The 57,671-nt window shown below is 58.6% G+C and carries 51 protein-coding genes (1 of these 51 running past the window's edge); 20 read left to right on the top strand and 31 right to left on the bottom strand.

The genetic code is table 11. The features are described from left to right. Nucleotides 1-41: 41 nt before the first annotated feature. The 8 genes from BK670_RS06255 to gspG form a co-directional block, all read right to left on the bottom strand. Nucleotides 42-1,151, bottom strand: a complete 1,110-nt coding sequence (locus tag BK670_RS06255; RefSeq protein WP_123449055.1) for a substrate-binding domain-containing protein — start codon at nt 1,149-1,151, stop codon at nt 42-44. 469 nt (nt 1,152-1,620) lie between these two features. Then, nucleotides 1,621-2,832: a type II secretion system inner membrane protein GspF gene (gene gspF, locus BK670_RS06250; protein ID WP_123449054.1), complete on the bottom strand. Its 1,212-nt coding sequence runs from the start codon at nt 2,830-2,832 to the stop codon at nt 1,621-1,623. Continuing rightward, nucleotides 2,832-4,238: a type II secretion system ATPase GspE gene (gspE, locus tag BK670_RS06245; RefSeq protein ID WP_123449053.1), complete on the bottom strand. Its 1,407-nt coding sequence runs from the start codon at nt 4,236-4,238 to the stop codon at nt 2,832-2,834. The genes gspF and gspE overlap by 1 nt, the downstream gene beginning before the upstream one ends. A gap of 624 nt (nt 4,239-4,862) precedes the next feature. Continuing rightward, the gene (gene gspD / locus BK670_RS06240) at nt 4,863-7,244 is read right to left on the bottom strand and encodes a type II secretion system secretin GspD (RefSeq protein ID WP_123449052.1); all 2,382 of its coding nucleotides are present in this window, start codon (nt 7,242-7,244) and stop codon (nt 4,863-4,865) included. Next, the gene (gene gspM, locus BK670_RS06235; protein ID WP_123449051.1) at nt 7,241-7,789 is read right to left on the bottom strand and encodes a type II secretion system protein GspM; all 549 of its coding nucleotides are present in this window, start codon (nt 7,787-7,789) and stop codon (nt 7,241-7,243) included. Before gspM ends, gspD begins: the two co-directional genes overlap by 4 nt. Further along, nucleotides 7,782-8,960 (bottom strand): type II secretion system protein GspL, encoded by a 1,179-nt coding sequence (gene gspL, locus BK670_RS06230; protein WP_123449050.1) that lies wholly within the window; start codon nt 8,958-8,960, stop codon nt 7,782-7,784. The genes gspM and gspL overlap by 8 nt, the downstream gene beginning before the upstream one ends. Beyond that, on the bottom strand, nt 8,957-9,916 hold the full coding sequence (gene gspK, locus BK670_RS06225) for a type II secretion system minor pseudopilin GspK (RefSeq protein WP_123449049.1): 960 nt from the start codon (nt 9,914-9,916) through the stop codon (nt 8,957-8,959). The genes gspL and gspK overlap by 4 nt, the downstream gene beginning before the upstream one ends. An 8-nt stretch (nt 9,917-9,924) precedes the next feature. Next, complete coding sequence (gspG, locus tag BK670_RS06220) at nt 9,925-10,383, bottom strand: type II secretion system major pseudopilin GspG (RefSeq protein ID WP_038368790.1); 459 nt, start codon at nt 10,381-10,383, stop codon at nt 9,925-9,927. Nucleotides 10,384-10,530: 147 nt separating this feature from the next. Here gspG and gspI point away from each other — a divergent pair, with 147 nt between their 5' ends. Continuing rightward, nucleotides 10,531-10,905: a type II secretion system minor pseudopilin GspI gene (gspI, locus tag BK670_RS06215; protein ID WP_123449048.1), complete on the top strand. Its 375-nt coding sequence runs from the start codon at nt 10,531-10,533 to the stop codon at nt 10,903-10,905. A 203-nt stretch (nt 10,906-11,108) separates the two neighbouring features. Here gspI and BK670_RS06210 read toward each other — a convergent pair whose 3' ends face one another. From BK670_RS06210 to BK670_RS06190, 5 genes are all read right to left on the bottom strand, one after another. Then, nucleotides 11,109-11,468, bottom strand: a complete 360-nt coding sequence (locus BK670_RS06210) for a DUF6124 family protein (RefSeq protein WP_034155636.1) — start codon at nt 11,466-11,468, stop codon at nt 11,109-11,111. 470 nt (nt 11,469-11,938) lie between these two features. Further along, a complete protein-coding gene (locus tag BK670_RS06205; protein WP_123449047.1) occupies nt 11,939-12,226 on the bottom strand; it encodes a hypothetical protein in 288 nt (95 codons plus the stop codon). Nucleotides 12,227-12,288: 62 nt separating this feature from the next. Beyond that, entirely contained in the window at nt 12,289-12,675 is a 387-nt protein-coding gene (locus BK670_RS06200; protein WP_123449046.1) for a hypothetical protein, read from the bottom strand. An 85-nt stretch (nt 12,676-12,760) separates the two neighbouring features. Then, on the bottom strand, nt 12,761-13,144 hold the full coding sequence (locus BK670_RS06195) for a hypothetical protein (RefSeq protein WP_034155633.1): 384 nt from the start codon (nt 13,142-13,144) through the stop codon (nt 12,761-12,763). Then, on the bottom strand, nt 13,141-14,289 hold the full coding sequence (locus BK670_RS06190; protein ID WP_123449045.1) for a hypothetical protein: 1,149 nt from the start codon (nt 14,287-14,289) through the stop codon (nt 13,141-13,143). The genes BK670_RS06195 and BK670_RS06190 overlap by 4 nt, the downstream gene beginning before the upstream one ends. A 284-nt stretch (nt 14,290-14,573) precedes the next feature. On the opposite strand from BK670_RS06190, the gene BK670_RS06185 reads away from it, so the two are divergent. After that, nucleotides 14,574-14,963, top strand: coding sequence for a hypothetical protein (locus BK670_RS06185; protein ID WP_123449044.1), 390 nt, complete (start codon nt 14,574-14,576; stop codon nt 14,961-14,963). 157 nt (nt 14,964-15,120) lie between these two features. On the opposite strand, the gene BK670_RS06180 is transcribed toward BK670_RS06185, so the two are convergent. The 5 genes from BK670_RS06180 to BK670_RS06160 all read right to left on the bottom strand — a co-directional run bounded on the left by BK670_RS06180 (nt 15,121) and on the right by BK670_RS06160 (nt 21,247). Continuing rightward, nucleotides 15,121-15,480 (bottom strand): DUF6124 family protein, encoded by a 360-nt coding sequence (locus tag BK670_RS06180; protein ID WP_064119814.1) that lies wholly within the window; start codon nt 15,478-15,480, stop codon nt 15,121-15,123. Between the two features lie 568 nt (nt 15,481-16,048). Further along, nucleotides 16,049-18,409 (bottom strand): AAA family ATPase, encoded by a 2,361-nt coding sequence (locus BK670_RS06175; protein WP_123449043.1) that lies wholly within the window; start codon nt 18,407-18,409, stop codon nt 16,049-16,051. Beyond that, on the bottom strand, nt 18,409-19,101 hold the full coding sequence (locus BK670_RS06170) for an ABC-three component system middle component 1 (RefSeq protein WP_123449042.1): 693 nt from the start codon (nt 19,099-19,101) through the stop codon (nt 18,409-18,411). Before BK670_RS06170 ends, BK670_RS06175 begins: the two co-directional genes overlap by 1 nt. Then, complete coding sequence (locus BK670_RS06165; RefSeq protein ID WP_123449041.1) at nt 19,091-20,527, bottom strand: ABC-three component system protein; 1,437 nt, start codon at nt 20,525-20,527, stop codon at nt 19,091-19,093. The genes BK670_RS06170 and BK670_RS06165 overlap by 11 nt, the downstream gene beginning before the upstream one ends. A 288-nt stretch (nt 20,528-20,815) precedes the next feature. Next, nucleotides 20,816-21,247: a type II secretion system protein N gene (locus BK670_RS06160; RefSeq protein WP_123449040.1), complete on the bottom strand. Its 432-nt coding sequence runs from the start codon at nt 21,245-21,247 to the stop codon at nt 20,816-20,818. Between the two features lie 120 nt (nt 21,248-21,367). Between BK670_RS06160 and gspH the strand changes: the two genes are divergently transcribed. Continuing rightward, the gene (gspH, locus tag BK670_RS06155) at nt 21,368-21,814 is read left to right on the top strand and encodes a type II secretion system minor pseudopilin GspH (protein WP_007913940.1); all 447 of its coding nucleotides are present in this window, start codon (nt 21,368-21,370) and stop codon (nt 21,812-21,814) included. After that, nucleotides 21,811-22,419, top strand: coding sequence for a prepilin-type N-terminal cleavage/methylation domain-containing protein (locus tag BK670_RS06150; protein WP_123449039.1), 609 nt, complete (start codon nt 21,811-21,813; stop codon nt 22,417-22,419). The genes gspH and BK670_RS06150 overlap by 4 nt, the downstream gene beginning before the upstream one ends. An 837-nt stretch (nt 22,420-23,256) precedes the next feature. Here BK670_RS06150 and BK670_RS06145 read toward each other — a convergent pair. From BK670_RS06145 to BK670_RS06135, 3 genes are read right to left on the bottom strand one after another with little or no spacing between them, the layout of a single operon-like run. Continuing rightward, the gene (locus tag BK670_RS06145) at nt 23,257-24,195 is read right to left on the bottom strand and encodes a FecR family protein (RefSeq protein WP_123449038.1); all 939 of its coding nucleotides are present in this window, start codon (nt 24,193-24,195) and stop codon (nt 23,257-23,259) included. A 31-nt stretch (nt 24,196-24,226) separates the two neighbouring features. Beyond that, nucleotides 24,227-24,778 carry an RNA polymerase sigma factor gene (locus tag BK670_RS06140; RefSeq protein ID WP_123449037.1) on the bottom strand — a complete coding sequence of 184 codons (552 nt, stop codon included), beginning with the start codon at nt 24,776-24,778 and terminating at the stop codon, nt 24,227-24,229. Further along, nucleotides 24,775-25,440 carry a secretin and TonB N-terminal domain-containing protein gene (locus BK670_RS06135; RefSeq protein ID WP_123449036.1) on the bottom strand — a complete coding sequence of 222 codons (666 nt, stop codon included), beginning with the start codon at nt 25,438-25,440 and terminating at the stop codon, nt 24,775-24,777. The genes BK670_RS06140 and BK670_RS06135 overlap by 4 nt, the downstream gene beginning before the upstream one ends. Nucleotides 25,441-25,647: 207 nt before the next feature. On the opposite strand from BK670_RS06135, the gene BK670_RS06130 reads away from it, so the two are divergent. Further along, a complete protein-coding gene (locus BK670_RS06130) occupies nt 25,648-25,962 on the top strand; it encodes a hypothetical protein (protein WP_123449035.1) in 315 nt (104 codons plus the stop codon). Nucleotides 25,963-26,062: 100 nt separating this feature from the next. Here BK670_RS06130 and BK670_RS06125 read toward each other — a convergent pair whose 3' ends face one another. Beyond that, on the bottom strand, nt 26,063-26,503 hold the full coding sequence (locus BK670_RS06125; protein ID WP_008087990.1) for a carboxymuconolactone decarboxylase family protein: 441 nt from the start codon (nt 26,501-26,503) through the stop codon (nt 26,063-26,065). Nucleotides 26,504-26,816: 313 nt separating this feature from the next. On the opposite strand from BK670_RS06125, the gene pdxR reads away from it, so the two are divergent. The 4 genes from pdxR to BK670_RS06100 all read left to right on the top strand — a co-directional run bounded on the left by pdxR (nt 26,817) and on the right by BK670_RS06100 (nt 30,262). Continuing rightward, nucleotides 26,817-28,250 carry a MocR-like pyridoxine biosynthesis transcription factor PdxR gene (gene pdxR, locus BK670_RS06115; protein WP_123449034.1) on the top strand — a complete coding sequence of 478 codons (1,434 nt, stop codon included), beginning with the start codon at nt 26,817-26,819 and terminating at the stop codon, nt 28,248-28,250. Between the two features lie 123 nt (nt 28,251-28,373). Further along, nucleotides 28,374-28,667 carry a putative quinol monooxygenase gene (locus BK670_RS06110; protein ID WP_123449033.1) on the top strand — a complete coding sequence of 98 codons (294 nt, stop codon included), beginning with the start codon at nt 28,374-28,376 and terminating at the stop codon, nt 28,665-28,667. A 260-nt stretch (nt 28,668-28,927) separates the two neighbouring features. Further along, on the top strand, nt 28,928-29,332 hold the full coding sequence (locus BK670_RS06105; protein ID WP_123449032.1) for a cupin domain-containing protein: 405 nt from the start codon (nt 28,928-28,930) through the stop codon (nt 29,330-29,332). 216 nt (nt 29,333-29,548) lie between these two features. Beyond that, nucleotides 29,549-30,262, top strand: coding sequence for an ATPase (locus tag BK670_RS06100; RefSeq protein ID WP_123449031.1), 714 nt, complete (start codon nt 29,549-29,551; stop codon nt 30,260-30,262). A 165-nt stretch (nt 30,263-30,427) separates the two neighbouring features. Here BK670_RS06100 and BK670_RS06095 read toward each other — a convergent pair whose 3' ends face one another. Then, nucleotides 30,428-35,323 (bottom strand): NAD-glutamate dehydrogenase, encoded by a 4,896-nt coding sequence (locus BK670_RS06095; protein ID WP_123449030.1) that lies wholly within the window; start codon nt 35,321-35,323, stop codon nt 30,428-30,430. A gap of 504 nt (nt 35,324-35,827) precedes the next feature. Between BK670_RS06095 and BK670_RS06090 the strand changes: the two genes are divergently transcribed. From BK670_RS06090 to BK670_RS06035, 11 genes are all read left to right on the top strand, one after another. Beyond that, nucleotides 35,828-36,184: a hypothetical protein gene (locus BK670_RS06090; protein WP_123449029.1), complete on the top strand. Its 357-nt coding sequence runs from the start codon at nt 35,828-35,830 to the stop codon at nt 36,182-36,184. 354 nt (nt 36,185-36,538) lie between these two features. Further along, the gene (locus BK670_RS06085) at nt 36,539-38,248 is read left to right on the top strand and encodes an ATP-binding cassette domain-containing protein (protein WP_123449028.1); all 1,710 of its coding nucleotides are present in this window, start codon (nt 36,539-36,541) and stop codon (nt 38,246-38,248) included. 128 nt (nt 38,249-38,376) lie between these two features. Continuing rightward, nucleotides 38,377-39,336, top strand: a complete 960-nt coding sequence (locus BK670_RS06080) for an AAA family ATPase (protein WP_007913915.1) — start codon at nt 38,377-38,379, stop codon at nt 39,334-39,336. 5 nt (nt 39,337-39,341) lie between these two features. Then, entirely contained in the window at nt 39,342-40,286 is a 945-nt protein-coding gene (locus tag BK670_RS06075) for a DUF58 domain-containing protein (protein WP_123449027.1), read from the top strand. Further along, complete coding sequence (locus tag BK670_RS06070; RefSeq protein WP_095050116.1) at nt 40,283-40,780, top strand: DUF4381 domain-containing protein; 498 nt, start codon at nt 40,283-40,285, stop codon at nt 40,778-40,780. Before BK670_RS06075 ends, BK670_RS06070 begins: the two co-directional genes overlap by 4 nt. Continuing rightward, complete coding sequence (locus BK670_RS06065; protein ID WP_123449026.1) at nt 40,773-41,852, top strand: vWA domain-containing protein; 1,080 nt, start codon at nt 40,773-40,775, stop codon at nt 41,850-41,852. The genes BK670_RS06070 and BK670_RS06065 overlap by 8 nt, the downstream gene beginning before the upstream one ends. Further along, on the top strand, nt 41,849-43,585 hold the full coding sequence (locus BK670_RS06060) for a vWA domain-containing protein (RefSeq protein ID WP_123449025.1): 1,737 nt from the start codon (nt 41,849-41,851) through the stop codon (nt 43,583-43,585). The genes BK670_RS06065 and BK670_RS06060 overlap by 4 nt, the downstream gene beginning before the upstream one ends. After that, nucleotides 43,582-45,219, top strand: coding sequence for a BatD family protein (locus tag BK670_RS06055; RefSeq protein ID WP_123449024.1), 1,638 nt, complete (start codon nt 43,582-43,584; stop codon nt 45,217-45,219). The genes BK670_RS06060 and BK670_RS06055 overlap by 4 nt, the downstream gene beginning before the upstream one ends. Before the next feature lie 817 nt (nt 45,220-46,036). Further along, the gene (locus BK670_RS06045; RefSeq protein WP_123449022.1) at nt 46,037-47,281 is read left to right on the top strand and encodes an exonuclease SbcCD subunit D C-terminal domain-containing protein; all 1,245 of its coding nucleotides are present in this window, start codon (nt 46,037-46,039) and stop codon (nt 47,279-47,281) included. Beyond that, nucleotides 47,278-50,919, top strand: coding sequence for an SbcC/MukB-like Walker B domain-containing protein (locus tag BK670_RS06040; protein ID WP_123449021.1), 3,642 nt, complete (start codon nt 47,278-47,280; stop codon nt 50,917-50,919). The genes BK670_RS06045 and BK670_RS06040 overlap by 4 nt, the downstream gene beginning before the upstream one ends. Beyond that, nucleotides 50,916-51,500, top strand: a complete 585-nt coding sequence (locus BK670_RS06035; protein WP_123449020.1) for a glutathione S-transferase — start codon at nt 50,916-50,918, stop codon at nt 51,498-51,500. Before BK670_RS06040 ends, BK670_RS06035 begins: the two co-directional genes overlap by 4 nt. Before the next feature lie 175 nt (nt 51,501-51,675). On the opposite strand, the gene BK670_RS06025 is transcribed toward BK670_RS06035, so the two are convergent. The 8 genes from BK670_RS06025 to BK670_RS05985 all read right to left on the bottom strand — a co-directional run. Then, nucleotides 51,676-51,933, bottom strand: a complete 258-nt coding sequence (locus tag BK670_RS06025) for a hypothetical protein (RefSeq protein ID WP_123449018.1) — start codon at nt 51,931-51,933, stop codon at nt 51,676-51,678. Continuing rightward, complete coding sequence (locus tag BK670_RS06020) at nt 51,930-52,142, bottom strand: hypothetical protein (RefSeq protein WP_123449017.1); 213 nt, start codon at nt 52,140-52,142, stop codon at nt 51,930-51,932. Before BK670_RS06020 ends, BK670_RS06025 begins: the two co-directional genes overlap by 4 nt. 253 nt (nt 52,143-52,395) lie before the next feature. Beyond that, nucleotides 52,396-52,575, bottom strand: a complete 180-nt coding sequence (locus tag BK670_RS06010) for a hypothetical protein (RefSeq protein ID WP_007917967.1) — start codon at nt 52,573-52,575, stop codon at nt 52,396-52,398. Nucleotides 52,576-52,731: 156 nt separating this feature from the next. Next, nucleotides 52,732-53,907, bottom strand: a complete 1,176-nt coding sequence (locus BK670_RS06005; protein WP_123449016.1) for a lactonase family protein — start codon at nt 53,905-53,907, stop codon at nt 52,732-52,734. Further along, the gene (locus BK670_RS06000) at nt 53,894-54,205 is read right to left on the bottom strand and encodes a DUF5629 family protein (protein ID WP_008088034.1); all 312 of its coding nucleotides are present in this window, start codon (nt 54,203-54,205) and stop codon (nt 53,894-53,896) included. The genes BK670_RS06005 and BK670_RS06000 overlap by 14 nt, the downstream gene beginning before the upstream one ends. A gap of 177 nt (nt 54,206-54,382) precedes the next feature. Beyond that, nucleotides 54,383-55,963: an aldehyde dehydrogenase (NADP(+)) gene (locus BK670_RS05995; protein ID WP_123449015.1), complete on the bottom strand. Its 1,581-nt coding sequence runs from the start codon at nt 55,961-55,963 to the stop codon at nt 54,383-54,385. A 9-nt stretch (nt 55,964-55,972) separates the two neighbouring features. Continuing rightward, nucleotides 55,973-56,965, bottom strand: a complete 993-nt coding sequence (araD1, locus tag BK670_RS05990) for an AraD1 family protein (protein WP_123449014.1) — start codon at nt 56,963-56,965, stop codon at nt 55,973-55,975. Nucleotides 56,966-57,113: 148 nt separating this feature from the next. Then, a protein-coding gene (locus BK670_RS05985; protein WP_123449013.1) for an MFS transporter crosses the window boundary here: on the bottom strand, nt 57,114-57,671 show its 3' end. 765 nt of this gene lie beyond the right edge of the window; only the last 558 of its 1,323 coding nucleotides appear in the window; its start codon lies off the right edge, out of view — the gene reads right to left on this strand; it ends in the stop codon at nt 57,114-57,116.

Below are 57,671 nucleotides of genomic sequence, written 5' to 3'. Positions count from 1 at the left end.
AACCCGAAGGTTGCCGCCACTGGTGTTACGACAGTCCGAGCTTACAAAGGACGACCGATGGTGTTGCACACGGTGGTGTTGTTGATGTCCAGGTTGTTGCCCGACGTGTTGGTGATGAAGTTGGCGGTTACAGCGTTTTTCCACGAATCAGGCACGGCGACAAACTTGTGCGCCTGCGTCGCCGCGTTGTTGCCCGGGATGCTGTAGTGAGTGGTCAGGAAGGCCTTCACGGAAGCGGCCACGGCTGCGTCCTTGTAGCACTGACCGAAGATGAAGTTGGTGTAGGCAGCGAGTTTGTAACCCAATGCTGGGTTAGCCACCACTGGCGACCAGTTGGCTGGGTTTACAGCCTGAGCAGCCGTCGAAGGAGCGGCAACCGAAGACAGTGCCAGGGTCACGTTGAGCGAGGTTGGCTGGACGCCGTTGACGCGAGCAACAACAGCGTTGCTGGTAGCGTCAACACCGTCCGGACCGACATAACCGATCGAACCGTCAACCGCGTTCACGGTAGTGGCGACATCAGAAGTGTTGGCAACGCCGACCCAGCCAGTAGGCAGTGCGCCGCCGCCGACGCGAGCGGCAGTGAAGGTCGAGTTGGTGGTGAACTGAGCCGGGCAAACCGAGTTCAGGTGACGGGTCAGGATTTCCGAAGTACCGCTGGAAACGTTGCGATAAACAACACGGATCGGAGTGGTGTCAGCAGTGCCCAGCAGCGCGCCCCACGTGGTTTTGGCACCGGAGAAAGCATCGCACAGCTGAGCGCTGGTCAGGTTCAGAGCGGTCTGGCCGGCTTTTTTGTACGGGATGGCTACCGAAGTGGCCACCGAAGGCAGTTGGATCAGCGGACCGAACGAAGCGCCGTAAGTGGTGGTGTAGGTGTTGAGTTCCGCGGTGCTGAGGATCGAGTCGCTACCGGCGAAGTGCACGGTACCAGAGGCGCTGAGGCCAGCCGGGTTGTTGGTCAGGAAGGCAGTCTTGCCGCCACCGCTACCGATGGCAGCGTAGCTGAAGTTGGCTGGCAGGATGCTGTCGGCAGAACCTTTGTACAGAGCGGCAGGCAGCGTTGCACCACCACCGGTAACGGCCATGGCTTGAGCAGAGGCCAGAGCGGCGACGGTCAGGGATGCTGCGATCAGAGTGCGCTTGAACATGAAGAATCTCCTTTTCAACTAGGTTGTGAACACAGGTTTTCGGATGACTTGCATGACACCGGGAGGACTCACCTGGCCCTCGCTGGCGCTGGCCTTGGTTAAGTCGCACTGAGAAATTCGCAGTTTCCGGTGACAGATAAAGGAAAAAACCTCGGGAGGTGTGAGGCGTTTCTGAAGGGATTTTCTCGGGTGTTTGTCGGCTGCTGCGCAGCGTCTGGATCGCGGGTTTGGCTGAATCGGGCTGGAGGCGTTGGCGGGTGGTTGCAGATGACAGAAAGGAGAACCCGAGGATGGTTCTTTTGAGGGTCGGGTGATGCTGAAGTCCTGGAAAAAATCTGGATCTTTTGTTGCCCGGACTGGCCCCTTCGCGAGCAGGCTCGCTCCCACATTTGAAATGCGTTCCCCCTGTGGGACCGAGCCTGCTCGCGAAGAGGCCTGCCCAGACACCACCAAAACATCAGACACACCACTACTGGACCAGCTGATTAATCTCAATGATCGGCAACAACACCGCCATCACAATCACCAGCACCACCCCGCCCATCACCACAATCATCAGCGGCTCCAGCAACGCGGTCATGCCCATTGCCCTTCGTTCGATATCACGCGACAGGGTTTGCGCCGCACGCTCGAGCATCGGTGGCAACGAACCGGTTTTTTCGCCGCTGGCAATCAAATGAATCAGCACCGGCGGAAACACGTTCTCAACCCGCAACGCTGCCGCCAGGTTCACACCCTCACGCACCTTGGCCGTGGCCTCACTGACACTCAGGCTCAAGCGGTCATTGGACAAGGTCTGCCGCGCCGCTTCCAATGCACGCAACAACGGCACCCCGGCGCCGCCGAGAATCGCCAGCGTCGAGGCAAAACGCGCGGTGTTCAGGCCCAGAATGAAACGTCCGAACAGCGGCAATTTCAGCACCCGATGATGCCAACTCAAACGCGCCGCCGGATTGCGCAGGTACAAGCGCCAACTCCAGAAGCTTGCGGCCATGATCCCCGCGCACAGCCAGCCCCAACTGCGGATGAAATCACTCGCGTTGAGCATCGCCAAGGTCAACCCCGGCAAATCCTGCCGCGCCTGGGAAAACGCGCTGACCACCTGCGGCACCACATAACTGAGCAGGAAAATCACAATGCCGATCGACACCAGCCCGACCACACCCGGATAAATAAACGCGGTGAGAATCTTGCCGCGCAGGTTGTTGCGCTCCTCGATGTAATCCGCCAGCCGCTCCATGACTTGCGCCAGATCACCGGACTCCTCACCCGCCGCAATTAACGCACGGTAGATCTCCGGAAAATCCCGTGGCCGTGCGGCCAACGACTCCGCTAGACGCATGCCGCTACGCACATCAGCACGCACGGCGCTCAGGGTGTGGGCGATGTGCTTTTTCTCGGCCTGCTCGACCGTGGCACTCAACGCAGCTTCCAATGGCAGGCTCGCGCCCAACAGACTCGCCAATTGCCGAGTGGCCCAGGCCAGGTCGTTGTCGGAGAGTTTGGCGCTGAACAGTCCACCGCCACCGTGACTGGCGACGTTGCTTTCCTTATGCACCGACAACGCGGTCAAACCGCGCCCGCGTAAAACACTGAACGCGGCAGCCTGGCTGTCCGCCTCAAGGTGCCCGGTTTCGATCTTGCCGGTCGCATCGGCAGCTTCAAAACGATAGCGATTCATCAGGCGTCCCGTGTCACACGGAGGATTTCTTCAGGGGCGGTGGCGCCGCTGCGGATCCAGCGCTCACCGTCCTCGCGCAGGCTGAACATCCCGGCCTTGGCGGCCGATGCGCGCAAGGCCTGCTCCCCTGCCCCTTGGTGAATCAGGGTGCGGATGTCGTCGTCGATGCAGAACAATTCGTGGATGCCGGTGCGACCGCTGTAGCCGGTTTGATTGCACGCCGCGCAGCCGACCGGGCGCCAAGTGCCGGGTGTCGCCGGGTCTTCCTGTTTGCACTTATTGCATAGGCGTCGCACCAGGCGTTGTGCGAGCACGCCGAGCATCGATGACGCGAGCAAAAACGGTTCGACGCCCATGTCGATCAAGCGGTTGACCGCCGACACCGCGTCGTTGGTGTGCAGCGTTGCCAGCACCAGGTGCCCGGTCAGCGAGGCCTGTACAGCGATTTGTGCGGTTTCGAGATCGCGGATTTCGCCGATCATGATGATGTCCGGGTCCTGGCGCAGGATTGCCCGCAGCGCCAGGGCAAAGGTCATGTCGATCTTGGCGTTGACCTGAATCTGGCTGATCCCCGGCAGGTCGTATTCCACCGGGTCTTCCACGGTGAGGATGTTGCTGGTACTCGCATCCAGCCGCGCCAATGCCGCATACAGGCTGGTGGTTTTGCCGCTGCCGGTGGGGCCGGTGACCAGCACGATGCCGTGGGGCTGGCGGATCAGGTGATCGAGTTTGGCCAATACCTGTGCGTCCATGCCCAGGGTTTCCAGATGCAGACGCCCGGCCTGTTTGTCGAGCAGACGCATAACCACGCGTTCGCCATGCCCGGTCGGCACCGTGGAGACACGAATGTCGATCGGCCGCCCGGCCACGCGCAACGCGATGCGACCGTCCTGCGGCAGACGTTTTTCGGCGATGTCGAGCTGCGCCATGATCTTGATCCGCGACACCAGCGCACCGTGCAAGGCCTTGCGCGGCGAGACCACGTCACGCAGCGTGCCGTCGACCCGGTAGCGCACCACCGAATGGGTTTCGAACGGTTCGATGTGAATGTCGCTGGCCTCGTCACGCGCGGCTTGAGTCAGCAGCGCGTTGATCATGCGAATCACCGGCGCGCCGTCCTGGGTGTCGAGCAGGTCGGTGATTTCCGGCATGTCCTGCATCAGGCGGTCGAGATCGACTTCGTTTTCTGCTGCACCGACCACCGCCGCCGCACTGCCGGTGTCGGCATAAGCGCTGGCGAGCAAGCCATCGAGTTCGTCATCGCGCACGCGCTGAATCGTAGTCGCACCAAACTGCCGCCGCGCCTCACTGATCGACCAGCCCGGCGTCGACGGACACACCGTCAACACGCCATCACACAACAAAATCCGCTGCGCCTTGGCCCAGGCGTAAGGCAACGCACTCATCTCGTGTCCTCCCCAATCCCTGTAGGAGCTGCGTTGTTCCTCATTTCTGCAGCAATGCAATCCCCTGTGCCAATACGATCCCTTGGGCCAGTGCCCCCCCCTGTGGAAATGCAATCCCCTGTGGCGAGGGAGCTTGCTCCCGCCGGGCTGCGCAGCAGACCCAAAACCTGCACAGCGGTTGTTTCAGACACACCTCGCACACCGGATTTACGGCGGCTTCGCCCCCGAGCGGGAGCAAGCTCCCTCGCCACAGGGATGTGCTGCACCTTGATGTTGGGTTTCATAACCGTCGCCCCGTTTGGATCGCTACCGCTTTGATCGTGCCAGTGAAATCCCCTGTGGCAATGCGATCCCTTGGGCCAGTGAAATCCCCTGTGCCAATGCGATCCCTTGGGCTAGTGAAACCCCCTGTGGCAATGCAATCCCTTGGGCTAGTGAACCCCCCTGTGGCAATACAATCCCCTGTGGCGAGGGGATTTATCCCCGTTGGGTTGCGCAGCAACCCCAAATCCTGCAACCGAATTTCGCCAGACATACCGAGTGTTTCCGGTTTACGACTGCTGCGCAGCCGAACGGGGATAAATCCCCTCGCCACAGGGGTGCACTTTAAATTGCGGGCAGGGTTCAAAAGCGTGTGCTCCCTTCAATCGGCACGGCTTTGATGGTTGCTCGCGGGCCGGAACTTGGCACCACCGCCGGCACACCCTGCGCCGCCGTCGGCAACTGCGGTGCCTGCATGTCCGGCATCGCCCAGCTGCGTTCCGGCTGCAAACCACCCTGCGCCCGGCGCATGAAGTCGTAGCGATTGAGGGTGATGCTGCGCCCCGCTTCGCTGTCGCGAATGATGTACGGGCGCAGGAACACCATCAGGTTGGTCTTGGTGATCGCCCGGCGCTCGTTGCGAAACAACGCGCCGATTCCCGGAATGTCACCCAGCCACGGCACCGAGTCATTGCTCTGGCTGTAGCCGTCCTGGAGCAAACCGCCAAGCACCATGATCTGCCCGTCATCGAGCAGGATGCTGGTATCGATCGCCCGTTTGTTGGTGACAATCCCCGCAGAATTGGCACTGGCCGAAGCCCGCTCATCAATGCTGCTGACTTCCTGATAGATATCGAGCTTCACCGTGCCGCCCTCGGAAATCTGCGGGCGCACGTTGAGCTTCAAACCGACCTCTTCGCGGGTCACGGTCTGGAACGGGTTATTGCTGGTGCCACCGCCGCCAGTCACGTAACTGCCGCTGACAAACGGAATGGTCTGCCCAACAAAAATACTCGCCGCTTCGTTGTCCAGGGTCAGCAGGTTCGGCGTCGACAACACGTTGGTGCCGCCCTTGCTCTTCAACGCCCGGGCCAGCACTTTCAGGTCGAGAATCTTGCCGATGCCGGGGATGTCGACGGTGCCGTTGACGTAGCCCAGGTTCAAACCCTGCGGCAGCACATCAATGCTGGTCTTGCCGCTGACGTTGATCCCCGAACCGCCTAGATTTGCGCCACCGATCACGCCGTTGCCACCGAGGTTACCGGTCTGCCATTGCACGCCGAATTCACTGGCATCGTCCTCGCCGACTTCGACGATCAAGCTTTCAATCACCACTTGCGCGCGGCGCTGGTCGAGCAGATCGATCACCTCGCGCAGGTTGCGATACAGCGGCTCCGGCGCGGAAATCAGCAAAGTGTTGGTGGTGGCGTCAGCCTGAATGGTCACGCCGCCGGCACTGAAGGCGACGTTCTGCTCGCTCGCCTGATTACCGCTGCTACTGGTGCCGCCACTGCCTTGTGCGTAACTGCCACCGGTACTGCCGTTGCTATTGCTGGTCGATGTCGTGCCGCTGCTTTGCGTACCGCTCTGGCCATTCTGCCCAGCGCTACCGCCGGTACTGCCGCCCATGGCACTGAGCACCGAACGCGCACTGTCACTGGTGCCGCTGTCACTCTCGCCGGTGAGCAAACCGCGCAAGGCCTGCGCCAGTTTCGCCGCTTGCGCGTTACGCAGATAAACCACGTGCAGATTGCTCGGATTGCTCTGCGCGTTGTCGAGTTTGTAAATCAGATTACGCGCCAGCTCCGTGCGCTCCGGGCTGCCGGCGCGAATGATGATGGTGTTGGAACGCGGATCACCAATCACCGCGATTTTCTGCGTCGGATCATTGCCCGGCGCATCCAGCAGATCCGCCACCATCGGCGCGATATCAGCAGCGATACCGTTCTGAATCTGCACCACATCCGTGTCGATCGCACTCGGCGAATCAATGCTCGCAATCAACTGCGCAACGCGGGTCAGGTTCTCGGCGTAATCGGTGATGACGATGGTGTTATTGCCCGGATAGGCGTTGATCGGGTTGTTCGGCGAAACGATCGGGCGCAGCACCGGAATCAGGTTCACCGCGTTCTCGTATTGCAGGCGAAACGTCCGCGTGAGCATGCCGTTGCCCGCAGGTTTATCAGCACTGTAAATCGGCCCGCCCAGCAACTTCGCATCCGCCTCCGGCACCACCTGCGCCACGCCGCCAACATCCACCACACTGAAACCCTGCATGCGCAACGCCGCCAGCAACATGTCGTAAGCCTGCCGCGCCGGCACCTGACCTTCCGAGACCAGCGTCAATGTGCCCTTCACTCGAGGGTCGACCAAAAACTGCTGCCCGGTGGAACGCGACAACGCGCGCACCACCGCTTGAATATCAGCGTCGACAAAATTCAGCGTCACCGGTTGATCGCCCAAAGGATTGCTCGGCAACGCAATGCCCGACGCCGCCGCGCCGCTGCGCGCACTCTTAGTGATGTTGTGCAATTGCTTCGGCACAGGTCGCGCCTGCGCCTGTGCGCGCTCGCGGTCGAGCACCGCGTCGCCGCTGCGCTGGGTGTTGGCCAGCGGCCGGCCGAGTTCACTGTCGACCAGCAACGGCGGCTGATTCTGCGGCGTGCCGGTGTTGCTGCACGCGCTCAACGCCATCAGCAGCATCGGCAACGCCAGACGTGCCGGTTTGGATCCTGACCCCTTCATGAAGCTTCCTTAGCGCCCAGCGCCTGATCCATGCGAACGGTGCCTGACAAAGTGCCGGCGGTGACTTCGGTCGAGGGGTTGTCTGCGCGTTGCAAACGGGCCTCGACCACTTGCAGAGAAAGGTGTGCCGGGTTGCTCAACAGCCAGTCGAGCACGGCGTCGGCCGGCGCCGCGTCGAAGGTCAACTGCCAGGCGCCGGCCTCCCCGGCCTGCAATTGATAGTGCCCGGCGAGGCCGCTGGCCTGCAGGGTCTGCTCCAGCGACTGCGCCACGCTTTGCCCGTCCGGGCGCACGCTGACCTCGCGCAACAGCACTTCCAGCGCTTCGGTCTGCGCACGCAGCTTTGGCGTTTCGGTTTGCCAATAAGCGATTTTCTTCAGCGGCGGCTGGATCAGCGCGACCCACAGCAGCAGGCCGATCAGTGCAACGGCCATGCCGGCAACCATACGTTTTTCGCGCAGGGCCAACGGCTGCCAACGCGCCTGCAACTGAGCGTTGAAGCGTTGCCACTTGGCGCGGTAGAGCGCGAGCGAGGGCTTATTCATCGTCTTCTGCTCCGCCGCTGTCATCGCTGTCGCTTGGGGTGGCTTCAGTAGACGGACGCAAGGTCCAGCCTTCGTTGTCGGCAGTGACGCTGATGCCGGCCTGCGCCAACGTGCTTTGCCACTCCTGATCATTGCCGCCACGACGAGCGTCGCTGAGCAGACTCAGTTGCAAGGCACCGTCGACAAACGCCAACCGCTCGACACTGCCAGCCATCGACGGCATGCCACTGCCGGCCTGCAACACCAGACGATTGAACGTCTGCGCCGGATCATCCGCCGCGCCCTTCTGCCGCGCCGCCAACTGCTGGCGAGCCTGTTGCAGCGGGTTGAGGATCACCGGCAACTCAGGGAAGGCCTGCTTGACCCGCAGGTTCATCTGGGTTTTCAGCTGCTGACCCTGCCCGGCTTCGCGAGCGGCATACAGGTTCAAACCAACGACCCAAACCGCCACGGCCAACGCTGAGAGGGCGATCGCCCTGCCCCAGCCGCGATGCTCGGTGTGTTGCTGCTGGACCGCGCCATGCAATCCCCAACCCGGTAGCGGCCCAGTCCAGCGCTGCGCATCCGCCATCGGCAGTTCAGCGCCCGGCGGCGGTTGATCACCGATCCAGTGCAAAGTGACGCCCGGTTCCCACACAACACCGTCGAAACCGTCATCGAACAACGGCTGCACACGCGCCGCTTGCACGCTATCGCGCAGCAACAAATGCCCGTCCTGCACACACGCGACGGTGCCCGGCAGCACCGGCAAACGGTACGGCGCCGGATAGAGACCGCGCAGGTTCAGCCCAACGCTTTTCAGCAACTGACCCAAACGCAACAAGTGCTGCCGAGGCACCCAGGCGATCTGCACCTGCCCGGCCTCGTCCCGCGTGCTGTGCGCAATGTGCATCTCGCTGCTGTCGCCCAGCATCAAGGCCTGCGCCGCACACTGCACCGCCGCGACAATCTTGTTCGCGGGCAGCGGCGGTAAATCGAGACTCGCCAACAGGCTGTCAGCCGGGTGCAGAAAACACACCAGCGGCGGCAGTTTCGACTGCTGACTCAACTGGCTCAGACTGCGGCGTTCTTCCCGCGTGACCTGGCCCTGACGATCCAGCCAGGCGCAGTGCAATTCACTGTGCAGATCCAGTTCCGCCAAGGGCGGCAACGCCACCTTCAACTGGCTCATACGCCCACCCGCGACCAGATCACTTGCGGCAAGCGGTCCTGGCTGCGATGCAACAACGCCTCAAGACTGACCCGCCGCTGATCGCGCCGCGCCTCACCGCGCAGGCGAAACCAGTCACTGGTGATGCCGACCTTGACGCTGGTCAGCTCCAGTTGCGGCATGCGCAAGCGGTTAACGAAGTCGCCACGGTTGATAAACCAGCGCCCGGCATCGCGCTCGGCTATCAGCGCATTGGCACGCTCCAGCGACAGCCCCGGCACATAAGCGGCCAACACCGGCGCGGTGGCGGTGTTGCCGTTGAGCCACGTCGTCGCGGGGATCACCGTCAGGTATGGCGCCAGTTTGCCCATCACCGCCTCATTCACGCCGTCGACACTGCGCAAATCATCGATGTTGCGCAGCATCGGCAGCGTCGGCTTCTGCGGTTTGCGTGAAGCGTTGGGCGAGGTCGCGCGGCCACTGTCGAAACCCGTTTTCGGCGCCTCGGCAATCTGCGCATTCAGCAGTCGCGGGTAGGACGCAATCACCCGCTGACTGATGCGCTGACTCAACCCGGCACTGATCCCGATCAACTCGCACAAGCGCTGAAACGCCGCGACCTGCGCCTCGTCCACCCGCTCGTTGGCCACCAGATTGCGCAGGTTGAACTTGCCCTGCTCATCCTCCAGTCGCCCCTCAAAACCTTGCGCGGAGAGACGTTGCGCCCACGGCTGATCGAGCCGGGTCAGCGGATCGCGCTGACGTGCATCCCAGAGCAACTGACGGCTGATCTCCAACCCGCCCTGCAGCAGCCAACGGCCCTGCACACGCTGCTGATCCGCCTCCAGCGCCCGGGTCGACACGCTCTGGCGCGTCAACATGCCCGCCGCAATCACCGCCACCACGGCCGCAATCAACAACGCGCTGATAATCGCCATGCCCTGTTGCTTCGCCCCCTCAGGCGAGCGGCTGTTCATGGCCGGCCTTACAACTGCCAGGAACCGATATCGGCATTCACGCCGTCGCCGTCCGGCTGACCGTCGGCACCGAGGGAAAAGATGTCGATCTCACCATTGGCGCCGGGGTTGAGGTATTGATAAGGACGACCCCACGGATCGTTCGGCAGGCGTTCCAGGTACGAGCGCCAATTGCTGTTCTTCGCATCCGCCGGCCGCTCCACCAACACCTTCAGCCCCTGGTTCATGCTCGGGTAAGTGCCGTGGTCGAGGCGATACAACTTCAACGCCTGCATCAACCCGCCAATATCCTGCTTCGCCGCCGTCGCCCGCGCCTGATCCGGCCGGTCGAGCACCTTGGGCACCACCATCGCCGCGAGAATCCCCAGAATCACCACGACCACCATGATCTCGATCAGGGTAAAACCCTGCTGCCCACGCGGCGTGCGCATCGGTTGCTGAAGCGATTTGAAAGGTGCGATATCCATCTCGACATACCCTGGCTTGATTCGATTCGACGCGCAGTGTTGCAAGAAGATATGTCAGTGATGTTGAAAATCCTCGGGTGTTTTCGTCGTCAAGCCGTCAAGCACGCGGGTTAGCGTCGAGGGCTGGGTTTTAGCTTTGGGCCATGTATGCGTGCGCGTTCGCGGGAAGAAGGTTTCACGTTGATTGAGGTGCTGGTGGCGCTGGCGATTATTGCCGTGGCGATGTCGGCGGCTGTGCGCGTGGCGGGGTTGATGACGCAGAGCAGCGGGGTTTTAAGGGATCGGTCGGTGGCGCTGATTGCGGCGCAGAGTCGGATGGCGGAGTTGCGGCTGGAAGGGAAGTTGCCGATGGGTATGAAAGCGCAGGAGTGTGATCAGGGGCGGTTATTGCTGCGTTGCGAACAGCTCATTAGCGCAGCCGAAAACGGCCGCTTACTCAAGATTGGTATTCAGGTATTCGACCGCAATCAGGACGCGCCACCACTAGCAAAACTCGAAACCCTGCTAAGCCGCCCACTGTAGGAGCTGCCGAAGGCTCCCACACAAATATCTCAGAAAACGGAAACAGCGCATGTGCCATCGCCATCGCTGCCAGCCCAGCTCCCAACGGTTTCAGGGACGGACACAACATCCCTGACCAACACAAAACCCTGTGGGAGCGAGCCTGCTCGCGAAGGCGCCAGAATGGACACCCGATTAATCACCAAGTGTCCCCGACACCTACATCACTCCGGCAACTGCAAATTATCCAACGCCCGATTCACCGCCAACTCCCCGAGCATGATCAGCTGCGCAATCCCCGCCAGCGCATGGCGCTGCGATGCCGGCAACAGGCTGGAGACGTTCTGGGCGATGGTTTTGGCCGAAGCGAGTGTTGCACTGGCATCGACCAGCAGTTCTTCGGTTTTGTTGTCGGCGGTGACGGCATACATCCCACGGTTTTTACGTGGGGGCGGCGTGGAACCGGGCGGACAGAGGTAATGGTCGAGCGCGCGGTCGGCGGCTTCGTGGAGTTTTCTGGAATCGATGGATTCGTAGGGGGAAACCGAGGCGGTTTCGGGCGGGTTGGGTGTTGGTTTGATCATGGTGAAGCTCCTTGATGACTGGAGCCGCCACCGTTCGCGGTCAAACAAACAGGGTGGCAGCTGTACGCGGGTTGACCGACCGGACATCAAGGAATCCGGCACACCCGAAGGTGTCCCACGCACAGCCACCGCGACATGATTTCAGACAATGCCTGAACACGTGCAGAACGCTGGCGCGCCTTGATATTGGGCGGGCGGTCAAACCCGATCGCTGATTCGTCAGCGACCGCACCACAATAGAATCCGCCCCCAAGGCGCACAAGCCGGCGGATTCTGGCGTAGCTGTAGGCAAAGGCGCAAGGATATGTAGCCTGCGAGAGTGTTTGGAGATGTCTTTTTAAACATTGGCGTTTATCTAGACTTCATTCCGTCTCGGCCCCCCACGGCAGATCCGTCCTCTGCCCCAACAGACGAAAAAAAATGGCCGAGATTGCCAGTCGTAACTGACAACCTCGGCCATATAAATAGTGCTATTTCTTCCAGCACATATCGACGTCATCCTGAGTGCTCAGGTCTGTATCGATGCCCAACCGGTACCTGCAGTAATCAATAATCCCCCCCCGCTCCTCCGCCGTCAGGCGCTCCACCTTCCTGATCTCGCCATCATTGGCGTGGATGTTGTAGAACTTCATCTGAAACGTGGGGTGCTTCTTGATGAAGACAATCGTCTCGATGTCGCCATCCTCAACGGCGTTGTAGTAGCCGACGTAGAGCATGGTCGCTACAACGAGGATTGCCGCGATTAAAAGCTTTTTCATTTTTGCGATGCCGGGAGTGGAAGCAGATTTTTTTGGGTTTGATGACTCAGTGCTCAGCACCGCTAAACAAAACCTGACTTAACAGCGATCCCAAAGCTGATCATGACCAACAACAGAGAAATGACGCTCCATTGCAGCATTACTAGCTTCCGTTTGAGGGGAGCTGGGAAACTGGCCAAATCTTCAGAGCTCAGCTCACCCCTTTTCAAATAGAACTGAGGGAACGTCACAATTCCTGAAATGCCGCCTACAAGTAGAAGCTTTCCCCAAGGCCCACCATGCCGAAGCGGCGCCCGAGTCATGATGGCTGAGCAATTATTCAGGTGCTCCAACATCAAATCCATCTTCGTATAGGCCAGGTGCAAACAGAGGCCTATCCAAAGAATCAGCCCTGCCAGATCAACGATGGCAATGGACAGAAGTACCTTATCAACGACGTTCAAACTCACTTCCCTGCGGAGTAGATTTTCTCACCAGCCCACTTGCCTGTGGTTTCCAAGCGTTTAAACGGGGCCGAGCACGCTTCTCATCCGGTTACTTGAGTACTCCTGATTTCCCCAAAGCAACCAGCACAACCATCGCAGAAAGCAGCACTATTGCGCTCCATTGCATCAACACAAGTCTCTGCTTGAGTGAGGAAGGAAAATTCTCTACGTCATCGGCGCTGAGCGTGCCGCGTCTCATATAGAAATTCGTGAACGTAACGAGACCAGAGGCGCCACCTACTAAAAGCAACCGCCCCCAAGCACCTCCGTGCTTCAGCGCAGCTAACCTAGTGCCGGCAGAGCTGTTTTTGAGGTGTTCAAGAATCACGTCCATCTTGATGTGTGCAATGTAGAGAGCTATCCCGATCCAGATGATCATTGAGATAATCACTACGCCACACAATCCTCCGACTATCAGTTCAGCGGTATTCATTTAGTCACCTCGTAAATCACTTCGCCGAACATTTCACCACCGGCCCCTCCTACCGCCCCGCCAGCATATGAGCCTGCCGCTACAACTACCACGCCGCAAGCGAGGGTTCCCAATCCACCCGTTGGCACGCCAAGCCCCACACAGATTGCACCTACCACTGGAGCAGTGAGTGCTGCTCCTGTCATCGCGCCACCGGCCACCCCACCAATGAAACTACCACCCTCGGTATATTTGATCTTTTCGCATGCATCCTTATTGCCTGCCGCACAGACTTCTTGAACCTTCATGTAAGACGCCCCTCCCCCGACCGCTGTACCAATCCAGCCACCATACTTCACAACCTTGGCCGCTCTGGCGACACCGTCTGAATGAGTGGCGTAACCGGGAATCTGCCCCGGTGCACCGGCCAAGGTCCAGTGATGCACCAAGCTTTTGCTTGAGATGCCGAGGGCTGATTTCAGACTTGGGTGATCAGGGAAACCGATGCCCTTTCTGGTTAGTCCGGTGAGTTGTCTATCAAGCTTGGCAAACAGTCGTGCACGCTCATCAAAAAACTCTGAGCTACGCAAGTGACCGTCTCGCTGAAAACTTTTCTGGTGCAACGTTTCGATTTCCTTCAGCGAAGTTTTCACGTCTTCCAGGTTCTTGGCGAAGATCGATTCACCGACACCGATTGATGTTGAGCCTTGCGAAAGAATCGACTCTATCTGGCTCTGGTAGCGAACCATGAAGCTCGCTTCTTCGTCGGTCATGGGTTTGAGCGCCGCGTCCACTTTCTGCGCCGCTTCCATGAGCAACGCTTCTTCACGTGTGCACTGAGGATTGTTCGGATCACTCAACACGATGAGCTGCCCGGGCTTGGCGTACCCCGTGACGTGAGGGTTGAGGCGCGTGAACTTCTCAAGCGTTGCACCATCCGGTTTATCGAACAATGCGGCTTCTAACGCAGAGCGCGGCATGACTTGCTGAACGATGTAAAAACCGGGTTCCGCTGCTGGCTTCGCAACAGCCGGTTTCTCTGCGGGAGCCTCAGGGTATTCTGCCCAGTGCTTGGCGTGCAGATCAGTCGGTTCTACGCCACGGTAGACCTGTTTTCTTGGCGGGTTAGGTAGTGCGGGCCTTGGTACATTTCCATGTTCACTCATGAATCATCCTTGTTCACTTCGGGAATCCCGACTTGAGGTTCCGACAGTCCGACGCTATCGAAAAGCCCAAGTGCTGGCTGTAGGACAAAGCCTAAAAAGCAGTGCCCAAACGGCTGATTCCTGTCATTCGCGGGGTGCGCAGGATAACTGGTGAGGGAGGATGGTTGTATGGCAGCAGATGGCCACACATAGATTAATCGCAGGATTTACCTGACCCACACGCAACCTTGTGCCGAGTATTAGGAGTTTTTGTATCGCTGCGGATCAGATAGAGGAACTGTCAAATGAAGGCCACAACCTACGTACTTGTCGCACTTTGTTGCATGGGTATCAGCACAGCATTTGCCGATGGCTCACAGGCGCCGAACGACAATCGCGGGCCAGCAGACATCGTCGTCGGTGAGCGTTTGGCTGCGGCCAAGTCGAAGCTAGTCAAACAAGGATGGAAGCCGACGCGGATGCATACCAACGACGGCTATGAGTACAGCGGCGTGGAGAAGGAGATGGCTACACGCAAGTTCTTCGAACTGGACACCTGCTCGTTTGATAGCTCGCGTTGCATCTTGTACTACGCGAAGAAAGGAACTTGCCTACGCGTCGATACCATCGGTGAGCAATTCAATGACATGACCGTGACGCGATGGACCCGCGAATGTCCCGAGGCGCCCCAATAGCCACCCGAAGACTACGCGGTAATAATCGACTGCTCCCAAAGGTTTCAGCGTCGCACACAACACCTGCAATCAGCATAAAACCCTGTGGGAGCGAGCCTGCTCGCGAAGGCGCCAGAATGAACACCCGATCAATCACCAGGTGATCCCGGCATCCGCATCAACCCGGCAATTGCAAATTATCGAGCGCCCGATTCACCGCCAGCTCCCCGAGCATGATCAACTGCGCAATCCCCGCCAGCGCATGGCGCTGCGATGCCGGCAACAGGCTGGAGACGTTCTGGGCGATGGTTTTGGCCGAAGCGAGTGTTGCACTGGCATCGACCAGCAGTTCTTCGGTTTTGTTGTCCGCCGTCACGGCGTACATCCCACGGTTTTTACGTGGCGGCGGCGTGGAACCGGGCGGACAGAGGTAATGGTCGAGCGCGCGGTCGGCGGCTTCGTGGAGTTTTTTGGAATCGATGGATTCGTAGGGGGAAACCGAGGCGGTTTCGGGCGGGTTGGGTGTTGGTTTGATCATGGTGAAGCTCCAAATTTATACCTGGTGGAACCACCAACACCTGTCGCTAAACAAGTAAGGGTGGCAGCTGTACGCGGGTTAGCGAACCGAGAGGTATAAGACCCGGCAGACCCGAAGGTCTCCCACGCACAGCCACCATATCGTCGTCGCAAACGTCTGCGACAAACTGGAGCGTCGTTGTACTTATACCTGGTCGGGTCGCTAAACCCGGTCGCTGGGTTGCCAGCGACACGTAGACGATAAAGACCAGGTACAAAGCGCACAAGCCGGCGGATTCTGGCGTAGCTGTAGGCAAAGGCGCAAGGGTGTGTAGCCTGAGAGAATGTTTGGAGATGTCTTTTAAACGTTGGTGTTTATCGAGGCCTTACTGCGGCACCTCCATGAGGTGGGGACGCCCGCCAGATGATTCTCAGATTTATTTTTTGGAAATAAATCAGTCCCCTTCTCAATTTATGATCGCGCCAGACTATCCTCCGTTCCGCTGCCATTACTCCCAATAACGACAGCCACTTTCGACCATAAGGAATCGCCCAGACGTGGCTAGGAATCCGGGGCGGTTTATTGTGATCTAGCCGACCAAAGGTGCGTATACATAGTTATCTAATGAATCAAACTCTTCCCCTGTCATAAGATTCAGCTGACGTACCTTCCGACCATATTTTAGATATTTGTAGACAAAATATTTAGCCACCTTATCTTCGTGTGTTGATAGCACTATTTGCCGGTCAGGAAATTCATTGCGCAACAACTCGACCAACGAAGACATGTTGATGTCATCCATGGTTTGCACGGGATCGTCAATCAGGATTGGTGAGAATTCTTTAGCATAAATCTTGTTTAAGGCTAGAGTTAGTGAAATAACTACTGCTGAAATTTGCCCCGAACTCATGGTATTGAGGACATCATGATCGCGCTGGTAATTTGATACTAATCTAACGTTTTTAAGTTCATCTCCGCCGGTAGGGTCTTTAAGAAAGACACCCTGCCCAATTCCGGATTGGTGTGACTGTAATATCTTACCCGAATAGATATAAAACGGAATCTCGATGTCGCCAATCAACTTCTTTTTATACTGGCGAATTCTTTTAAGCACTTTCACTGCAATTCCGGCTAGTTCTTTCTCCACCTTCTCTAACCTTTCTGCGTTCTCTATATGTGTTGCGATATCTTTTAGCACAATTTGAAATGACGAATAAAAACAAGACTCTAGATATTTCCTCTTCTGCTCCACATTTCCCTCAGTGATCGACAAGAGATTGCCGTTGCGATTACCAAAATACTCTCTGAACATCCGATCAAAGGCATCGCCTTCATTTGCGAGTTGGTATTCCAACGAAGCAGGCGGAGTGTTTTTATGTATTCGACGCATCATCTCCTCAAGATTAGAAGAAAGTTTTTCAGCATCTACATGATGAGACAATGGTGGAAACATTAGGTCATCGACACTGAATGGGCAGTTTTTTAACCACGCGTCAAATTTAATCAAGCGCTCTTTGGTGAGATCTGCTTTTATCAACGATGCCATCGCGTCATCTGAAAGAACAGTATTCTTAGCCCGAAATTCTTCTATCTGCGAAATTACGGGATCGATAAAACGACTTTTTATACTATTTTCCAGTGCCAGGATTGATACATCCTGATTCGACAACAGCTTTGAAAAGTCACTTACACGAATTGAAGCGGCAATCTCAAGCTGATCATGATTTTCGTGAGGCTTACCACAGAACGGGCATCTAGACTCTTCAGGTAACGATGCTAGGGAGTTATTCAGCTCTTTATGTTGCGCAACGATTTTTCGGTAGATTGCTTTAAGTCCAGAATTCGTCCTACGAAGCTCATTTACCGTGTCCTGATCTTTCTGAAATTGTTCAAAATCACGTCGCCCTAACAGGTCAAAAATATGGAGTAAGTTATCGGGGATATCGCCACCCACCAAAGCGGTATGAGATCTTTCAAGTACCTTATCTTTCGACCTTCTTTCGTCCAGCCCCTGGATATGACCTAAAGAATTGTAAAAGCATAGATAATCTGATAGGAGGTCAGGTGACCGATAGGCTCTAGAGTACGGAAGAGAGCTAAGATAAAAATCTCGATTCTTAACAAACTCCAGCATCCGATCAAGCTCGCTGGAAAATGATGAAAACTTTGACTGATTGAATGCTTCAAACTTCGGCAAATCCCATTCTGGAGATTTAGAAGTATCTAGTAACCAGGGAAGCAGGTAACGGTGCTCGACTTCACCTACTTTAGTGGAATTCTTAGCGCCATTTATATTGTGGCTGTTCTTTAATAGTTCGGCTTTCTGAAGCTGTATTGTACGCTGAGAAGCAAGTCGCTTTTCAGTATTTTTCAGGCGTGTGTATTTGGCTTCTGCAGCGGCGGTATCGCCAAAAAGCTGTGATATCTCAGTAGCCCGTGCAGTTTCACTATTTGACTTCAAAAATGAAGCCGCCTCCTCTTGCTGGACATAATGGAAAAGGTGAAAGTCTCTAGTGAAGTTTTTATTTTTGAGAATTCTGTCTACGTCCGTTTGCTTTGCGGGCGTCCAACCTGACTCGTCTCTAATAAACACATCCCAAAGTTCAGGAAAGCGAGATATCTTTTGTGCGCCCGTAGGTATTGGGGATTTGAGTTTTCGTCTGAACGATAATAGATCTTCTGGCGAGCGTGAAAGAACCACATCAATTAGTACATCTGATCGAGGGTCATAAGCAACAACCACATCTTCAGGAGTCTGACGACCGTCCGTGCTTATGAAACGTTTAATTGTTCCGGAAAGAGCCAACTCGACTGCATCGAAAACCGAGGTTTTTCCATACCCATTGGGCCCATCCAGGAGGATTAGATCGCTACTATTAAAATTGATCCGGTAGGTGTCGCTACCGAATACTTTGAAATTAGTAAATTCGATGCTCGATAGCCTTAGCATTAGATTGTCCTCTTCAAGAATTCGGACATTAATTCTTCATCATCAAGACCTTCATCAATCTCCAGCGAGAACTCATACAAATCCAACTCACTTTTGGATAGATTGGAAACTAAAGATGAATCCAGATCAAATAGTCGCTTGGGGTCGTGCAAATAGGTAACAAAAGGTATTTTTATAAAAATCTTCAGCAGAAGAGAATAATAGTTTTCAAGCTCGGCAGATTTCTCTTTGAAACGTTGGAAATACGTTCCATCACCCTGACCTACTAACTCGTTGAGTTTTAAAAGTGTAAAATCACTATTTTTATCTTTCAAATCCGCGAGTTCTTCCGAGCTGTAGGTGATCACATTTTTTTTGAAATTGTATCGATCCTCTTCTAACTGAAACACTTGCTTGCTAGTGATGGAAAATTCAGGCCAGCAAATTATCATCGTGCAATTTTTTGAGAAGACTCTATCCACTTTCGGGCTTTCTCTAACTTTCAAATGCAAACCGTCCGCCCACTCGGAAAGCAACATTTCAGCATGCTGACTCGTAGCTTTTTTACATTCTACAACTAGATAGTATTCGGCTTTGTTTTCGGCGATTTTAGGCTTGAAAAGCCTTGTTATCAGCTCATCATAGCTATGCTCGAAATTTACAGCTTCATACCCGTTACTCAAAAAAACTTTGTCTATCAGACTAATCAGCATTTAATTCGTCCATTGCTTGTTGAATGGGTATTAGCTGAAGATTGCTAAAATAATCGTCACGGGGCTCTTCTTCTACCACGTTGGCCGACGGTGGTGCGGTAGTGTGGGTAGTAGCTTGCTCATTCAGTGATATTTTCTGCGGTCCGCCGTAAATCATATTGTTAACTTCATATAAATCCTCGACGATCCGTGTATTGGCCCTGAGCTTCTTGGCAATACTAGTAGGCGATCGATCATTTATAGTTGTAGGAAGATAATAATTCGCTGGCTGGGCCAGTGATCGATAAACTAATTTATTATTACCTTCGTCATTTTCGCAAGATTTGCAGTTTATAGCATTAAAAATTCTGAGCAGTACGTCGGTTACACCGTTTTCATTGACCGCCAAGGCTTGCTCAATATTTGTTAGTGAGTCAAACTTTACAGATGGCGAAAAATTTTTATAATAGCTGAAAAGTTTTTCTGGGCCGGCACCCAATAATTCATATCGAATCTGGGAAAGGTTACAAACAAACCCTTCCAAATCTTCTGGTGTTGAATAATAGTCAGGATTGTTAACAAATTCATCAAAGAGGCAGAAAAAGCGCTCTTTGAATTTAACGGCCAAATACCTACTACTTACATCTTCATAGTTCGCATCCAAAATTGTGACAATGTCAGATATCTCGATATGCAGTAGGTCAGATGCTTGCTTTTGCAGGTGTCGCTCCGTCACATAAACATCCACCATTTCCAGCAAATGGTGAAAGCCGCTATCGATCTGCTTTGTAGTATTTACTCCTCCCCTTATGACAAGAACTTCTTGAAGCTTCGACTTAATAAGATCATTTATATCATCAATACTGCAGCACGGGCTCCCACTATACATATAGCTTTGTATTCTATCTAATGCCAATAGCGGATCAGCCACGATAGCTTGGAGCGCATCATAGACTTGCCCCACGGTAAAATCATCAAATGCCTGCTTTATGATTCTCGCCGTTTTGTTTCTATCCTGCGCAACATTTACCGCCTTGAAAATAGTGCTCGACGCCGGTTTAGCATCATGCTCACTTATCAGTTCCCTGATAAAACCTTCGATTGCCTGTTGCAAACTTTTACCAGCCGGAAGATTAATAGTCTTCCAAGTATGTATATAGCCTAATGGCCCTGGCTGGCTGTACAAATTCAGTGCAAGCCCAAAAAGCGCCTCATCATATAAACTGAAACTTTGTTTGTCGTAAGCTTTAACCTGATGAAACGACACCAACTCCCCGGCTACGAACAATTCAAAATCTTCGTTGTTCTCTAAAACGATTGAGTCACCGTAAAAGGTGTACGTAGGATCAGCGCTAAGCTTTTCGCGTATATGACAAAGTACGTAATGAATAGCGAGCTTTCCTTGGTAATTGTATCCACTCCAAGAGGGAGTCGCGTCGTGGATCATGCTTGCAGTTCCTTGTAAGAATTCAGCGTCCAGCTTTCTTCAATGGGTGCTTCCTTCTGCGCAAACGCTCGGATGGTCGAGCGTTTGAGCAGTTGAATGCACAATGCCACTATACAAATATTTTGGCGAGGCCGACCGTTGGAAATCTGAAGCGCCCAATACCGCATAGTGCGCTAAAGGACATTCACGACATGCCTCCTCAGGCCAAAAGCAACCAAGTACATTCCCGGCAATCCAAAACCCTCTACCAGACTGAACCGCCAAAATAACTGACTCCCTCCTGAAAACTCACGGCCTAACCAACCTAGGCAACACCACCCCCTCCACCAACCTCTCCACCCCCAACCTCACCCTCTCCCCACCCTGCTCAATCACCACCCCATCCCCCTCCACCACCACCAACTTCACCCCAGGCCCCACCTTCTCCCCCTGCAAAAAACTCCTCGGCGGCCCATCGTTCAAACTCAGTATCGCCACCGCCCCCCGACTCCCCGCCATCACCCCGCTCACCTTGATATCCATCGGCGCCGTTTGATTGGAAAACCACTGCAACGCCGGGCTATCACTGCGCGCCGCCAGCAACTGCGGGGCCACTGCCGGGGTGTGTGATTCGGCGGAGGTCAGCAGCAGCGACGACCATGTCGCCACGCCGACCAGCGCCGCGAGCAGTGCGAGGGCCTGGACCATTTGGGGTGGGGAAACGCGTGCGGTGAAGGTCATGGGCTGAATCTCCTTTTTATCCCTGCTGTCAGCCTACGCGGCAATTCTCTCCGTTTTATTTCACACGCCTTACATGTTGGCCGTGCACGATGGCGCAGGACGCAAAGGAGCGCGCGCGCGATGAACAGGCAACAGGGTTTTACGCTGATCGAGTTGATGGTGGTGCTGGTGATCATCGGCATCGCCAGTGCGGCGATCAGCCTGAGTATCAAGCCCGATCCGCTGCAGTTGCTGCGCAAGGATGCCGAGCGTGTGGCGCAGTTGCTGCAGGTGGCGCAGGCGGAAGCCCGCGCGGATGGGCGGCCGATTGTGTGGGTGAGTGATGCCAAGGGGTTTCGCTTTAGTCGGCGCAGTGACAGTGGCAAGGGGTTTGATCATTTCGCGCAGGATCCGCAGTTGCGGCCGCGTGCCTGGCAGAGTCCGAAGATGGAGGTGCGGGTGGAGCCGAAACAGAAGGTCGTGCTGAACGCTGAGTGGATTAATCCGCCGCTGCAATTGACGTTGTCGGATGGGTTGAATCGCTTGAGTGTGCTGCGCGATGGCAGCGGCAGGATCAGCCTGCAATGAAGCGCCAGCAAGGGTTTACGTTGATTGAGGTGATGGTCGCGATTTTGTTGATGGCGGTGGTGAGTTTGATTGCCTGGCGGGGGCTGGACAGTGTGACGCGGGCGGACAGTCATTTGCAGGCGAGCAGTGAGCAGAGTGACGGTTTGTTGCGGGCGCTGAATCAGTTGCAGCGGGATGTAGAGATGCGGGCGGGGGTTGAGTTGACCGAGCCGAAGAAGGTTGGGGTGGATGATGAGCCGCCGAGCGCCCCGCCCGCACTGACTGTGCGCAGTAGCGACAGTAAGGGTTTTCGTCTGGACATCATTCGCACGGCGGCGGATCAGCCGGGGGCGTTGCAGCGGGTGCGGTGGTGGGTCAAGGGCGGCACGTTGTATCGGGCAGTGGCTGAGGCGCGGAGTCGGTATCCGTTGCCGGCGCCTGGGAATGGGGTGGCGGTGTTGCAGGATGTCAGTGATGTGCAGGTGCGGGTTTGGGAGGTGGATAAGGGCTGGCGGCAGTTGAGCGGGAATCGGCGGGAGGATCCGTTGGGGTTGGAGATTCGGTTGAGTCGGGGGACGGCGCAGGGGCTGGAGAAGTATCGGCAGGTGATTGGGCCGCTGGAGTGAAGCCGATCCCTGAATATCGGATATCCCAGTAGGAGCTGCCGAAGGCTGCGATCTTTTGACTTTGATTTTGCAGATCAAAAGATCGCAGCCTTCGGCAGCTCCTACATTGGGATTGGGGGGCGTCAGTTGGGGATTGGTTGGTTGTTAGGTCGTCATCGCGAGCAGGCTCACTCCTACAGTTGGATCGGGTACATCAGCAAGAGATTGGTTGGCTGGTGGGCCGTCTTCGCGAGCAGGCTCGTTCCCACAGTGGGATTGGGGGGCGTCAGTTGGGGATTGGTTGGTTGTTAGGCCGTCATCGCGAGCAGGCTCACTCCTACAGTTGGATTGGGTACATCAGCAAGAGATTGGTTGGCTGGTGGGCCGTCTTCGCGAGCAGGCTCGCTCCTACAGTTGGATCGGGTACATCAGCAAGAGATTGGTTGGCTGGCTGGCCGTCTTCGCGAGCAGGCTCGCTCCCACAGTTTTTAATGTGCGTACAGCCCCAGCGGCAAAGCCGCCCCACTCAACAGGATGAGCGTTAGCTCGGCTGCAGCTGTTGATCTTGATCCACGGGCGACGTCGGAAGGCTGAGTGGAGGGATTCATCCGGGGGTGGGAGCGCAGCGACCGTTTGGCGCAGCCAAATGCATCGAGAGGAGGTGCAGCGAAGCAAACCGTAGGCGATGCGCCCGGATGGATCCCGCAGCGAAGGAACCCCGAGCCCCAGCGAGCGGGCCGCACGCAGGAGCAAGCCTTTTTGGTTACTTTTTCGGCGTCTGGAAAAAGTGACCCGCCGTAAGGGCGGAACCCTAAGCAGCCATAACCGCAGCAACGGATATGTACCCAATCAAACCCACTAGCTCAAAACAACGACGCCACCCGGCAGCTCAGTGCATTTGACGCCATAAGCGTCGCGAATCAGCAGCGCAACGCCAGCGAGCTGATCAAGGCTAAAGCGCGCCTGCACCCGCCGCTGCCCAAGCTCACGGTTGAGCAGCAACAACATCCCCGGCCGATAGCGATTGATCTCATCAATCATCTGGCTCAGCGTAGCGCCGTTGAACACCAGCACCTGCTGACGCCAATTCATCACCGCCGCCGTGTCGACACTCTGCACACTGCCAACCTGCCGCGCGTCGTAAGTCACCTGCTGCCCCGGCTCAAGACGCAGGCTACGCCCCTCAACATCCACTTCAACCGCGCCATCAAGGCAAGTCACACAGACTTGCTGATCGGTATTACGCAAGTTGAAACGCCCCTGACTCGCACGCAACCACCCTCCCCCAGCCTGCATCGCCAACGGCAACCGCGCGGTCTGCACTTCAACTTCACCACTAACCAGCTCAAAACCCTGCACACCGTCAGACACTGCACGCTGGTTGATCCGCGTCTGCGTGTTCAGCTCCAGGCTCACACCCTGCACCGGTTCAAATCGGCGCTGCTGCCCGACTTCAGTAATGTAGTCAGCGCCCAGCCCTTCAAAACCACCAGGAATCGTCCCGCGTACCAGCAAAAACGCCGCCGATGCGGCAATCGCACCACCGAGAAAGGCGCGGCGACCGAAACGCCGTGGCGCCTGCATTTGCTCCACGGCCGGTTGCAGTTGCTGCCACAACCGCTTGGCCTCTTCGAACGCGCGCGCATGCTCGGCGCTCTGCGCGCACCATTCGCGCAAGGCGCGGGCGTCGGCCACAGTGGCGCGGCCGGAGGTCAGCAGGACCAGCCAGTCGCGGGCTTCGCTGTGCAGATTGTCGGCCGCCGAGGGCTCGGCAGGTGTCAGTCGAAAGATGTTCAAACGCGCAGATTCTCAACGAATTGATCGGGCACTATTCAGAAGACGGTTTTCCGGCCCCGCGACCGAACCGCTGAAACACTTTTCTTTCCAGTTTCGCGGCGCAGAAGCCCAATGCGGCTTTGATTTCCTTCTCGACCATGCGCGTGGAAATGCCGAAGCGCTGAGAAATCTCCAGGTGCGGCGCCTCTTCCAGACGCGCGGCGATGAAGATTCGGCGGCGCCGTGCGGGCAGTTCGTAGAGGGCGTTGAGCAGTGACTGGATTTCCTTTTGCCCACCCACCACTCGCGCCGGATCGAGGGCTTCATCGCCGATTTGCAGCAGCTCCTCGACTTCTTCGCCGGTGAGCAGGCGCGCGTCGGCCTGGCGGCGGTCGGCGGCGATGTTCAGGGCTATGCGGTAGAGGTAGGCATTGGGCCGCAGCACGTTCGGCGGCGTCTCCATGCGGTCGACCCGCAGGTAGGTTTCGTGCAGCACGTCGTTGGCCAGATCTTCCGAACCGAGACGCCTGCGCAGGCGCACCCGAAAGTCCTCGTAGGACGTCAGGAACAGTTGGACCATCGAACCTTGTCCGGTGTCTTTCATCCCCCGGAAACTCCTTCCCATTTGGTGCATTCCATGCGTTTCCCTGACGACTCCGGTAACAACAGCAACGTGACCGGCTGACGCAAGGCACTGGGCGTCGGCCGGTCGATCCTGAGATTGCGAAAGCTCTCCACCAACGCGTTGTCGCGCCGTACATCGCCGGTCGAGGTGACCAACCGGTTGTGTTGCACCACGCCATCGCGGCCGACCCACACCTGCAACACCGCGCGATAACTGCCCGGACGGGTCAGCGGCGAGCGGCACAGGTTGCGCTCGATGGCCGCTTGCACCGCCGTGGCGTAACTGCGGTTGACCGCGACGCTTTCCGGCGTCTGTTTTTGTGGCGGCGCCGGCACGTCTTCGACCTGCGCCACTTGCAAGGTAAACGCATCGTCACGGGCATACCGCGCCATCAAACCACTGCCGCCGAGCAATCGACGCAGGGCATCGGCGGCGGTGTATTCACCGTCCACCGCCAGCGAGCGACGACCGCGACTCAACTGACTGTCGACCAGCACTGCAACGCCAGTGGAGTGGCTGTACTGATCCAGCGCGTGCGCCAGATCCTGTGCCGGAATGTGCAGCGTCATGCGCAGGTCCGCCGGCACCGCGTCGGCCATGGCGTGGCCCGCCGAACAGCCAAGCAGCCACCCCAGACACATCCGGCGCACAAGCCTCGTTGAACGCTGAAAACCGTCCGTGGAATTGCCTCGCTGCACGGCTGACGAATCCTTGGAAATCGTCATCCTGAGGGCTGTTTATGAATCTGGTGTGACGGGCGGTGCAAAAAAACCATCACGGGAATTGCGCAAGGCTTGCACTAGACTCAAGCCATAGCGCGGCCCCTTCGGGCCGGCCAGGAGGCGAGCATGAACACACTGTGGCGAATCAGCCTGGGCGGGCTGTTGTTGATGGCGCTGTCGAGCGCTTATGCCGAGCAGCCGTTGGGCTGTGTCGAGGTGACGGTCGGCGGTTACAAGGCGCCGAATTACGACTGCCTGAGCCAGCAGATGGGCAACAACCCGGAAGGCGCGGCGGCGGCGGAAAAGAATCAGGAAGCGCTGAATGTGCCGGTAAATAAGCGACCGCCGAATCAGGTTGGACTGGCGACACCGGCCGCAACCAGCACGCGAATGGGCAACACCTTCGGCACCTCGGTGAAACCGCAACGTCCGGCGAATTAAGGCAACGTCAAAATCAAAAGATCGCAGCCTTCGGCAGCTCCTACATGGGATTTTGATCGTTTCCCTGTAGGAGCTGCCGAAGGCTGCGATCTTTTGATCTTCAATCGCTAGGCGTTTGGCGAAAGCTCACCGCGAGGCGGTTCCAGCTATTGATGGTGGTCACGGCCATGGTCAGGTCGACCAGTTCGCCTTCGCTGAATTGCTCGCGCGCTTGCTGGTACACCTCATCCGGCACCCGGCTCTCCGCCAGCAGCGTCACCGCCTCAGCCCAGGCCAGCGCCGCACGTTCGCGCGGGTTGAAGAAGTTGCTGTCGCGCCACACCGCAATCGCATACAAACGCCGATCACTCTCCCCGGCCCGGCGCGCGTCCACCGAGTGCATGTCGGTGCAGAATGCGCAGCCATTGAGCTGCGAGGCACGGATGCGGATCAGTTGCAGCAGCGGCTGCTCGATACTGAGGTTGGCGGTCAGCGCCTCCATGGCAATCATCGCTTTCATCGCTTTGGGCGAAGCGTTGTAGTAATCCAGGCGCGGGGACATGGGCAGGTCTCGGTAGACGGAATAATGACTTCACCGTAAACCCCGACAGCGATGCATTACAGCCCCAATTGCACGGAAAACCGCTACACCACTGCCCCCTGCCAAACATAAATCCCCCTGTAGGAGCTGCCGAAGGCTGCGATCTTTTGACTTTGGTTTTTATAAACAAAAGCCAGATCAAAAGATCGCAGCCTTCGGCAGCTCCTACAGGGATTGGGGCCAATTTCGGGTTTTTCGGGTAGGCAACTATTGCCAATCAAACAACAGCGGTAATCTGGCGGGCACGCCAAATAGCCTCGGGAGCCTCGTCGGTATGGAACTTCACGTCGTGATCAACGGCCGCAAGGATCTGGCCGGTCAGTTGTACCAACAGCTGCGCGGCGCCATCGAATCCGGACGTCTGGCCGCCGGCACGCAATTGCCACCCAGCCGCCTGCTCGCCGAGCAACTGGGCATCTCGCGCAAGACCATTTCCGACACCTACGCCCAACTGACCTACGAAAACTTCCTCACCGGGGTGATCGGCAAAGGCACCTACGTCAACGCACGCCCGGCGCAGATCCAGCGCAAACAAAGCCACACCGAACTGGCCGGCGCCGAGGTGATCGAGAGCTGGCGCAATCTGCCGGTGTTTCTGCGTCACCCGACGCTGGAAGGTTCGCTGCGCTACGACTTTATCGGCGGCGCCACCAGCAAGGGCCAGTTCCCCCAGGACGACTGGCGCCGCTGCGTGTCCCACGCGATGCGGCAGATGACGCAGTCCAAAGGTTTCTACAGCCTGCCCGAGGGCTTGCCGGCGCTGCGCAATGCGATTGCCCGGCACATCGCGTTTTCCCGCGGGATCAACTGTCAGGACGAAGACATCGTGGTGTGCAACGGCGCGCAACAGGCGCTGGATTTGATCACCCGCGTGCTGATCAGCCCCGGCAGCCGGGTGGCGATGGAAGATCCCGGTTATCCGCCGGCACGCTTGCTGTTCGCCACCCATGGCGCCGAGGTGGTGGGGATTCCCGTGGATGCCGAGGGCATTCAGGTTGAACACATTCCTGATGGCACGCGGCTCATCTATGTCACGCCGTCGCACCAGTTCCCGCTGGGCATGCCGATGAGCCACGCACGCCGCGAAGCCTTGCTGGCTCGCGCCCATGAGTTGGGCGCGATCATCATCGAGGACGACTATGACAGCGAATTCCGCTACGAAGGCCGGCCCACCGATTCGCTGTTCAATCTCGACCAACGCGGCATTGTCGCTTACGTCGGCACCTTCTCGAAAACCCTGCTGCCGGAGCTGCGCCTGGGTTACGCGATCCTGCCGCCGGCGATTCTCGAAGCGGTGATCCGCGCCAAACAACTCACCGACCTGCACGCCTCGACCCTGCCGCAATGGGCGCTGGCCAAGTTCATCGCCGAGGGCTGCCTGCTCAAGCATATCCGCCGCTGCCACACCATTTACGCGCAGCGCCGTGAGCGCATTCTGGCGCGCATGGCCGACGATCTCTCGCCGTGGCTGCAAGCGGTGCCGCCGAGTGCCGGGTTCCACATGACGGTGTTCTGCAAGGTGCCGATCGACCTGCCGCTGGTGATCGAACTGGCGAAAAAGGTCGAAGTCGGCCTGTATGCGATCAACGGTTTCTATTACCAGCAAACGCCGAAAAACGGGCTGTACTTCGGCTTTGGCGCCATCGAAACCCTCGACATCGATATCGCCCTGGATCGGCTGCGCGACATTCTGCAACAAGTTGCCTGAATGATTGGTCTGGGCGATTAACCGCCGATTGGTTATTGGTGATCGATAGGTGCAGGCCTATCCTGCACAGGCGTTATCCCTCAATGAGCAGGATTCGTCCGGCCTGATTCAGGAGTGTGAGCAATGTCCAACGAAGTGATCAATACGGTACAGGTGCAGGCTGCCGCCGGCCGTTCGGAGGAACTGGGCAGGCAACTGCAGAAGATCGTCGAGACCCTGCGCGAAACGCCGGGCTGCGATTCCTACCTGGTCGACCGCTGCCCCGAGGACGGCCACCGCTGGACGGTCAGTGCCCGCTGGCAGTCGGAAGCGGCGATGCAGGCGCATTTCAACCGGCCCGAGGCGCAGGGGTTTATTGACCTGATCGATAGCCGATTGGCCAATAGCGTCGACTTCAACAGCTTTCCCATCGTTTGAACACACACCTGTGGCGAGGGAGCTTGCTCCCGCTGGGGTGCGTAGCGCCCCCAAAACCAGCGACCCAATTCCTTCAGGTGAATTGCTTTGGCCGGTTTTGCGACTGCTGCGCAGCCGAGCGGGAGCAAGCTCCCTCGCCACAGTTGTCTTTCGTCCGACCTGGATTGGTCACCTGATCTTCCCGAATATTGGCCGTTTGAATGCCCCGCCCTGCGGACTACTGTGATCAGCAACACCCCGATCATCACAGGTAACCCGCCATGAAAGCCCTGCCCTGCTTCGCCGCCGTCCTCGCCCTGAGCCTTTGCACCTCGACTGTCTTCGCTCACGATCCGTCAGAAAAGGTCACCGTCCTGCAAGACCAGCTGCTGAAAAACGCCCCGGGCAAAAAAGCCATGATGATCGAAGTCGACTACAAACCCGGCCAGTCCTCGATCGCGCACAAACACGACGGCACCGCCATGGCTTACGTGCTGGAAGGTGAAGTGATTTCCCAGGTCAAAGGTGAACAACCGATCACTTACAAGAAGGGCCAGTTCTGGTACGAGCCCGCCGGCTCCGAGCATCTGGTGTCGAAAAATGCCAGCCAAAGCAAACCGGCGAAGTTGCTGGTGTTCATGGTGCTGGCCCCGGACGAGCAAGTGCTGATTCCGCTGAAAAACTGATGGTTGTTTAATCAGCCATAAATAAAAGAGCTCAAATCGCTGATTTGGGCCTTTTTATTTCCCGGCGCAATTAACCGCACCGTGTTACAGCAAATGAACCTAATCAACTGCTGCTAGCTCAGCAAATTGTCAGGTTGGCGGGTTTAGTCTGAATTAACGGTCGTGTTTAACGACTTTGAAACTTTCCGACTGATGTTGTTTCACGGGAGAAACACCATGAAACTTGCGTTCACCAGTGTATTGGCGATATCGGTTTTAGCATTGTCCGCCTGTTCTGTCCCCACCGCGCCCAAAGCGGTTTCGTCACTGGATACCCTGCTCCCCCATCCTACCGGCCGCAGCAGCGCCACCCAGGTAAAAAGCGGCCCCGGCGTATCGCTCGGCGTGGTCTACAGCCCGAGCACCCAGACTAACCGCGAATACTTGCGCGACTACCAAGCCAACGCCGGCACCGGTTTCGGCCAGAGCCTGCTGGTGCAGCCGATCCATGACGCCTATGTTGCCAGCTCCAAACCGGACATGGCGGTGGATTGGGTCAACGCGTCCCTGCAGCGTCAGTTCGGCTCGGTGACGGTGTATCCGGACATGCAGAGCCTGCGTGCGGCCAAGCCTGATGTGGTGGCAATCGTCGACACTCATAGCCAATTGATCACGTCGCGCAGTTCCGACATTAAGGCCGATGTCAGTGCCGATTTTTATGATGCGCAGCTGAACTATATCGGCACGGCGAAAGGCTCAGAGGCGAGAGAACTGACGCCGGTGTGGGCGGACTTCAAGGGTTCGGACGAGATAGTTGCCGATATTAATCAGCAGCAGGATGTGCAAGTTCGGGCGTTGCAGAAGTTTGACCAGTCGCTCAATAATTTAGTCGCCACACCGGCGGATAAAGTGTCGATGCTGGATAGTAAACAAGGTCAGAAGTTGTATTGAATGTAAGGGCCCTTTCGCGAGCAGGCTCGCTCCTACAGTTGGAATGCGTTCCCCTTGTAGGAGTGAGCCTGCTCGCGATGGCGCCGCATCAGCCAGCACAAATCCTTCAGGCATAAAAAAGCCCCGGCATCTCACGACACCGGGGCTTTCTCATTCAGCCACTACTTATGCCAATTCAAGCTCGGCATTCGCAGCAACCGTAGGCACTACCGCTTGCCCGCTCAACGCGAGGTCCAGCAGTTCACGGTTGGCCACTGCATACATGGCGTAGTCCGTGCCGCTTGCCGCACGGATTTCCACCAGCATGGCGCGCCAGCGCGAGATCATGCTTTCGTGCTGTTCCATCCACAGCGCCAGGCGTGTTTCGACGTCCTGAGTGCCGTCGCCCTGTTGCAGGACGGAGATGGTGATTGCACGTTGCTGCCAGTCGACGTCATCACGGAACGCTTCACGGGCCAGGGCTTGCCAGTTGTTTTCAACCGGCAGCGCGCTGATCTGTTGCAGGTACCAGGTGATGTCCAGCGCACTGCCCACGGCGAAGTAAGCTTTCGCCACTTCAGCAGGGTTCTGACCAGTCACGTCGGACGCTTCGATGATCGGCAGCAGGGTGTACAGGTGCGAGGTGCCCGCCACCATACGCGCCAACAATTCCGGTACACCGGCAGCTACGTAAGCCTGATAACGCGCCTGCCAGTTTTCACGGATTTCGCCGCTCAGCAGTTCGTCGAGTTTCAGACCCAGTTCTTTCAGGTGCGGACCGAAGTGCGCGACGTCACGGGCAGCGTTCTGCTCGTTGCGGCGGGCACGCAGGAACCAGCGCGTAGCGCGACGGCCCAGACGCATCAGCTCGTCCATCAGTTCCAGCTGCACATCAGCGGAAACCTGATAGTCCAGCGCTTCGATCTGACGGAACCAGTGCGGGAGGTGGAAGATGTCGCGCACGATCACGTAAGCGCCAGCGACGTTCGCCGGGCTCATGCCGGTCGACTCTTTGAGTCGTTGAACGAAGGTGATGCCCATGTGGTTGACCAGGTCGTTGGCGATCTGGGTGCTGACGATCTCGCGCTTCAGACGGTGACGACGCATGGCTTCGGAGAACTTGCTGACCAGGGTCGGCGGGAACGCCGTTTCCATGTCGCGGGTCAGGTAGTCATCGTCCGGCACCAAGGAGCCCAACAGCTGCTCTTTGAGGTCGATTTTGCTGTACGAGATCAGCACCGACAGCTCAGGACGGGTCAGACCGTGGCCCTCAGCGATACGCTCGGCCAGTTGCTCTTCGGTCGGCAGGAACTCGATGGCACGGTCCAGCTTGCCACGGCCTTCCAGATCGCTCATCAGACGCTTGTACTCAGCGATGCGCTCGTAAGCACGGCGCGCCGCCAGGGACAGGGCCTGAGTCTGCTTGTAGTTGTTGCCCAGTACCAGGTTGCCGACTTCGTCGGTCATGCTCGCCAGCAACTGGTTGCGTTGCTTGTCGGTCATGTCACCGGCCTGAACCACTTCGTTCAGCAGGATCTTGATGTTTACTTCGTGGTCGGAGCAGTCCACGCCACCGGCGTTGTCGATGAAGTCGGTGTTGGAACCGCCGCCATTCAAGCCGAATTCCACACGACCCAGTTGGGTCATGCCGAGGTTACCGCCCTCGCCCACGACTTTGCAGCGCAGTTCGTTGCCGTTGACGCGCAGTGCATCGTTGGCCTTGTCGCCGACATCGGCGTGGCTTTCAGTGCTGGCCTTGACGTAAGTACCGATACCGCCGTTCCACAGCAGATCCACCGGCGCCTTGAGCAAGGCGTTCAGCAGTTCGGTCGGGGTCAGCTTGTCAGCCTTGATGTCGAAGCGTTCCTGCATCTGCGGGGAGATTGCGATGCTCTTCGCGCTGCGCGAGAAGATGCCGCCACCTTCGGACATGATGCTGGTGTCGTAGTCGGTCCAGGCCGAACGCGGCAGGTCGAACATGCGCTGACGCTCGACGAAGCTGGTCGCCGGGTTCGGGTTCGGGTCGATGAAGATGTGCATGTGGTTGAAGGCAGCGACCAGTTGCAGCTTGTCAGACATCAACAGGCCGTTACCGAACACGTCACCGGCCATGTCGCCGACGCCCACTACGGTGATGCTGTCTTCCTGAACATTGATGCCGCGCTCGCGGAAGTGACGTTGTACGCCAACCCACGCGCCTTTGGCGGTGATGCCCATTTTCTTGTGGTCGTAACCGGCCGAACCACCGGACGCAAACGCGTCACCCAGCCAGAAGCCGTAGTCGATGGCGATGCCGTTGGCGATGTCGGAGAAGGTCGCAGTGCCCTTGTCCGCTGCGACCACCAGGTACGGGTCATCGTCGTCATGACGCACGACGTTGGCCGGCGGTACCAGCGCGCCGTCTTTCAGGTTGTCGGTGATGTCCAACAGACCCGAGATGAAGATGCGGTAGCAGGCGATGCCCTCGGCCGCGATCTCGTCACGGCTGCCGCCCATTGGCAGGCGACGCGGCAGGAAGCCGCCCTTCGCACCCACCGGCACGATGACCGAGTTCTTCACTTGCTGGGCTTTTACTAGGCCGAGGACTTCGGTACGGAAGTCTTCTTCACGGTCGGACCAGCGCAGACCACCACGCGCCACGTTACCGAAGCGCAGGTGCACGCCTTCAACGCGTGGCGAGTAAACGAAGATTTCGAACTTCGGCACTGGCTTCGGCAGTTCAGGGATCGCGTGCGGGTTGAACTTGAAGCTGAAGTACGACTTGTTCTGGCCGTTGGCGTCAGTCTGGTAGAAGTTGGTACGCAGCGTGGCTTTGATCAGGTCGAGGTAACGACGCAGGATGCGGTCTTCGTTGAGCACCTGGACGTCGTCCAGTGCGGTCAGAATCGCTTGTTCCAGACGCTGTTGCTTGTCTTCCAGATCGTCGTCGCTGAGTTTGCGTGCCAGATAGAAGCGGGTCTTGAACAACCGGGTCAGCTCGCGAGCGATGTCGGTGTGGTTGTTCAGGGTGCTGGCGATGTAACCCAGATCGAAGCCCAGACGAATCTGCTTCAGATAACGGGCGTAAGCACGCAGCAGCGCGACGTCGCGCCATGGCAGGCCGGCGGTCAGTACCAGACGGTTGAACGCATCGTTTTCGGCGTCGCCGCGAACGATGTGGACGAACGCGTCCTGCAGGGTGTCGTTGAGTTGCTGGATGTCGAGGTCCAGGCCTTCAGCGGCAGTGAACGCGAAGTCGTGAATCCAGAACTCGCGGCCATTGGTGTGACGCAGACGGTACGGGAATTCACCCAGCACGCGCAGGCCGAGGTTTTCCAGAATCGGCAAGACGTCGGACAGTGCCAGCGGGGTGTCGGCGTGGTACAGCTTGCAATGCAGCTCGCGCTGGCCGGAGACCTGACCGAGCGGCTGATAGAAGCTCATCACCAGCGGATTTTTTTCGTTGAGGCTCAGCAGGTGCTGCATGTCGACCACGGCCGAATGCGCAGCGAAACGCTCACGGTAGCCGGCCGGGAAGCCTTTCGGGAAGTCGGCCAGCACGTTGGTGCCGTGGGCTTCGCCGAAGCTTTCGACGGTCAGTGCGGCGTAATCGTCCTGCCAGCTGCGGCAGGCTTGCACGACTTCTTTTTCCAGCAGCACCGGGTCGATGTCGAGACGGTTTTTCGGGTCGACACGCAGGATCAGCTGCACGCGCGCCAGTACCGACTCGGAGAAGAATGTCCAGAACTCGCAATCGGAGGCCTTCAGGCGCTCCATCAGCACTTGCTGGATCTTCTGGCGCACTTCGGTGGAGTAGATGTCGCGCGGCACGTAGGCCAGGCAGTAGCAGAAACGACCATACGGGTCTTTGCGCAGGAATACGCGGATCTTGTTGCGTTCCTGGATCTGCACGATCGACATCACGGTGGTGAACAGTTCGTCGACCGGGGTCTGGAACAGGTCATCACGCGGCAACACTTCGAGGACCTGCGCCAGTTCCTTGCCCAGGTGAGCCTTGGACTGGAAGCCGGAGCGGCGCTCGATTTCTTCGACCTTGCGGCGGATGAACGGGATGACCCGCACGCTCTCGCCATACACCGACGAGGTGTACAGGCCCATGAAGCGGTGTTCCTTGATGACTTTGCCGTCAGCGTCGATTTCACGGATCGACACGTAGTCCGGGTAGGCCGGACGGTGCACACGGCTCGGGTGCGCGGCCTTGGCGAACGACAGCAGGGTCGGTTCGCGCAGGTAGGCAACGGCGTAGTCTTCGATGCGCAGGTCGTCGTAGGTCAGGCCGGTGCGCAGCAGTTTGGTCAGGCCGAGGAAGGAGTTCTGGTCGTACTCGATGTGGCCGCCATCGGCCTGATCGGTGACCACGAACTCTTCGTAGCCGAGGAAGGTGAAGTGGTTGCCCACCAGCCATTCCAGGAAGCTTTTGATTTCGTTCTTTTCATCGGCATCGATGGCAAACGCGCTGTTGTCGAGCTTGGCGAGGATTTCCTGCACCTTGTCTTTCATCGGCTCGAAATCGGCGACCGCAACGCGGACTTCACCGAGAACCTGTTCCAGCTCTTTGCTCAACACATTCAGTTCGGCCGCGTTGGCGCAGCGGTCGATTTCCAGGTACATCAGCGATTCGTGCAGAACGCCTTCGCCGGTGCTGCCTTTTGGCAGAATTTCCAGCAACTCGCCCTTGCTGCCACGACGCACGCTGAGCACGGTGGTTTGCAGGGTGTGGATGCTGTAGCCGCGGCGGTTCAGCTCGGTGCGGACCGAGTCGACCAGAAATGGCAGGTCGTGGTGCAGGACTTCGACCGCGGTGTGGGTCGACTGCCAGCCATGACGCTCGTAATCAGGGTTGTAGACGCGCACTTGCGGTTGCGCGTGATCGAAGCGCTCAAGCAGGCGCCACGCAGAAAGAGTACAGCCAGCGAGGTCGGAGAGGCGACGTTGAGTCAGCTCGTCCAGAGAAATGATGCCGAAGAATTGTTCAGCGAACAGCGCCACTTGTGGCAGTGCCTGTTCACTGATGTGCTGCGCCAGTGCCGCTTGCAGTTGGTGCTGGAAGTCGGCTTTGCTGGCTGCGGTGAAGAACGCCATCTGTGGTACTCCGCTTAAGCTTGTTATTGATGGAAAGCGTCGCGTGCAACACCCCTTTCGGGGCTTGTGTCGCCCTGTTCCTGATTCTCGGGCAGAGGAAACAGGGGGACAGGTGGGTGAAGCTGGACGGGACACTCAGGTCACATTCACCTTCCATAGAATGAGCATCTGCAAAAGCGACTGCCAGCGGTGCCGACAATGCCTTTACGGGTGCTCATCCGTTGCGCAGCTTAAAGGGTGCGACAATGTGTCTGCTTGCGGTGCTGCGACATATTCGGTCATTGGCACGTAAACCGAGGGTTTGGCACCGGTAAACACTAGCAGTCGTGGCGGAAAACGGCGGCCTGAATGCCCGGATTTACGGTACATGCGTGCCAGAAATGACCATTGACCCATGTCGCGTTCACGACACATCCTCTGACACTCTCACATGCAGAAATTCCCGAGGGCTGGCAGAATCGCGCCCATTAGCGACCGACACGCCCCTTGAGGCAGGAATTGACCATGCAAATGACCACCGCCCTACTGATCGTCAACCCATGCGATGACGAAGAAGACAACATGGCCATGCTCTGCTGCCACAGCGACAAGGGCGACATGTTTCTGATGAGCCGCTATCCGGATGAGGATGAGCTGGAGATTACGCTGGATGGCGAGCCTTCGACGCTTGATGGGGTGAAAGTTACTTTGACCTCGACGCTGCTGAAGATCGAGATTGCGGCGGCGGATGCCGATGCGTTGAATGGGGATGATGTGCTGGAGATCAGCTTTAACCCGGATATGGTGGATCTGGATGAGGTTGAGGAGACCCTGAAGAATATCCTTGATGGGACTGGCACCTATGTCAGTGAGCTAGGCTGATCAGGCCTGCTATCCCAAACGTAAATTGAGTGGCGATGGTGCCCAAGTAAAATGCGCCACGCCACTGTCAGTCCTGTAACGGGCGTTTCGCTTCAACTTTCGCTGAAAACCTTAAACACTTAAAGACCATACATATCAATAAATATGCAAGCACACTGCCTTGCACGTTTACCCGAGTAAAGTTTCATCCTACTTCCCGACAAGAACCGCCCTACACAATCATCGGAAGTCCTACACCGATATCTGATTGCCTGGTCGCGCGCTCATTGCTATTAATTATCCCACCTGTGAACTTTGGCAAATAACACCAAGAGCCGTGGCAATTAATTAAAACGACCAACAGGCAGTTTCTCCATGCGGACACTCATCAGAACAGCTTGCAAAAAGCATCGACTGCTATTGATCACAACAATCACCGCCATTATTTCGCTAAAGCTTCTAGCCCTTGCGCCGCCATTGTTACTGGGTGCCATTGTCGATTCGCTCAGTAACGCAGATCACACCACGCTCAACACGCTACTTTTCTTTACAGCGGCCTTTGTCTTGGCCGGATGCGCTCAGGCGATTATTGCACCACTGCAGACACTACTTCTTTCGAAACTCGTCCAGCGGATTGTGATGAACGCGTCCATTACATGGATGGCGCAATTGATGGGAAAAGAATTCTCTCGATTCAGCACTTGGCGCGTCGGTCACTTCATCAAATCGGTAGAGCGCGGAATCACCGCCCACGAGCAACTGCTGACGTTCTTTGTCACGGTGGGCTTTCCACTGTGTCTGGAGTTCCTGATCATTGCCGCCGCATTTTGGTACATGGGCGGCACCTGGGTCTTTTGCGCGATGGCGAGCCTTGGAGTGCTTTACCTTTTTGCCACCCATCGAATCATCAGGTGGCGCAGAAAACATATTGATGCCGTGAATGAGCAGGAAGATGAACTGAGCGCGATCCTGTTCAACACCTTGAAGGCAAGCAAATCGATAAAACTGGAGCGCGCCGAGCAGACCGCACTGCAACCCTTGAACAGAGCCTTCAACCAATATGCCGAAGCGGCGGTAACCGTCGCGGGATCCGGTGGATTGTTAAGCGGGGCAAAGATCTTGTTTATCAGTCTTTCCACAGGAGGATTGTTAAGTTGGGGTGTTGTCGATCAATTGTCGGGGGCCGCGAGCATTAGCGTCGGGCAATTGGTCGCGATCTTTTCCATCGCCAGTACGTTCCTGCTGAACATCACAGCCTTGACCGAAGGCTATCGAGTGCTGGATCAGTTTTTAGCGGATCAACGCCGCCTCCAGCAACTGCTCAAAACAGCCGATTTTGATAATGACGGTCGTAGAGGCGAAGTGACCCAACAGGACGAATCAACGTTACGGCTCAAACCCTGCGTCATCACCGACAATGGCGCCGTCCGGCTATCCATCGCAAACCTGATTGACTTCAAACAGAGGCAATCGGTCGCGATCACCGGCCCTAGCGGCGCAGGCAAATCCACCTTGCTCGAAGCGCTGGCCGGACTGAACGCTTCGGTAAGGAGCCAACTGAACATTGACGATATACCCGTTGATCGCTTGAACGCTCAGAGCCATCTGCAAGTACTGCGTTACTGCCCTCAATCCCCGCAATTCCTGGAGGGCACCTTCGACAGGTCAGTTTTGTTTGGTGTTAATCCTTCGCTGCATTTGCGCAGCGCCATTCAGCGTTTACAGCTTGAAGAGATCGTCAGCGGGCGCGACATCAACGAAAATGCCGCCAACATTTCCGGCGGTGAAGCCAAACGCCTGACGCTGCTGCGACTGATTAACCGGCCGGGTAAATTCAACCTTTTTGACGAACCGAGCGCATCAATAGAGCCGAAGCTCGCCGCACCGGTTTGGGAGTTGCTGTTCGAGACGTTTGCCGGCCAAGGTCTGATTTGCGTAACGCACGATGTCAGCCATCTACACCGCTTCGACCGGGTCATTGTTATGCATAATGGCGAAATCATTGAAGATGGCCCCTGGCATGATCTGGTGGACAGAGCATCGATCAAACGGCTGCTAAGTGACCTTCAAACCGTTAACCAATAAAAGGGCGTTAAAAGGTCCTTTCTGCAAAATGCCGTTAGTCGCCACCCCCCGCGATGGATTAAAGTAACGCCCCCAGCCCCGGCGTTATCCGAACGCGCGTGGCCACCCCTTTCCAGGAACAGTCACCGATGGAACATCGTGAAGCGCTGCTGGCGCTGCGAACCTTTCTTTCAACGCAGATTCTCGGCCAGGAAAAACTCATCGAGCGTTTGCTCATCGCCCTGCTCGCCGACGGCCACATGCTGGTCGAGGGCGCTCCGGGTCTGGCCAAGACCAAAGCGATCAAAGAACTCGCCGAGGGCATCGAAGCCCAGTTCCATCGCATCCAGTTCACCCCTGACCTGCTGCCGGCCGACATCACCGGCACCGAGATCTATCGCCCGGAAACCGGCAGTTTCGTGTTCCAGCAGGGGCCGATCTTCCACAACCTGGTGCTGGCGGACGAAATCAACCGCGCCCCGGCCAAGGTGCAATCGGCGCTGCTCGAAGCCATGGCCGAGCGTCAGGTCAGTGTCGGCCGCAGCACTTATGAGCTGTCGCCGTTGTTTCTGGTGATGGCCACGCAAAACCCGATCGAGCAGGAAGGCACGTATCCGCTGCCGGAGGCCCAGCTCGACCGTTTCCTGATGCACGTGAAAATCGGTTTCCCGGACGCCGCCGTCGAACGCCGCATCCTCCAGCAGGCCCGTGGCGAAGCGTTGAACGGTGAAACCAAACCCGAACGCCGCGTCAGCCAGCAGGCGATCTTCGCCGCGCGCAAGGAAATCCTCGGTCTCTACATGGCCGACGCCGTTGAGGAATACCTGGTGCAACTGGTCATGGCCACGCGCAACCCGGCCAAGTTCGATCCGGAAATGGCCGAGTGGATCGCTTACGGCGCCAGCCCGCGCGGTTCGATCGCCCTCGACCGCTGCGCCCGCGCCCACGCCTGGCTGGCCGGTCGCGACTTCGTCAGCCCGGAAGACATTCAAGCGGTGCTGTTCGATGTGTTGCGTCACCGCATCATTTTGTCGTTTGAAGCCGAGGCCGCCGGCATCGATCAGGATCGGGTGGTGCAGCGGATTCTCGACGTCGTAGCCGTCGCTTGACCCCCATGAACGCCCCCCTGCCGTCCGAACCGGGCATCCGCGTCAGCCTCGCCGAGCTGATCGAGATGCGTCACCGTGTGCGCGAGGTGCAGCTGTTTTCCACGCCGAGCCAGCGCAGCCCGCTGATCGGCCTGCATCACTCGAAATTCCGTGGCCGTGGCGTCGACTTCGATCAGGTGCGGGTCTATCAGGCCGGCGACGATGTGCGCACCATCGACTGGCGCGTCACCGCACGCACGCAAGAGCCGCACACCAAGCTGTTCCATGAAGAACGCGAGCGGCCGATTTTCATTATGGTCGAGCAAAGTACGCGGCTGTTTTTCGGTTCCGGGCTGATGTTCAAATCGGTGCTGGCAGCGCAAGTGGCGGCTTTGATTGGTTGGGCCGCGCTGGGGCATAACGACCGGGTTGGCGGGCTGGTGTTCGGCGACAACGAGCACTACGAAATCAAACCACGGCGCAGCAAACAGAGCCTGCTGCAACTGCTCAACCGTCTGGTCAAGGTCAATCAGTCGCTGCACAGCGAGCGAGAGCCGGATCGTGATGCGTTTGGCGTGGCCCTGCGCCGTGCCCGCGAAGTGCTGCGCCCGGGCAGTCTGGTGATTGTCATCTGCGACGAGCGCGCCCTGTCCGACAGCGCCGAGCAGCAACTGAGTCTGTTGTCGCGCCATTGCGATCTGTTGATGCTGCCGCTGTCGGATCCCCTTGATCACGCCCTCCCCGCTGCCGGCCTGCTCAGATTCGCCGAACGCGGCGCACAACTCGAACTCGACACTCTGAATTTCGAGCTGCGCCAGACTTACCGCGCTCAAGCCGAAGCACGCATCGCTCGCTGGGAACTGCTCGCGCAGAAGCTGCGGGTATTGCTGATGCCGCTGAGCACGCAAAGCGAAATGGTCGAGCAGATGCGCGAATTCCTCAATCCGCAGCGTCCGGGGAAAGGTCGATGAACGGCCTCGAACAACTGCAACCGCTGATCTCGCCGCCACCGATTGCCTTCTGGCCGCCGGCACCGGGTTGGTGGCTGCTGCTTCTGTTGCTGCCGCTGCTGGGTTTCGCCGTGTGGCGCCTGCGCCGTTTCATTCCGATGAAAAAACGCCCGATCGTCCGTGCCGAACAGCCGCTCGACCCGGTGCGCATCGCCGCCCTCGCCGAACTCGCACAAATGCCCAAACCCTACGACGGCGCCCCGGCCGGTGCCTGGCTGCAGCAACTCAACGGCCTGCTCAAACGCCTATGCCGCAACCACTACCCCTACAGCCAGAGCCACACCCTCAACGGGCGAAAATGGTTGGCGTTCCTCGATAACCGTTGCCCGGCCGCCGGCCTGACGCGCTGGATGGTGCTGGTCGAAGGCGCTTACAAACCGGAATGCAAACTCGACGACAAAGCCATCGCCGGCCTGACCCAGGCTGTCGACACGTGGATTCGCAAACATGTTTGAGTTCGCCTGGCCGTGGATCTTTGTGCTGGTGCCGCTGCCGTGGCTGATGCGTCTGGTGCTGCCGGTCGCCGACAGTGGCGAGCCAGCCCTGAAAGTGAGTTTCCTCGCCGATCTGGAAGGCCTCGCCCGCCGTCGCGCTCGCGCCAACCTGCCCGCGTGGCGTCAACAGGCGCCGTTCATGCTCTTGTGGCTGTTACTGCTGACCGCCGCCGCCCGCCCGCAATGGCTCGGCGAACCACTACCGATTGCTGCCAGTGGGCGTGATCTGCTGGTCGCAGTGGACGTGTCCGGCTCGATGGACTTTCCGGATATGCAGTGGCAGGACGAAGAGGTCAGTCGCCTGACGCTGGTGCAGCATCTGCTCGGTGATTTCCTTGAAAGCCGTGATGGCGACCGCGTGGGCCTGATCCTGTTCGGCAGTCAGGCCTATCTGCAAGCGCCGCTGACTTTCGACCGCCACACTGTGCGCGTCTGGCTCGATGAAGCGCGAATCGGTATCGCTGGCAAGAACACCGCCATCGGCGACGCCATTGGTCTGGCGCTGAAACGCCTGCGCATGCGTCCGGCGCAGAGCCGCGTGCTGATTCTGGTCACTGACGGTGCCAACAACGGTGGTGAAATCGATCCGCTGACGGCGGCAAAACTCGCCGCCAGCGAAGGTGTGAAGATCTACCCGATCGGCATTGGCGCCAATCCTGAGGACAGCGGTTCGACCGGCTTGCTCGGCGTCAATCCGAGTCTGGATCTCGACGAGCCGGCGCTCAAAGCCATCGCCGAAGTCACCGGCGGTCAGTATTTCCGAGCCCACGATGGCAAGGAACTGCAAGCAATCAAAGATACCTTGGACCAACTCGAACCCGTGACCCAACAACCGACCCAGGCCCGCCCGGCACAAGCCTTGTATCACTGGCCTCTGGCGCTGGCGCTGTGGTTGAGCCTGTTGCTGGTCGCCCGTGAATTGTGGCCGGATAACCCGCTGCAACGCCTGTTCAGCAAGGAGCTGTATCTGCAAAGTCCGCTGCCTGACTGGCGCGAGCGTCTCAAGCGCCTGCGTTTGCGGAGGCGCCGATGATCGCGCTCTGGCCGCACTGGTTCCGTCCGTGGTGGTTGCTGTTGCTACCGCTGCTGGGCTGGCTGATCTGGCAACTCTGGCACCGGCAGAAACGCGCCGGGCGCTGGCAGATGATTTTGCCGCCGGCGTTTCATGCCACCCTGCTCAGCGGCGGGAATGGTCGCGACAGCAAACTGCCGTGGGTTGCCCTTGGCGTGGCGTGGCTGCTCACGGTTCTGGCGCTGCTCGGACCAAGTTGGGAGCGCGTCGAACAGACCAGCCAGAAACCCGCCGATCCGTTGGTGGTGGTACTGGAACTGACCCCGGAAATGCTCGCCACCGACTCGCCGCCGACGCGACTGGAACAGGCCCGGCGCAAGCTGTTCGACCTGTTGCAGGCGCGCAGCGATGCGCAGACCGCCATCGTCGTCTACGCCGGCAGCGCGCACACACTGGTGCCACTGTCGGATGACCTGGCGACCAGTCGTAATTTGCTCGATGCCCTGAAACCGTCGTTGATGCCGGAAAGCGGCCATCGTGCCGATCTGGCGGTGAACAAAGCGCTGGCCCTGTTGAAACAGGGCGCGCTCGGTCAGGGACGGATTTTGTTGATCGGCTCGTCATTGAACGAAGAAGAACGCCAAGGCATTCGCCGCGCACTCAGCGGGCAGTCGGCGCAACTGTTGATGCTCGGCTTCGGCACCGCCGAAGGTGCGCCGATTGCCCAGGAGGACGGCAGTTTCCTCAAGGACGATCAAGGCGCGATCCGCGTGCCGCAACTCGACAGTCCGGGCCTGAGCGCATTCCTCAACAGCGTCGGCGGCGAATATCACCCGGCCCGCCTCGACGAAGCGGATCTCGGCGCGCTCGGCCTGCTCAACGGTCCGCGCAGCTTGCGTGACGACGGCCAGACCGTGCGCCTGGATACCTGGGCCGATCAGGGTTACTGGCTGCTATTGCCGCTGCTGTTACTGGCCGCGTGCGCCGGGCGCCGTGGCTGGCTGTTCTGTCTGCCGCTGCTGTTTTGCTTGCCGCAGCCGAGCTACGCTTTTGAATTCGAAGACCTGTGGCTGCGTCCCGACCAACAGGGCCTGCACCTGCTCAAACAGAAGCGCCCGGCCGAAGCCGCGCAACATTTCGACGATCATCAGTGGCAAGGGGTGGCGCTGTACGAGGCCGGCGACTACAGTGGCGCCGCCCAGCGCTTTGCCGAAGGCAGCGATGCTCGCGCCCACTACAATCGTGGCAACGCCTTGGCAAAAAGCGGTGAGCTGGAAGCGGCAATCGACGCGTATGAACAGGCCCTGGAGCTGCAACCGGATTTGCGCCCGGCGCAGACCAACAAGGCGCTGGTGGAAAACCTGCTCAAGCAGAAAAACACACCGCCGCCCGCCGAGCCGGACACCAAACCGGCCGAACAGAGTCTGCCCGGCGACGAACCACCGCCCGCGACCGCACCGCCACCGGCGGTAAAAAGTGAATCTCAGAGCGAAGCGCAACCGAGCGAATCGGCCAGCGAACCGCCACCGACTACGCCGCCGCAGCCAGGCCCCAATGAAGTGCCGGGCAGCGACGAAGAAGAACAAACGGACACCGTGCCGACGCTGCGCCCGAGCGAGGACAACCTCGAAGGCGAGCAGCGCCAGGCACTGGAACAATGGCTGGGCAAGATCCCGGATGATCCGGGCGAATTGCTGCGACGCAAATTCTGGTACGAACAGCAACAACATCAGGATCAGGAAAACACTCGATGACCCGCTTCACCGCTCTCTTGCTGCCCCTGCTGCTCTGCACGGCCACCGCCCACGCGGCCGAGCTGACCGCCAGTGTGGATCGCAGTCGCCTGAACTCCGGCGAGACGGTCGAGCTCACCCTCGAAACCAGTGACGTCACCCAGTTCGGCAAACCCGATCTGACCGCGCTGGAAGCGTTGTTCGAAGTGCGCGGCACGCGGCAGGTCAACCAGCTCAACACCCTCAATGGCGACAACCGCGCGACCACACGCTGGATCATCACCCTGCTGCCGAAAGAGAACGGCAGCGTGGTGATCCCGCCGCTGCAACTGGGTGACGCGCAGAGCCAGCCGATTACCGTGCAAGTGGTCGAAAGCGATACCCGCGAGAATAAAAACAGCCTTGATCCGGTGTTCATCGAGGCCAGCCTCGATCAGTCCAGCGTCTATGTGCAGGCGCAGGCGATCCTGACCCTGCGCATCTACCATTCGGTGTCGCTGTACGACGACAGCAGCCTGACGCCGCTGCAAATCGCCGATGCGCGCATCGAACAGCTTGGCGACACGCGTACCTACGAAAAAGACCTCAACGGTGTGCGCCATGGCGTGATCGAAATGCGCTATGCGATCTACCCGCAGCACAGCGGTTTGCTGACCATTGCGCCGCAAACGTTCAGCGCCACACTGGTCGACACGCAGCCGTCACAGGATGCGAATGCGCAGGGGCCGAAGCCGGGCAAATTGATGCGCGTCAGTTCTTCTGAAATCCCCCTGACCGTCAAACCCAAACCCCTGACCTACCCGGTCGACGCGCCATGGCTGCCCGCGCGCAGCCTGAGCCTCAGCGAAAGCTGGAACCCGGAGCCGGAACACACTCAGGTCGGCGATTCCCTGACCCGCAGCCTGACATTGAAAGTCGAAGGCCTGGCCGCCTCGCAACTGCCGGCGCTGCCCGCCACCGACGTCAACGGCCTGCGCCGCTACCCCGACCAACCGGTGCTGAGCAACCAGAGCACCGACCGCGGCATTGTCGGCAGCCGCGAAGAGCGCGAAGCCCTGGTGCCGAGCCGCAGCGGCGCCATCGACTTGCCGACGGTGGACGTGGTCTGGTGGAACACCTTCGAAGATCATCTGGAACACAGCAGCCTGCCCGCGCGCACCCTGCAAGTGGCCAACAACCCGAGCCTGCAAGTCGACACCCCGGCCGGCAACCTGCAACCGAGTGTCGTCGATAACGACGTGTTGTGGTGGTGGAAACTCAGCACCCTGATCCTCGCCTGCACCACCCTCCTCGGCTTCGGCCTTTGGTGGCGCGCACGCTGGCAACCAGCCGTGCATCGCGCCGCACAAACCGGCCCGAGCCCGCGCACCTTGATGGATGACATCAAGCGTGCGAGCCAGGCGAATGACCCGCAGGCGACACGGCAGGCGCTGGATGCGTGGGCGCGGCAGCAGCCGGAGACACTGGCAGACATGGCGGCGCGGTTTGTGCCGTTGTCGGATGCGCTGGATGGGTTGAATGGTGCGCTGTACAGCGAGACGGGGCAGCATTGGCAGGGTGAGGATTTGTGGCGGGCGATCCGGGCGATTCCGACGGCGGAACGGGTGCAGGATCCGGTGGGTGATAGTGGGTTGCCGCCGCTTTATCCGAAGTAAAAGAGCAAAAAATCGAAGCCTTCGGCAGCTCCTACAGGGAGTATGTGTAGGAGCTGCCGAAGGCTGCGATCTTTTGATTTTGCTTTAGGGAAAAAAGGCTGTCACGAGTTCAAAATCTTCAGTAATCACTCTTTCACCTCCGGAAATGGATTGTTCCAATCATCCCCTCTTCCGAGTGTCCACAGAAAAGCTAGACACAGTTGGCCTCGACATCCTGTCAACTTCAATCGCCCAATCCCATGCAACTAATTCACTTCCTTTATATAGGAAGAAAACTGTCCATCACCTTGATCCACATGCAGGCGCCCGCACTGCTGGCATCGATAAACTGTAACGGCCCCTTGGTCTATCGTTTCGTAGAACTCGTCTTCTGAAAGCCAACGTGTTGATAGCACACAGCCAATTTCATCTATCTTCTGCTCAGCGACCAGAGACATTTCACACTCGGACGTCCCTTGAGACAGGTTAATGACGTGACCGCATACACAAGCAAATTTTGGCATGGCTACTGAAGCGTCCTTTTTCTGTTAAATCTTTGTCTTATAGCCATTTTAGAAGCTCAGCCTCATCGGAAATTTCCATTATCAGGGCGTCCAGATCCACGATTTCTAAAGCCCGGAAAGGGAACCGCACTCACCCAAAATGATATCAATATAATGGCCAGATACCAGATAACCGCTGTCTGGCATCACCGGAATGCCCAACCGTGTCCCGCCCGAACAAGCCCCACCCGCGCAATAATCTGTAAACTCTCCCCTCTTTCGCCGCCCATCACTTCCCCGCGGCCATCACCTCTTTAAATGTTGCGGAGTCCACCTTGCGTCTGTTCCACACCTCCGACTGGCACCTTGGGCAAAACCTGCACGGCCAGGAGCGCGACTTCGAACATGCGTGCTTCCTCGAATGGCTGCTGCGCCAATTGCAACTGGCGCAGCCGGATGTGCTGCTGATTGCCGGGGACATCTTTGACACGGTCAATCCGCCGGTCAAAGCTCAGGAACGCCTCTACGACTTCATCGTCAGCGCCCACGAACAGCAGCCGTTGCTGACCATCGTGATGATCGCCGGCAACCACGACTCCGGTTCGCGGATTGAATTGCCCGCGCCGTTGATGCGCCGTTTGCGCACCCACGCGCTGGGTCGGGTGCTGTGGCTGGATGACGGGCAACTGGACGCCGACCGCTTGCTGTTGCCACTGCCAAATGCCCAAGGCGAAGTCGCCGCGTGGTGCCTGGCGCTGCCATTCCTGCGCCCGGCGGAGGTGACGGGCGCGCACCTGGGCGACAACTATTTGCGTGGCATCGGTCAGGTGCATGAATGGCTGATCGAGGCGGCCAACGCCAAGCGCAAACCCGGTCAGGCCTTGATCGCCATCAGCCATGCACACATGGCCGGCGGTTCGGTGTCAGAAGACTCCGAGCGCAGCCTGATCATCGGTAACGCTGAAGCCCTGCCCGCCAGCCTGTTCGGGCCGAGCATCAGTTATGTCGCCCTCGGCCATTTGCACAAGCCGCAGAAGGTCAACGGTGAAGAACGCATTCGCTATAGCGGTTCGCCGATTCCGTTGTCGTTCTCGGAGATCAGCTATCAGCACCAGATCCTCGACGTCACCCTCGACGGCGAAACGCTGGTCAGCGTCGAGCCGAAACTGATCCCACGCTCGGTCAATCTGCAACGAATCGGCCCGGCACCGCTGGCGGAGATCCTGCTGCAACTGGCGGATCTGCCGAACATCGATCTGCTCGCCGAAACCCAGCGGCAACCATGGCTGGAAGTGCGCGTAACCCTCGACGAGCCACAGCCGGATCTGCGCCATCAAGTCGAAAGCGCCCTGCAAGGCAAAGCCGTACGACTGGTGCGCATCGCCGCCGAGTACGCCGGCAACCGAGGCGCTGACGGCAGTGATGACGGCACCGCGCTGATCGAACTCGACCAACTCACCCCGCAGGAACTGTTCAGCCGCGCCTGGCTCGACAACTACGGCAGCGAGGTCGATGAGCAGACGCTGAAGGACTTCGCCGAACTGCTGCAAGACGTGCAACTGGAGGGCGAGCAGCCATGAAGATTCTCGCCATTCGCTTGAAGAACCTTGCCTCGCTAGCCGGGCCGTTCGAGATTGATTTCACCGCTGAGCCGTTGGCCAGTGCCGGTTTGTTTGCGATCACCGGCCCGACCGGTGCCGGTAAAAGCACCCTGCTCGACGCGCTGTGCCTGGCGTTGTTTGGCGCCGTTCCGCGCCTGAACAACACCGGCCGTGACGCCAAAGTCCCGGATGCCGACGGTGAAATTGCCACTGGCGACCCGCGCACTCTGCTGCGTCGCGGCACCGGTGAAGGTTATGCCGAGGTGGATTTCGTCGGTGTCGATGGCCGTCGCTACCGTGCGCGCTGGGAAGCCAACCGCGCCCGCGAAAAGGCCGGCGGCAAGTTGCAGGCCAGCCGGCAGAGCCTGCGCGATATCGATCAGGATCAACTGCTCGCCAGTCAAAAAGGTGAATACAAAACCCAACTGGAAGCCGCGCTCGGCCTGAACTTCGAACAGTTCACCCGCGCCGTGCTGTTGGCGCAGAGTGAGTTCAGCGCGTTCCTCAAGGCTGACGACAACGACCGCAGCGAACTGCTGGAAAAGCTCACCGACACCGCGCTGTACACCCGCCTCGGCCGCCGCGCCTTTGACAAGACTAAAGAGGCCCGCGAAGCGCACAAACTGTTGCAGGATCAGGCTACCGGCGTGACCCCGTTGGCGCCCGAAGCCCGGGCCGAACTGGATGAGCGTTTCAATACTGCGCAACAGCAAATGAAGTTGCAGCAGGCGCAACTTAAGCAGCTTGAGCAACAGCACGGCTGGCTCAAGGATTTGCGTGTGTTGCAGGACGCGCAGCAAGCGGCCGCAGAACAACTGCACAGCGCTCAACAGCAATCGGAAAGTCTGGCCGGCGAGCGGGTGAAACTGACGCGCCTGGAGCAGCTCGGCCCACAACGGCATCAGTTCGCGCGCAAAACCGAACTCGATGCCCTGCTGACGCCACTGGCCGCGCAAATCGCCGCGCACACACAGCAGCATGCCGAACTGACTGAGCGCCAGACGCAGCTGGACCAAAACCTCGAAGCGGCGAAAGTCGCCCTGAGCGAAGCGCAACAACGGCAAAGCGAAAACGCGCCGCTGTTGCGTCAGGCCTTTGAAGAGCAAAGCGCCCTCGCCCATCTGGCCAAGGATGTCGCCAATAGCGCGCAAGCCAGACAAGAGGCCGAGCAGGCTTGCAGCGATGGCCAGAACGCCATTCAAGCCTTGCTGGAAAAACAGACCCAGGTCGCCGAGCGCCTGCAACGCATCGCCGCCGAACTTGAGCAAAGCGCTCATCTGGCGCCGCTGAGCGATGCGTGGAATGCCTACCGCGATCGCCTGCAACAGCTGATGCTGATCGGCAACCGCTTGAACAAGGGCCAGGCCGAACTGGCGAGCCTCGAAGAAAACGCCACGCGCAGCGCCGCGGAGCTGACCTCGCAGAAACAGCAACTTGAAGTGCTGTTCAAAGAGGCCGGCGCCGAACCCGATGCCGTCGCCGAACAGATCGGCCTCCTTGGCACGCTGCTGCAGGACAACCGCAAGCAATTGCGCGCTTTCGAAGACCTGTCACGTCTATGGGCCACACAACAGGATCTCGACAAACGCAACAGTGAGCTGCAACAACGTCAGCTCAGCGCCCAGCAGGAACGCGAGCGGCTGACGCAGGATGGCGTGAAAACCAAAGCCGAGCTGACCGTCGCCGAGCAAACCCTCAACGTCACCCGCGAGCTGCTTGAACGCCAGCGTTTGGCGCGCAGTGCCAGTGTCGAGGAGTTGCGTGCGCAGTTGCAGGACGATCAGCCGTGCCCGGTCTGTGGCAGCAACGAGCACCCGTACCATCAGCCTGAAGCGCTGCTGCAAAGCCTCGGCCGCCACGATGAAAGTGAGCAGGCCAATGCACAACAGGTGGTCGATCAGCTCAAGGAAAAACTCATCGAGCTGCGCGCCGAAGTCGGCGGCGTGATTGCTCAGCAGAAAGAACTGCTGCAACAGCAGGAACAACTGGCCGCCCAGCAGCAAGCCTTGGCGCCGAGCCTCGACGCGCATCCGCTGGCCGCGCAGTTGTTCAATCAGGACGCCGACAAGCGCGATGCCTGGCTCGCCCGGCAAAACGAGCAACTGAACCAGAGCATCACTCAGGACGAACAACGCCAGAGCGCCCTGCTCACCCTGCAACAGGACGCCGCGCGGCTGACCCAGCAATTGCGCCAGGCCGAAACCGCGCATCAGCAAGCGGCGCAGCACCTGAGCAATCAGCAGCGCGAGCTGAGCAGCGATCGCCAGCGTCTCGACGAAGAACTCAGCGCGTTCGGCAATCTGCTGCCAGCCGACACCCTTGAAGCCTTGCGCCAGGAGCCAGCGGCGACCTTCATGCAGCTTGACCGGCAGATCGCCGAGCGCCTGGCGCAGGTCGACCAACAGAAGGAAGAACAGGCCGAGCAGCAACAGCGTCAACAAACCCTAGAGAAAGAACAGGACCGCCAACAGACCCGTGCACAGCAGTTGCTCAGCGCCGAACAGCAATTCACGGCGCTGACCGAACAGCAGCAAGCCTGCCAGCAAAAACTCGCACAGTTGCTTGGCGAGCACGCCAGCGCCGAGCACTGGCAGCAGCAGCTTGAGCAAGCGGTCGAGCAGGCGCGCAACACCGAAACCGGCACCGCGCAGGAACTGCAAAACCTGCGCACGCAACGGGTGCAGATCGCCGCCGAACTCAAGGCCCAACAAGAACGTTTGCAGGCGCTGCAAAGCGAAGACCAGGATCTGGCTGGCAAGATTGCCGACTGGCGCGCCCGTCATCCGGAGCTGGATGACGGTGGCCTCGAAGATCTGCTGCGGGTCGATGACGCGCAAGTCGCCGAACTGCGCCAGCGCTTGCAGCACAACGAAAAAGCCATCGAGCAGGCCAAGGTGTTGCTGCAGGAACGTGACCAGCGTCTGCTCGATCATCAGGCCCTGCACAACGGCAACCTCGATGCCGAACAACTGGCCAGCGCCCTCGCCGACCTGCAAAACCAGTTCAACCTCAGCGAGCAACAGTGCGCCGAACTGCGTGCCGAACAGGCCGAAGACCAGCGCCGGCAGAACGCCAATCAGGCGCTGGCGCAGCAGATCGCCTCGGCCTATGCCGAGTATCAACGCTGGGCGCGCCTGAGTGCCTTGATCGGTTCTGCCACCGGCGACACTTTCCGCAAGATCGCCCAGGCCTACAACCTCGACCTGCTGGTGCATCACGCCAACGTGCAACTGCGCCAACTGGTCAAACGCTATCGCCTGAAACGCGGCGGCAGCATGCTGGGCCTGCTGGTGATGGACACGGAAATGGGCGACGAACTGCGCTCGGTGCATTCGTTGTCTGGCGGTGAGACGTTCCTGGTGTCGCTGGCCCTGGCGCTGGGTCTGGCGTCGATGGCCTCGAGCACGCTGAAGATCGAATCGCTGTTTATCGATGAAGGTTTTGGCAGCCTCGATCCGGAATCGTTGCAACTGGCCATGGATGCGCTGGACGGTTTGCAGGCGCAGGGCCGCAAGGTCGCGGTGATTTCCCACGTGCAGGAAATGCACGAGCGGATTCCGGTGCAAATTCAGGTGCAGCGTCAGGGCAACGGTTTGAGCACCCTGGAGGTGAAATGAACACGCTGTATTCCTTCCGCCGCTGCCCGTACGCGATGCGCGCGCGGATGGCACTGCGTTATTCGGGCGTGCCAGTGGAGATCATCGAAGTCAGCCTCAAGGCCAAACCGGCCGAGATGCTGGCGATCTCGCCCAAAGGCACGGTGCCGGTGCTGAATGCGGAGGGTCGGGTGATTGATGAGAGTCTGGAGATCATGCGCTGGGCGTTGGCGCAGAATGATCCGGATGGCTGGTTGCTTGAGGATGACGCGCGGATCGCCGAGCTGATCGAAGCGAATGATCAGGGTTTCAAGACGCACTTGAATCGCTATAAATACGCCGAGCGCTACCCGGAACAGCCGATGGAAGTTTATCGGGCAGAGGGGGCGTTGTTCTTGCAGCGGCTGGATGAACTGCTGACCGATCGTGAGTACTTGCTGGCCGATCATCCGAGCCTGGCGGATATCGCCCTGCTGCCGTTTGTTCGGCAGTTTGCGCATGTTGATCGTGAGTGGTTTACGCAGACGCCTTACTTACGTCTACAGGCCTGGTTGCAACGTTTCCTCGAGTCAGACCTCTTCACCTCGGTCATGAAGAAGTAACTACAGCACTCCTGTAAACGGTGAGCCCCTGTGGCGAGGGAGCTTGCTCCCGCTCGGCTGCGCAGCAGTCGCAATCCATTGGGCTCGGCACATCAGGAATACTGTGTCTGCAGGATTTGGGGCTGCTTCGCAACCCAGCGGGAGCAAGCTCCCTCGCCACAGAGGACTGAGTTGTCTAGGCGAGTGCGTTGCACATGCCCAGTGCCATGCAATCCACTTCGAAGGGCCCGAGAAAATCGGCCGAGACTTTTACCGGTGGATTGCCGGCCATCAGCCCCAGAGTATTCGCCCGTTCGATGTTGTGTGCGATGTTGTGATTGGACTCTATGGCTCGGGCCAATGCACCCACCGAGCCTTGGCCGATTCCCAGTAACGATGCGCCGTTGGTGAAGAACGCCAAACCGGCGATCACCCAGAATCTATAGCCTTTCATGCTCCGCCGACGCCTGCGAGTTCGGCCCGGTCGACCGTCACGCTTTGCGCGCGCAGTTCGAACTGCACGCCGGGGTGGGCGACTTGAATCGGCGCTTCGAAGCTGTGTTCCATTTGCGAGGCGATGCTGACGACCAGCACCACGGCCAGGTAAAGACCGATGGCCAGGTAGGCGCCGCGTTTGGCTGAATGAAGGATTGCGCTGGCCATGGTGTTCTCCCGTGGGCAGGTTTCGATGTCCACAGAATCAATCAAAAAAGCCGCGCTAACCACTCAGGGTTTGCCATAGTAAACATCAGCTTGGTTGATTATTTAGCCAGTCTATTGGCGGGTTTGAAGAAACCTATCAGTTCGCAAAAAACACACGTGTAGGAGCTGCCGAAGGCTGCGATCTTTTGACGTTGAAGATCAAAAGATCGCAGCCTTCGGCAGCTCCTACAGGGAGTCGCGCAAGTCGGGCATTTCAGTGTTGGGCTTTGTGATCCAGGGCGGCGTAGAAGTTGGCGCTCTGTTGCAGGTATTTTTGGGTGTAGCTCTGGGTGTGGGATTTTTTGCTGTTGATTTCGACGTTGGCACTGGCTGGCAGTACAACGGTGGCGGAGATGGCGGAAGCAGCAATCACGGAGAAGAGATTGAAGTTCATGGCGGTAACCCTCGTGTTCGTTTGGCTTGTTTGCCCGGTTGGGCCGTGAAGCAAACTTAACGCTCGAGGGTTGATCGCTTTAAATGCTTTGTAGCATTACCGGTTATCAGCGCGATTAATACAAAGAGACAGGCCCCGTAAACCGGGGCCTGTGGCTTATTGTCGCACGATGAACTTGAGGTCGCTGGGCGCGTCCATCGGCAGTTTCTGCACGGTTTTGCCGAGCAGACCGGTGTTGCCATCGCGCTCGACGACGACAATTTCGTTGCTCTTCTGGTTGGCGATCAGCAGGAATTTGCCACTTGGATCGAGGCTGAATTCGCGCGGGTGATCACCTTCCACCGAGCGTTTTTGCAGCTCTTTGAGCTGACCACTCGCCGGATCAATCGCAAAGACCAGCAGTTGATTGGCGGTGCCACGGTTGCTGACGTAGAGGAACTTGCCATCCGCCGAGGCGTGCAGCGCCGCAGCAGCCTTGTCCGAAGTCGGCTGGCCAGCCGCCAGATCGACCAGTTGCGTCTGGGTCAGCACGCCGTCGTGGTAATCGAATACCGCGACCTGCGCGCTCATTTCCATGGTCAGCCAGGCGTGTTTGCCGTCAGCACTGAACAGTAAATGCCGTGGGCCGCTGCCGGCAGGCAACGCCACGGATGCGGTTTTCGCTGGGGTCAGCGGCAGCTCCGGGTTGGCTTTCGGGTCGAATTGATAAATGAACACCTTGTCCGCGCCCAAGTCATTGGAGAACACATAGCGGCCGTCCGGCGAAGAGACCGTCGAATGCACATGGTTCGACGCCTGGCGCTCCGGGTTGACCCGGCTCGCCGGGTGCGCGCTCATCTGCACAACGGGTTTGAGTTTGCCGTCAGCACCGACCGGCAAGACCGCCAGCGTTCCGCCCGGATCTTCCATCACCGAATAGTTGCTGACGAACAGATGGCTGGCGTCACCGCTGAGGCTCGAATGAGTCGGTTCGTTGCCCAGGCTCTGCACTTGATTGATCAGGCTCAGGGCATGGGTTTTCGGATCAATCGAATAACTGCTAACGCGACCGACCGGGTCTTTCTGGCCGGGGCCGTTTTCATTGACCACAAACAGGCGATGCTGGTCTTTGGACAGGGTCAGCCACGACGGGTTTTCGCTCTTCACCACTTGCAGCGGCTTGGCGGCGATCTGGCCGGTGGCGCTGTCGAAGTTCATGCGATAGAGGCCCTGGCTGGTGCCAGCGGTGTAGGAGCCGACCAGCAACTGGAAGTTCTCCGCAGACGCCGTGGACAGGCCCATGGCACCGACGCTGCCGGCCACCAGCAGCGGCCAGAATTTACGCATTTTCATCAGTGTCATCCTCGTCATCGCTGCTGCTGACTACATCGCCATGACAAACCAAACGGTGTTCGCCGATCGCTTTGGTTTCATTGAAATAGCCGACGATCAACCAGCTCTGCAAAGAGTCGTCGAAGGTTGCAGCGGCAACCTGAGCCGGGGTGAATTCCCAATGCTTGGCCGCGCGGCCATCGATGCATTCGATGTGCAGATTGTCGTCTTCGTCGAGGGCAAATTCGAAGGCATGCAGGCCGTCGATTTCGACCATACCGCAGTGTTCGAGGGCGTTGAGAAGGGTTTGGGCAGTCATGGCAAACAGTCTTTCTAGGGGGAAAGGGCCAATGATAGCTCAATGTGATCCAGAGGCCTTATGGGAACCCTTGTGGGAGCGAGCCTGCTCGCGAATGCGGTGTGTCAGGCCATGAAAGGCTGACTGAAAGAATGCATTCGCGAGCAGGCTCGCTCCCACAGGGATATTGGCTGGCAGTTACAGCGCGTCGCGTGAGGGCTTGCCGTCAACGAGGCGCTGGATGCGCAGCGGGTTGGCGTTTTTCAGCGGCTCCGGCAGCAAGCTGTCCGGGTAGTTCTGGAAGCACACCGGGCGCAGGAAACGGTCGATGGCCAGCGTACCCACCGACGTGCCACGGGCATCGGACGTCGCCGGATACGGCCCGCCATGCACCATCGCATCGCACACTTCGACACCGGTTGGATAACCGTTAAGCAAAATCCGCCCGACCTTCTGTTCCAGTAACGGCGTCAGCTCAGGGAAACGTTCGAAGTCCGCCGGCTCACCAATGATCGTCGCCGTCAGTTGCCCGTGCAGGCCATGCAGTGCGGCGCTGAGTTGCGCCTTGTCCGCCACTTCGACAATCACCGTGGTCGGGCCGAAGACTTCTTCTTGCAGCACTTCATCGCCATTGATCAACAGGCTGACATCAGCCTTGAACAACTGCGGCTGCGCTTGATTGCCCTGCTGTGGATTGCCGGCCAGATGCTCGATGCCGGTGTGTGCCAACAGTTTCTGCAAACCTTTGCCATAGCTGCCGAGGGTGCCGGCGTTGAGCATGGTTTGCGCCGGTTGATCACCGATCAAACCCGCGACCTGCTGCACGAACGCGCTGAACTGCGGCGAACGAATGCCGATCACCAGACCGGGATTGGTACAGAACTGACCACAGCCTTGCACCACAGAGGCAGTCAGGTCACGAGCAACGGTTTCCGAACGTTCGGCGAGCGCCTGCGGCAAGACGATCACCGGGTTGATGCTCGACATCTCGGCAAACACCGGGATCGGCTGTGGGCGCGCAGCGGCCATGTCGCACAGCGCACGTCCGCCCCTGAGCGAACCCGTAAAACCGACCGCCTGAATCGCTGGGTGCTTGACCAGCCATTCACCAACGCCACCGCCGTAGATCATGTTGAACACGCCGGCCGGCATCGCAGTTTTTTCCGCAGCGCGGATCAGCGCATCGGCGACCATTTCTGCTGTAGCCATATGGCCGCTGTGTGCCTTGAACACCACCGGGCAACCAGCGGCCAGTGCCGACGCGGTGTCGCCACCGGCGGTGGAAAACGCCAGTGGGAAGTTGCTTGCGCCAAACACCGCTACCGGGCCGAGACCAATGCGGTATTGGCGCAGGTCCGGACGTGGCAATGGCTGGCGATCGGGCAGTGGCAGATCAATACGCGCACCATAGAAATCACCTCGGCGCAGGACTTTGGCGAACAGACGCATCTGCCCGCTGGTGCGTCCGCGCTCACCTTGAATGCGTCCGGCGGGCAACGCCGTTTCGCGGCAGACCACGGCGACGAAATCATCTCCGAGCGCATCCAGTTCATCGGCAATCGCGTCGAGAAACTGCGCGCGGCGTTCAGCGCTGAGGCTGCGATAAGCCGGGTACGCGGCAGCGGCAGCTTTGGCGGCGGCGTCGACTTCTTCAACCGTGGCCTGAATGAAATCGTTCGGCAATTGTTCGCCCGTCGTTGCATCGACGGAGTGCAGTTTGACGTCGCCAGCCGCACTGCGCTGACCACCAATGTAGTTGTGACCGAGAATCTGAGTCATGGGATCTCCTTAAAGGGTGCCGATGCTGTCCGGCGCAAAAGCGGCCGCGATCGGCACGATGCCGTTGACCAGCGGTGCGCCGAATTCGGCCTGGCTGATTTCGAACAGGTCGCCCGGTTGGGTGCGGATGCCATCGGCGAACGACAGGGTCGCGGTGCCGAAGAAGTGAATGTGCACATCGCCCGGGCGCAGGAACTGACGATATTTGAAGTGGTGGTATTCGAGGTTGGCGAGGCTGTGGCACATGTTCGCCTCGCCACTGAGAAACTCGTTTTGCCAGAGCACTTCGCCGTTACGCAGGATGCGACTGCTGCCGGCAAGGTGTTGAGGCAGTTCCCCGGTGCGAAGTTCCGGGCCATAGCTGCAACTGCGCAGTTTCGAGTGCGCGAGGTACAGGTAATTCTTGCGCTCCATGACGTGGTCGGAGAACTCGTTGCCCACCGCAAAACCGAGACGGTAAGGCTTGCCGTCGTGGCCGATCACGTAAAGGCCGGCCATCTCCGGTTCTTCACCGGCGTCTTCGGCAAACGGTGGCAGCGGGAACGGCTGACCGGGGCGCACGACGATGCTGCCATCGCCCTTGTAGAACCACTCCGGTTGCACACCGGCCTGGCCCGCTGCCGGTTTGCCACCCTCCACGCCCCATTTGAAAATGCGCATGGTGTCGGTCATTGCCGCTTCGTCGCCGGCCTGTTGGTGCATCTTGTCGCGGGCCGAGGCGCTGCCCAAGTGGGTCAGGCCGGTGCCGCTGACCAGCATGTGGGCCGGATCCGGGTGGTCGAGGGGCGGCAGGATGCGCAGTTGCGACAGTAGCTCGGCGTAGTCGTGGCTGCCGCCGAGGCCGAGGGTTTGCACGTGCTGTTCAAGGGAGTGGCCAGCCTCGATGGCGGCCAGCGCCAGATCGCGCACGCTGCGCGCGTCCTGCACTTCGCGCACCCGCCCGTTGTCGACCATGCCGACGCGGCGCTCGCCGTTGCTTAATTCGAATTGAACCAGATGCATGATTTTCTCCTATTCCCTCTAAAAACACCGCCGACCCACTGTGGGAGCGAGCCTGCTCGCGAAAGCGGTGTGTCAGTCACCTCAAATGTTGAATGTGCCGGCCTCTTCGCGAGCAGGCTCGCTCCCACAGGGGGTCAGCGCTGGTCAGTCAGGTTCGTGTGGCGCCACGGGCGCTGGCGGCAAATTGCTCGACCGGGAGCACGTGTTTGCGTTCCAGCACGCGATAAACCACGCCCGTCAGGATCAGACCGAACACCATCACGCCCGACAGGAAATACAGGCCTGACGCGAGATTGCCGGTGTACTCCTTCAATGCCCCAATCACGAACGGCCCGATGTACCCGCCGAGATTGCCCACCGAGTTAATCAACGCGATCCCCGCCGCCGCACTCGCGCCGGCAAAGAACCGCCCCGGCAAGGTCCAGAACACTGCGGTGCAGGAAAACAGCGCGAACGCCACCAGACACAGCGCCGCCAGTTGCGCCACCGGCAACGACAGCCACGCACTCATGAACAGGCCAATCGCGCCCAGCACATAAAGGACGGCCAGATGCCCGTAACGATCATTCAACCGATCAGAACTGCGCGGCACGATCAGCAAACCTATGATCCCGAAGATGTACGGCACCGACGACACGAAACCGGTGACCAGGTCGCTGCCGCCGAACTGTTTGATCAACGTCGGCAGCCACAGACCGAGGCCATA

The organism is Pseudomonas fluorescens (genome assembly GCF_003732425.1).
GTDB lineage: Bacteria > Pseudomonadota > Gammaproteobacteria > Pseudomonadales > Pseudomonadaceae > Aquipseudomonas > Aquipseudomonas fluorescens_BE.
The sequence above is the reverse complement of the archived record's forward strand: the minus strand, read 5'-3'. Positions and strand labels throughout refer to the sequence as shown.

Coding starts and splice junctions, on each gene's coding strand:
- BK670_RS06255 (WP_123449055.1), bottom strand. CDS start 1,151: ATGTTCAAGCGCACTCTGATCGCAGCATCCCTGACCGTCGCCGCTCTG.
- gspF (WP_123449054.1), bottom strand. CDS start 2,832: ATGAATCGCTATCGTTTTGAAGCTGCCGATGCGACCGGCAAGATCGAA.
- gspE (WP_123449053.1), bottom strand. CDS start 4,238: ATGAGTGCGTTGCCTTACGCCTGGGCCAAGGCGCAGCGGATTTTGTTG.
- gspD (WP_123449052.1), bottom strand. CDS start 7,244: ATGAAGGGGTCAGGATCCAAACCGGCACGTCTGGCGTTGCCGATGCTG.
- gspM (WP_123449051.1), bottom strand. CDS start 7,789: ATGAATAAGCCCTCGCTCGCGCTCTACCGCGCCAAGTGGCAACGCTTC.
- gspL (WP_123449050.1), bottom strand. CDS start 8,960: ATGAGCCAGTTGAAGGTGGCGTTGCCGCCCTTGGCGGAACTGGATCTG.
- gspK (WP_123449049.1), bottom strand. CDS start 9,916: ATGAACAGCCGCTCGCCTGAGGGGGCGAAGCAACAGGGCATGGCGATT.
- gspG (WP_038368790.1), bottom strand. CDS start 10,383: ATGGATATCGCACCTTTCAAATCGCTTCAGCAACCGATGCGCACGCCG.
- gspI (WP_123449048.1), top strand. CDS start 10,531: ATGCGTGCGCGTTCGCGGGAAGAAGGTTTCACGTTGATTGAGGTGCTG.
- BK670_RS06210 (WP_034155636.1), bottom strand. CDS start 11,468: ATGATCAAACCAACACCCAACCCGCCCGAAACCGCCTCGGTTTCCCCC.
- BK670_RS06205 (WP_123449047.1), bottom strand. CDS start 12,226: ATGAAAAAGCTTTTAATCGCGGCAATCCTCGTTGTAGCGACCATGCTC.
- BK670_RS06195 (WP_034155633.1), bottom strand. CDS start 13,144: ATGAATACCGCTGAACTGATAGTCGGAGGATTGTGTGGCGTAGTGATT.
- BK670_RS06190 (WP_123449045.1), bottom strand. CDS start 14,289: ATGAGTGAACATGGAAATGTACCAAGGCCCGCACTACCTAACCCGCCA.
- BK670_RS06185 (WP_123449044.1), top strand. CDS start 14,574: ATGAAGGCCACAACCTACGTACTTGTCGCACTTTGTTGCATGGGTATC.
- BK670_RS06180 (WP_064119814.1), bottom strand. CDS start 15,480: ATGATCAAACCAACACCCAACCCGCCCGAAACCGCCTCGGTTTCCCCC.
- BK670_RS06175 (WP_123449043.1), bottom strand. CDS start 18,409: ATGCTAAGGCTATCGAGCATCGAATTTACTAATTTCAAAGTATTCGGT.
- BK670_RS06170 (WP_123449042.1), bottom strand. CDS start 19,101: ATGCTGATTAGTCTGATAGACAAAGTTTTTTTGAGTAACGGGTATGAA.
- BK670_RS06165 (WP_123449041.1), bottom strand. CDS start 20,527: ATGATCCACGACGCGACTCCCTCTTGGAGTGGATACAATTACCAAGGA.
- BK670_RS06160 (WP_123449040.1), bottom strand. CDS start 21,247: ATGACCTTCACCGCACGCGTTTCCCCACCCCAAATGGTCCAGGCCCTC.
- gspH (WP_007913940.1), top strand. CDS start 21,368: ATGAACAGGCAACAGGGTTTTACGCTGATCGAGTTGATGGTGGTGCTG.
- BK670_RS06150 (WP_123449039.1), top strand. CDS start 21,811: ATGAAGCGCCAGCAAGGGTTTACGTTGATTGAGGTGATGGTCGCGATT.
- BK670_RS06140 (WP_123449037.1), bottom strand. CDS start 24,778: ATGAAAGACACCGGACAAGGTTCGATGGTCCAACTGTTCCTGACGTCC.
- BK670_RS06135 (WP_123449036.1), bottom strand. CDS start 25,440: ATGTGTCTGGGGTGGCTGCTTGGCTGTTCGGCGGGCCACGCCATGGCC.
- BK670_RS06130 (WP_123449035.1), top strand. CDS start 25,648: ATGAACACACTGTGGCGAATCAGCCTGGGCGGGCTGTTGTTGATGGCG.
- BK670_RS06125 (WP_008087990.1), bottom strand. CDS start 26,503: ATGTCCCCGCGCCTGGATTACTACAACGCTTCGCCCAAAGCGATGAAA.
- pdxR (WP_123449034.1), top strand. CDS start 26,817: ATGGAACTTCACGTCGTGATCAACGGCCGCAAGGATCTGGCCGGTCAG.
- BK670_RS06110 (WP_123449033.1), top strand. CDS start 28,374: ATGTCCAACGAAGTGATCAATACGGTACAGGTGCAGGCTGCCGCCGGC.
- BK670_RS06105 (WP_123449032.1), top strand. CDS start 28,928: ATGAAAGCCCTGCCCTGCTTCGCCGCCGTCCTCGCCCTGAGCCTTTGC.
- BK670_RS06100 (WP_123449031.1), top strand. CDS start 29,549: ATGAAACTTGCGTTCACCAGTGTATTGGCGATATCGGTTTTAGCATTG.
- BK670_RS06095 (WP_123449030.1), bottom strand. CDS start 35,323: ATGGCGTTCTTCACCGCAGCCAGCAAAGCCGACTTCCAGCACCAACTG.
- BK670_RS06090 (WP_123449029.1), top strand. CDS start 35,828: ATGCAAATGACCACCGCCCTACTGATCGTCAACCCATGCGATGACGAA.
- BK670_RS06085 (WP_123449028.1), top strand. CDS start 36,539: ATGCGGACACTCATCAGAACAGCTTGCAAAAAGCATCGACTGCTATTG.
- BK670_RS06080 (WP_007913915.1), top strand. CDS start 38,377: ATGGAACATCGTGAAGCGCTGCTGGCGCTGCGAACCTTTCTTTCAACG.
- BK670_RS06075 (WP_123449027.1), top strand. CDS start 39,342: ATGAACGCCCCCCTGCCGTCCGAACCGGGCATCCGCGTCAGCCTCGCC.
- BK670_RS06070 (WP_095050116.1), top strand. CDS start 40,283: ATGAACGGCCTCGAACAACTGCAACCGCTGATCTCGCCGCCACCGATT.
- BK670_RS06065 (WP_123449026.1), top strand. CDS start 40,773: ATGTTTGAGTTCGCCTGGCCGTGGATCTTTGTGCTGGTGCCGCTGCCG.
- BK670_RS06060 (WP_123449025.1), top strand. CDS start 41,849: ATGATCGCGCTCTGGCCGCACTGGTTCCGTCCGTGGTGGTTGCTGTTG.
- BK670_RS06055 (WP_123449024.1), top strand. CDS start 43,582: ATGACCCGCTTCACCGCTCTCTTGCTGCCCCTGCTGCTCTGCACGGCC.
- BK670_RS06040 (WP_123449021.1), top strand. CDS start 47,278: ATGAAGATTCTCGCCATTCGCTTGAAGAACCTTGCCTCGCTAGCCGGG.
- BK670_RS06035 (WP_123449020.1), top strand. CDS start 50,916: ATGAACACGCTGTATTCCTTCCGCCGCTGCCCGTACGCGATGCGCGCG.
- BK670_RS06025 (WP_123449018.1), bottom strand. CDS start 51,933: ATGAAAGGCTATAGATTCTGGGTGATCGCCGGTTTGGCGTTCTTCACC.
- BK670_RS06020 (WP_123449017.1), bottom strand. CDS start 52,142: ATGGCCAGCGCAATCCTTCATTCAGCCAAACGCGGCGCCTACCTGGCC.
- BK670_RS06010 (WP_007917967.1), bottom strand. CDS start 52,575: ATGAACTTCAATCTCTTCTCCGTGATTGCTGCTTCCGCCATCTCCGCC.
- BK670_RS06005 (WP_123449016.1), bottom strand. CDS start 53,907: ATGAAAATGCGTAAATTCTGGCCGCTGCTGGTGGCCGGCAGCGTCGGT.
- BK670_RS06000 (WP_008088034.1), bottom strand. CDS start 54,205: ATGACTGCCCAAACCCTTCTCAACGCCCTCGAACACTGCGGTATGGTC.
- BK670_RS05995 (WP_123449015.1), bottom strand. CDS start 55,963: ATGACTCAGATTCTCGGTCACAACTACATTGGTGGTCAGCGCAGTGCG.
- araD1 (WP_123449014.1), bottom strand. CDS start 56,965: ATGCATCTGGTTCAATTCGAATTAAGCAACGGCGAGCGCCGCGTCGGC.